Source organism: Collinsella sp. AF08-23, from assembly GCF_003479805.1.
In the GTDB taxonomy this organism is placed as follows: Bacteria; Actinomycetota; Coriobacteriia; order Coriobacteriales; family Coriobacteriaceae; genus Collinsella.
In genome coordinates, this window is the sequence record NZ_QUHV01000008.1 from 1 (window position 1) to 57,029 (window position 57,029).

Annotated in this window: 59 protein-coding genes and 3 tRNA genes (1 of these 62 running past the window's edge); 35 read left to right on the top strand and 27 right to left on the bottom strand. The window is 59.9% G+C overall.

Going from position 1 to position 57,029, the window contains the following annotated elements:
- Positions 1–85 precede the first annotated feature (85 nt).
- The 5 genes from DWV48_RS05550 (at position 86) to DWV48_RS05570 (ending at position 4,273) form a co-directional block, all read left to right on the top strand.
- A complete protein-coding gene (locus DWV48_RS05550; RefSeq protein WP_118653841.1) occupies positions 86–406 on the top strand; it encodes a hypothetical protein in 321 nt (106 codons plus the stop codon).
- A 168-nt stretch (positions 407–574) separates the two neighbouring features.
- Complete coding sequence (locus tag DWV48_RS05555) at positions 575–1,108, top strand: RNA polymerase sigma factor (protein WP_118653842.1); 534 nt, start codon at positions 575–577, stop codon at positions 1,106–1,108.
- Positions 1,105–1,923 (top strand): hypothetical protein, encoded by an 819-nt coding sequence (locus DWV48_RS05560; RefSeq protein ID WP_118653843.1) that lies wholly within the window; start codon positions 1,105–1,107, stop codon positions 1,921–1,923. The genes DWV48_RS05555 and DWV48_RS05560 overlap by 4 nt, the downstream gene beginning before the upstream one ends.
- A gap of 120 nt (positions 1,924–2,043) precedes the next feature.
- Complete coding sequence (locus DWV48_RS05565; RefSeq protein WP_118653844.1) at positions 2,044–3,015, top strand: ABC transporter ATP-binding protein; 972 nt, start codon at positions 2,044–2,046, stop codon at positions 3,013–3,015.
- Positions 3,008–4,273, top strand: a complete 1,266-nt coding sequence (locus DWV48_RS05570) for an ABC transporter permease (protein ID WP_118653935.1) — start codon at positions 3,008–3,010, stop codon at positions 4,271–4,273. The genes DWV48_RS05565 and DWV48_RS05570 overlap by 8 nt, the downstream gene beginning before the upstream one ends.
- 138 nt (positions 4,274–4,411) lie before the next feature.
- Here the strand turns inward: DWV48_RS05570 and DWV48_RS05575 are convergent, their stop codons facing one another.
- On the bottom strand, positions 4,412–4,612 hold the full coding sequence (locus DWV48_RS05575; RefSeq protein ID WP_147352846.1) for a DUF6019 family protein: 201 nt from the start codon (positions 4,610–4,612) through the stop codon (positions 4,412–4,414).
- A 163-nt stretch (positions 4,613–4,775) separates the two neighbouring features.
- Here DWV48_RS05575 and DWV48_RS05580 point away from each other — a divergent pair.
- From DWV48_RS05580 to DWV48_RS05710, 27 genes are all read left to right on the top strand, one after another.
- Positions 4,776–4,851: transfer RNA gene (locus DWV48_RS05580), tRNA-Ile, on the top strand.
- 188 nt (positions 4,852–5,039) lie between these two features.
- Positions 5,040–5,114 (top strand) — tRNA-Val (locus DWV48_RS05585).
- A gap of 69 nt (positions 5,115–5,183) precedes the next feature.
- Positions 5,184–7,193 carry a ribosomal protection-like ABC-F family protein gene (gene abc-f / locus DWV48_RS05590; protein WP_118653846.1) on the top strand — a complete coding sequence of 670 codons (2,010 nt, stop codon included), beginning with the start codon at positions 5,184–5,186 and terminating at the stop codon, positions 7,191–7,193.
- Entirely contained in the window at positions 7,180–7,476 is a 297-nt protein-coding gene (locus DWV48_RS05595; RefSeq protein WP_118653847.1) for a hypothetical protein, read from the top strand. The genes abc-f and DWV48_RS05595 overlap by 14 nt, the downstream gene beginning before the upstream one ends.
- Positions 7,477–7,484: 8 nt before the next feature.
- The gene (locus DWV48_RS05600; RefSeq protein ID WP_118653848.1) at positions 7,485–8,168 is read left to right on the top strand and encodes a site-2 protease family protein; all 684 of its coding nucleotides are present in this window, start codon (positions 7,485–7,487) and stop codon (positions 8,166–8,168) included.
- 51 nt (positions 8,169–8,219) lie between these two features.
- A complete protein-coding gene (locus DWV48_RS05605; RefSeq protein WP_118653849.1) occupies positions 8,220–9,026 on the top strand; it encodes a ScpA family protein in 807 nt (268 codons plus the stop codon).
- Positions 9,027–9,698, top strand: a complete 672-nt coding sequence (scpB, locus tag DWV48_RS05610) for an SMC-Scp complex subunit ScpB (RefSeq protein ID WP_118653850.1) — start codon at positions 9,027–9,029, stop codon at positions 9,696–9,698.
- Positions 9,691–10,524 (top strand): pseudouridine synthase, encoded by an 834-nt coding sequence (locus DWV48_RS05615; protein ID WP_369834834.1) that lies wholly within the window; start codon positions 9,691–9,693, stop codon positions 10,522–10,524. Before scpB ends, DWV48_RS05615 begins: the two co-directional genes overlap by 8 nt.
- Entirely contained in the window at positions 10,521–11,201 is a 681-nt protein-coding gene (gene cmk / locus DWV48_RS05620; protein WP_118653851.1) for a (d)CMP kinase, read from the top strand. Before DWV48_RS05615 ends, cmk begins: the two co-directional genes overlap by 4 nt.
- Before the next feature lie 59 nt (positions 11,202–11,260).
- The gene (locus tag DWV48_RS05625) at positions 11,261–11,941 is read left to right on the top strand and encodes a 1-acyl-sn-glycerol-3-phosphate acyltransferase (protein ID WP_118653937.1); all 681 of its coding nucleotides are present in this window, start codon (positions 11,261–11,263) and stop codon (positions 11,939–11,941) included.
- Positions 11,941–12,792, top strand: coding sequence for a 4-hydroxy-3-methylbut-2-enyl diphosphate reductase (locus DWV48_RS05630; RefSeq protein ID WP_118653852.1), 852 nt, complete (start codon positions 11,941–11,943; stop codon positions 12,790–12,792). The genes DWV48_RS05625 and DWV48_RS05630 overlap by 1 nt, the downstream gene beginning before the upstream one ends.
- Positions 12,792–14,198 (top strand): DUF512 domain-containing protein, encoded by a 1,407-nt coding sequence (locus DWV48_RS05635; protein WP_233546185.1) that lies wholly within the window; start codon positions 12,792–12,794, stop codon positions 14,196–14,198. The genes DWV48_RS05630 and DWV48_RS05635 overlap by 1 nt, the downstream gene beginning before the upstream one ends.
- Before the next feature lie 458 nt (positions 14,199–14,656).
- Positions 14,657–15,994 carry a ribosome biogenesis GTPase Der gene (der, locus tag DWV48_RS05640; RefSeq protein ID WP_118653853.1) on the top strand — a complete coding sequence of 446 codons (1,338 nt, stop codon included), beginning with the start codon at positions 14,657–14,659 and terminating at the stop codon, positions 15,992–15,994.
- 3 nt (positions 15,995–15,997) lie between these two features.
- Complete coding sequence (gene plsY / locus DWV48_RS05645; protein WP_118653854.1) at positions 15,998–16,696, top strand: glycerol-3-phosphate 1-O-acyltransferase PlsY; 699 nt, start codon at positions 15,998–16,000, stop codon at positions 16,694–16,696.
- Complete coding sequence (locus tag DWV48_RS05650; protein ID WP_199588906.1) at positions 16,689–17,705, top strand: NAD(P)H-dependent glycerol-3-phosphate dehydrogenase; 1,017 nt, start codon at positions 16,689–16,691, stop codon at positions 17,703–17,705. The genes plsY and DWV48_RS05650 overlap by 8 nt, the downstream gene beginning before the upstream one ends.
- A gap of 79 nt (positions 17,706–17,784) precedes the next feature.
- A complete protein-coding gene (rpe, locus tag DWV48_RS05655) occupies positions 17,785–18,462 on the top strand; it encodes a ribulose-phosphate 3-epimerase (protein WP_118653856.1) in 678 nt (225 codons plus the stop codon).
- 3 nt (positions 18,463–18,465) lie between these two features.
- Positions 18,466–19,629: a cysteine desulfurase family protein gene (locus DWV48_RS05660; protein WP_118653857.1), complete on the top strand. Its 1,164-nt coding sequence runs from the start codon at positions 18,466–18,468 to the stop codon at positions 19,627–19,629.
- The gene (locus DWV48_RS05665) at positions 19,630–20,436 is read left to right on the top strand and encodes a Nif3-like dinuclear metal center hexameric protein (protein WP_118653858.1); all 807 of its coding nucleotides are present in this window, start codon (positions 19,630–19,632) and stop codon (positions 20,434–20,436) included.
- Positions 20,433–21,146, top strand: a complete 714-nt coding sequence (locus tag DWV48_RS05670) for a zinc ribbon domain-containing protein (protein ID WP_118653859.1) — start codon at positions 20,433–20,435, stop codon at positions 21,144–21,146. The genes DWV48_RS05665 and DWV48_RS05670 overlap by 4 nt, the downstream gene beginning before the upstream one ends.
- Before the next feature lie 3 nt (positions 21,147–21,149).
- Positions 21,150–22,334 carry a bifunctional phosphopantothenoylcysteine decarboxylase/phosphopantothenate--cysteine ligase CoaBC gene (gene coaBC / locus DWV48_RS05675; protein ID WP_118653860.1) on the top strand — a complete coding sequence of 395 codons (1,185 nt, stop codon included), beginning with the start codon at positions 21,150–21,152 and terminating at the stop codon, positions 22,332–22,334.
- Positions 22,335–22,393: 59 nt separating this feature from the next.
- Positions 22,394–22,470 (top strand) — tRNA-Pro (locus DWV48_RS05680).
- A 112-nt stretch (positions 22,471–22,582) separates the two neighbouring features.
- Complete coding sequence (locus DWV48_RS05685; RefSeq protein ID WP_118653861.1) at positions 22,583–23,317, top strand: CDP-alcohol phosphatidyltransferase family protein; 735 nt, start codon at positions 22,583–22,585, stop codon at positions 23,315–23,317.
- A 97-nt stretch (positions 23,318–23,414) separates the two neighbouring features.
- On the top strand, positions 23,415–23,825 hold the full coding sequence (locus DWV48_RS05690; protein WP_118653862.1) for an FHA domain-containing protein: 411 nt from the start codon (positions 23,415–23,417) through the stop codon (positions 23,823–23,825).
- Entirely contained in the window at positions 23,818–24,717 is a 900-nt protein-coding gene (locus DWV48_RS05695; RefSeq protein ID WP_118653863.1) for a MerR family transcriptional regulator, read from the top strand. Before DWV48_RS05690 ends, DWV48_RS05695 begins: the two co-directional genes overlap by 8 nt.
- A 13-nt stretch (positions 24,718–24,730) precedes the next feature.
- Entirely contained in the window at positions 24,731–25,264 is a 534-nt protein-coding gene (locus DWV48_RS05700) for an adenine phosphoribosyltransferase (RefSeq protein WP_118653864.1), read from the top strand.
- Positions 25,265–25,303: 39 nt separating this feature from the next.
- Positions 25,304–26,398, top strand: a complete 1,095-nt coding sequence (locus DWV48_RS05705; protein WP_118653865.1) for an NlpC/P60 family protein — start codon at positions 25,304–25,306, stop codon at positions 26,396–26,398.
- 96 nt (positions 26,399–26,494) lie between these two features.
- Complete coding sequence (locus tag DWV48_RS05710) at positions 26,495–27,379, top strand: DegV family protein (RefSeq protein ID WP_118653866.1); 885 nt, start codon at positions 26,495–26,497, stop codon at positions 27,377–27,379.
- Positions 27,380–27,529: 150 nt separating this feature from the next.
- Here DWV48_RS05710 and DWV48_RS05715 read toward each other — a convergent pair whose 3' ends face one another.
- Positions 27,530–28,468 carry an NAD(P)/FAD-dependent oxidoreductase gene (locus DWV48_RS05715; protein ID WP_118653867.1) on the bottom strand — a complete coding sequence of 313 codons (939 nt, stop codon included), beginning with the start codon at positions 28,466–28,468 and terminating at the stop codon, positions 27,530–27,532.
- A 212-nt stretch (positions 28,469–28,680) separates the two neighbouring features.
- Between DWV48_RS05715 and DWV48_RS05720 the strand changes: the two genes are divergently transcribed.
- Positions 28,681–29,877, top strand: a complete 1,197-nt coding sequence (locus tag DWV48_RS05720; protein WP_255413662.1) for a glycosyltransferase — start codon at positions 28,681–28,683, stop codon at positions 29,875–29,877.
- Between the two features lie 78 nt (positions 29,878–29,955).
- Here DWV48_RS05720 and DWV48_RS05725 read toward each other — a convergent pair whose 3' ends face one another.
- The 4 genes from DWV48_RS05725 to DWV48_RS05740 all read right to left on the bottom strand — a co-directional run bounded on the left by DWV48_RS05725 (position 29,956) and on the right by DWV48_RS05740 (position 32,753).
- The gene (locus DWV48_RS05725) at positions 29,956–31,269 is read right to left on the bottom strand and encodes an NCS2 family permease (RefSeq protein WP_118653869.1); all 1,314 of its coding nucleotides are present in this window, start codon (positions 31,267–31,269) and stop codon (positions 29,956–29,958) included.
- A 29-nt stretch (positions 31,270–31,298) separates the two neighbouring features.
- Entirely contained in the window at positions 31,299–31,742 is a 444-nt protein-coding gene (dut, locus tag DWV48_RS05730; RefSeq protein WP_118653870.1) for a dUTP diphosphatase, read from the bottom strand.
- A 4-nt stretch (positions 31,743–31,746) separates the two neighbouring features.
- A complete protein-coding gene (nrdR, locus tag DWV48_RS05735) occupies positions 31,747–32,190 on the bottom strand; it encodes a transcriptional regulator NrdR (RefSeq protein ID WP_118653871.1) in 444 nt (147 codons plus the stop codon).
- A gap of 95 nt (positions 32,191–32,285) precedes the next feature.
- Positions 32,286–32,753 carry a LysM peptidoglycan-binding domain-containing protein gene (locus DWV48_RS05740; RefSeq protein ID WP_118653872.1) on the bottom strand — a complete coding sequence of 156 codons (468 nt, stop codon included), beginning with the start codon at positions 32,751–32,753 and terminating at the stop codon, positions 32,286–32,288.
- Positions 32,754–32,911: 158 nt separating this feature from the next.
- Between DWV48_RS05740 and lexA the strand changes: the two genes are divergently transcribed.
- On the top strand, positions 32,912–33,550 hold the full coding sequence (gene lexA / locus DWV48_RS05745) for a transcriptional repressor LexA (protein WP_118653873.1): 639 nt from the start codon (positions 32,912–32,914) through the stop codon (positions 33,548–33,550).
- A gap of 166 nt (positions 33,551–33,716) precedes the next feature.
- Positions 33,717–33,860, top strand: coding sequence for a heparan-alpha-glucosaminide N-acetyltransferase domain-containing protein (locus DWV48_RS09515; protein ID WP_147352847.1), 144 nt, complete (start codon positions 33,717–33,719; stop codon positions 33,858–33,860).
- Between the two features lie 27 nt (positions 33,861–33,887).
- Here DWV48_RS09515 and hflX read toward each other — a convergent pair whose 3' ends face one another.
- The 21 genes from hflX to DWV48_RS05855 all read right to left on the bottom strand — a co-directional run.
- On the bottom strand, positions 33,888–35,177 hold the full coding sequence (gene hflX / locus DWV48_RS05755) for a GTPase HflX (protein ID WP_118653875.1): 1,290 nt from the start codon (positions 35,175–35,177) through the stop codon (positions 33,888–33,890).
- Positions 35,174–36,094 carry a tRNA (adenosine(37)-N6)-dimethylallyltransferase MiaA gene (miaA, locus tag DWV48_RS05760; RefSeq protein ID WP_118653876.1) on the bottom strand — a complete coding sequence of 307 codons (921 nt, stop codon included), beginning with the start codon at positions 36,092–36,094 and terminating at the stop codon, positions 35,174–35,176. Before miaA ends, hflX begins: the two co-directional genes overlap by 4 nt.
- Complete coding sequence (gene miaB, locus DWV48_RS05765; protein ID WP_118653877.1) at positions 36,091–37,452, bottom strand: tRNA (N6-isopentenyl adenosine(37)-C2)-methylthiotransferase MiaB; 1,362 nt, start codon at positions 37,450–37,452, stop codon at positions 36,091–36,093. Before miaB ends, miaA begins: the two co-directional genes overlap by 4 nt.
- Positions 37,449–37,772 carry a stage V sporulation protein S gene (locus DWV48_RS05770; RefSeq protein WP_118653878.1) on the bottom strand — a complete coding sequence of 108 codons (324 nt, stop codon included), beginning with the start codon at positions 37,770–37,772 and terminating at the stop codon, positions 37,449–37,451. The genes miaB and DWV48_RS05770 overlap by 4 nt, the downstream gene beginning before the upstream one ends.
- 87 nt (positions 37,773–37,859) lie before the next feature.
- On the bottom strand, positions 37,860–38,948 hold the full coding sequence (locus tag DWV48_RS05775; RefSeq protein WP_118653879.1) for an ATP-binding protein: 1,089 nt from the start codon (positions 38,946–38,948) through the stop codon (positions 37,860–37,862).
- A 10-nt stretch (positions 38,949–38,958) separates the two neighbouring features.
- Positions 38,959–40,518 carry a ribonuclease Y gene (rny, locus tag DWV48_RS05780; RefSeq protein WP_118653880.1) on the bottom strand — a complete coding sequence of 520 codons (1,560 nt, stop codon included), beginning with the start codon at positions 40,516–40,518 and terminating at the stop codon, positions 38,959–38,961.
- Positions 40,519–40,721: 203 nt separating this feature from the next.
- Positions 40,722–41,309, bottom strand: a complete 588-nt coding sequence (locus DWV48_RS05785) for a regulatory protein RecX (RefSeq protein WP_233546188.1) — start codon at positions 41,307–41,309, stop codon at positions 40,722–40,724.
- A 90-nt stretch (positions 41,310–41,399) separates the two neighbouring features.
- Positions 41,400–42,506: a recombinase RecA gene (gene recA / locus DWV48_RS05790; RefSeq protein ID WP_118653882.1), complete on the bottom strand. Its 1,107-nt coding sequence runs from the start codon at positions 42,504–42,506 to the stop codon at positions 41,400–41,402.
- A 213-nt stretch (positions 42,507–42,719) separates the two neighbouring features.
- Complete coding sequence (locus DWV48_RS05795) at positions 42,720–43,223, bottom strand: CinA family protein (RefSeq protein ID WP_118653883.1); 504 nt, start codon at positions 43,221–43,223, stop codon at positions 42,720–42,722.
- Between the two features lie 96 nt (positions 43,224–43,319).
- Positions 43,320–43,973 (bottom strand): CDP-diacylglycerol--glycerol-3-phosphate 3-phosphatidyltransferase, encoded by a 654-nt coding sequence (pgsA, locus tag DWV48_RS05800; RefSeq protein ID WP_118653884.1) that lies wholly within the window; start codon positions 43,971–43,973, stop codon positions 43,320–43,322.
- Between the two features lie 3 nt (positions 43,974–43,976).
- Positions 43,977–45,314, bottom strand: coding sequence for a 30S ribosomal protein S12 methylthiotransferase RimO (gene rimO / locus DWV48_RS05805; RefSeq protein ID WP_118653885.1), 1,338 nt, complete (start codon positions 45,312–45,314; stop codon positions 43,977–43,979).
- A 9-nt stretch (positions 45,315–45,323) separates the two neighbouring features.
- Entirely contained in the window at positions 45,324–45,821 is a 498-nt protein-coding gene (locus DWV48_RS05810; protein WP_118653886.1) for a YajQ family cyclic di-GMP-binding protein, read from the bottom strand.
- A 38-nt stretch (positions 45,822–45,859) separates the two neighbouring features.
- The gene (locus DWV48_RS05815) at positions 45,860–47,224 is read right to left on the bottom strand and encodes a RodZ family helix-turn-helix domain-containing protein (protein ID WP_118653887.1); all 1,365 of its coding nucleotides are present in this window, start codon (positions 47,222–47,224) and stop codon (positions 45,860–45,862) included.
- Entirely contained in the window at positions 47,225–49,726 is a 2,502-nt protein-coding gene (locus DWV48_RS05820) for a DNA translocase FtsK (protein WP_118653939.1), read from the bottom strand. It abuts the gene before it with no gap.
- A gap of 136 nt (positions 49,727–49,862) precedes the next feature.
- The gene (locus DWV48_RS05825; RefSeq protein ID WP_118653888.1) at positions 49,863–51,542 is read right to left on the bottom strand and encodes a ribonuclease J; all 1,680 of its coding nucleotides are present in this window, start codon (positions 51,540–51,542) and stop codon (positions 49,863–49,865) included.
- Positions 51,543–51,995: 453 nt separating this feature from the next.
- Positions 51,996–54,086 carry a glycine--tRNA ligase subunit beta gene (gene glyS, locus DWV48_RS05830; RefSeq protein ID WP_118653889.1) on the bottom strand — a complete coding sequence of 697 codons (2,091 nt, stop codon included), beginning with the start codon at positions 54,084–54,086 and terminating at the stop codon, positions 51,996–51,998.
- The gene (locus tag DWV48_RS05835) at positions 54,087–55,004 is read right to left on the bottom strand and encodes a glycine--tRNA ligase subunit alpha (protein ID WP_118653890.1); all 918 of its coding nucleotides are present in this window, start codon (positions 55,002–55,004) and stop codon (positions 54,087–54,089) included.
- Between the two features lie 99 nt (positions 55,005–55,103).
- Entirely contained in the window at positions 55,104–55,661 is a 558-nt protein-coding gene (lepB, locus tag DWV48_RS05840) for a signal peptidase I (protein ID WP_118653891.1), read from the bottom strand.
- A complete protein-coding gene (trmD, locus tag DWV48_RS05845) occupies positions 55,661–56,428 on the bottom strand; it encodes a tRNA (guanosine(37)-N1)-methyltransferase TrmD (RefSeq protein ID WP_118653892.1) in 768 nt (255 codons plus the stop codon). The genes lepB and trmD overlap by 1 nt, the downstream gene beginning before the upstream one ends.
- Before the next feature lie 18 nt (positions 56,429–56,446).
- Positions 56,447–57,019, bottom strand: a complete 573-nt coding sequence (locus tag DWV48_RS05850) for a ribosome maturation factor RimM (protein WP_369834837.1) — start codon at positions 57,017–57,019, stop codon at positions 56,447–56,449.
- Positions 56,967–57,029 carry the end of a KH domain-containing protein gene (locus DWV48_RS05855; protein ID WP_199588907.1) on the bottom strand. It continues 249 nt past the right edge of the window, so only the last 63 of its 312 coding nucleotides appear in the window; the start codon falls outside the window, past its right edge; it ends in the stop codon at positions 56,967–56,969. Before DWV48_RS05855 ends, DWV48_RS05850 begins: the two co-directional genes overlap by 53 nt.

The window sequence follows — 57,029 nt, forward strand, 5'->3', positions numbered from 1 at the left end:
ATCGAAATTTATCGATGGCCTATTTCAGACTGTAATGGGTAAGGGTATACGTGAATTACCAGTACTGCCTGTGAAGGGAGTTTCCATGGTGGCCATTGATTGGACGTCAGGGATCGTCACCCTCGTCACTCAGCTTGTTCCGGGTATGATCGCCGTTGGCCTTGCCTTGGTGGCGGCCCTCGCCGCACGGACGAAGGCGATGCCCACGCTCGTGTTCGCCAGCGGTCTGAGCGCCGCGCTCTCCTTGGTTGGGGTTCTCGTGGGGCTGCAAACATACGCGCACGCCCTCGAGGCATCATCTTTTTACGACACGATCGACGCCTACGTGTTCTGTGCGATCGTTCTAGTTGTGCTGACGTACGGTCTCGATGCCATTGCGCTCGTTCGCGGGCGCTTCCGCGGGTAGGTCGCACAAACCGGCTGAAACGGCCGCGCGGTCACGTGGGATTCCCGCATTCGAAGAGCCGTTCCGTCCAGTGTAATCCGATCCTTTTCCTTGCTCTATTCTATGTAGAACCTGTGTGCGGGCGCTCATGTGGGGCGCCCGCTTCGTTATCTAGGGTGAGAGGAGGTGATGCGCGTGGCGTATCCGCAGCGCGGATTGAACGCCGCGGAAGTTCGGGCCCTCATCGAGGACCACTACGATGACGTGCTCGCGTACTGTCGTCGGCACACCGAAAGCGCGGACGAGGCACAGGACGCCGCCCAGGAGGTCTTCCTACGGTTCGTGCGAACGGCAAAGAGCTATCGTGACGCGGGCAAACCGCTGGCGTACCTGCTCACGATTGCCCGAAACGTTTGCGTGGACGCGGCTCGGGCCCGAGTGCGGGCGACCGACGAACTGCCCACCGACGAGGTTCTGGCAGATCCGGCGCCCTCGGACACCGAGAACTTCTCGCCAGCCGGAATGGATGGCCTGCGCCATGCGATCGCCTTACTGACTGCCGAGGATCGCGAAGTCCTCGAGCTGCGGTTCGACCAGGAGCTCACCTTCGCCGAGATTGGGCGCGTGATGGGCATCAGCAGATTCGCTGCTCGGCGCAGACTCGACGGCGCGCTCGCCGCCTTGCGAGAACTGTTGAAATCGGGAGAGGAGGACGTGAAATGAAGGGAAACCGAGAGGATGCGCTCGAGCGGGATCTTTCGGCGCTGTATCGCTCGGATCGCGAGCTGTTCTTAAGTGAACAGGGGTCGAACGGTCGCTCCGAGCTCATCGAGGAGTGCGCAAGCGCCTGTGAGCGCGAGTTGACACTAGAGGCGAGCGCGACGTCCCCGCATATGCAGTTGGGAGGATTCCTTTTTGCCCAAGTGCGCTTCACGCGCTCCGTGGTCTGGACCGCATTTGCGTTCGTTGCCTTGCTGACGGCCGTGGCTCCCCATGTCGAGACGGAGGGGCCGCTGGGCTCCCAGGTGCTCTCTGCCGCGGGTGGCCTGACGGCGCTCGTCTGCCTTGCGAGCGTCACGCGCTCAAAGCCCTTCGGCATGGGCGAGCTAGAAGCCGCCTGCCCGTTCAACGCGGTGTCCGTGGTCGTTGCGCGGCTGCTGCTGATGGGTCTTGCGAGTGCCCTCGTCCTCGCGGTTGGAGCCGTTGCGTCGGGGATTGAAGGCGTTGGTGTCGCGCGGGCGTTGCTGCTCATGGGTGCGCCGTACCTCATCGCCTGCGCGGGCGGTCTTATGTGTGCACGACGCGTTTCAAGCCCGGATGCGCGCGGCGCGGCCATCGCATGGGCCTCTGCCGTCACAGCGACCGGCGCGATGCTCTTCTACGCCGCACCCTCGGCATATGCTCAGACGAGCGCCTGGATGTGGATCCTTGTGTGCGCCGTCGCGGGCGTGTGGTGCACCCGTGAGGTCCGCGCCTGGGTCGGTGCCAGCGCGTCCGGATTCATTCCCGAGACGCGGCGGACGCCCGCCTGGCGGTAACGCCGCCCGACCGTTCGCCTTACGGTGTCGCTGCACAGGCGCCCGCCTGGCGTAATCGCCGCCCAAGCATCCGCCCACGAATACCTGCTGTATATCGATACGAATCGAAAGGAGCCCACGATGGAGCTCGTACTCGACCGGCTGACCAAGCAGTACGGTCCCAAGATCGCCGTCGACCGGGTGAGCGCGCGCCTGCGCCCCGGGGTTTACGGCCTGCTCGGCGCCAATGGCGCAGGAAAGACGACCATCATGCGCATGATCTGCGGGATTTTGCGCCCATCCTCCGGTGAGATCAGCCTGGACGGCCGCTCGATCGCCGAGCTGGGCGGGGAGTACCGCGCGCGGCTGGGGTACCTACCGCAGGACTTCGGCTACTACCCGGAGTTCACCGCCCTGGACTTCATGGAGTACATGGCGGCACTCAAGGGCGTCGACGCCCGCGCCGCTCGCGCCCGGTCGCTTGAGCTTCTCGACCGGGTCGGCCTTGCGGGCGAGGAGCACCGCCGCATCCGCACGTTCTCTGGAGGCATGAAGCAGCGACTCGGCATCGCGCAGGCGGTCCTCAACGACCCGGACGTCCTCGTCCTCGACGAGCCCACGGCCGGGCTTGACCCCAAGGAGCGCGTGCGCTTCCGCAACCTCATCGCCGGCTTCGCCACGGATAAGATCGTCTTGCTCTCCACGCACATCGTGTCGGACGTGGAATACATCGCTGACAGCATCCTCATGATGCGCGCCGGGTCGTTCATCATGCAGGGGAGCCCTGCGGAGGTCGTACGCGGCGTGAAGGGCATGGTCTGGGAGGCGCGTGTCCCTGTCCGCAAAGCCGATGAGTTGGCTTCGCGGGTGCCCGTGGTGAACGTGCACCACGACGGCGACGGCATGGCAACGGTACGGTTCCTCTCGTCAGAACCACACGTCGCCGAACTCTCTGCCGTCCCCGTCGCGCCGACGCTCGAGGACCTGTACCTGCACGTATTCGACGAGAGCGGTGCCGAGCACACCGGCGCCGCCGTGCCCGTGACAGCGGTCGAGGGGCAGCGCTGCTCCCGTCGCCGCGGGGTTCATTTTGGAGGTGGGCGCCATGCGTAGCCTTATCAAGTTCGAGCTCAAGAAGATGCTCACCCGTCGCGTAGCGATTGTGGCGAACGTGGGCATGCTGCTCATGCTGACCGTCGTCATGGGACTCAACGTGGTCCAGACCAAGACCGAGGGCAACATCGGGGAGATTCTCTCCGGGCCCACAGCCATCGCGCATCGCCGCGATGTCACCGAGGCGCGCGCAGGCGAGCTTACGCCTGAACGCGTAGCCGCCGACATCGCGCATTACCAGGACATCGCCTATGAGAAACTCGATCCCGAGGAGCTTGCGGAGATGTCCAACGCCACGGCATACGAGGTTGTGGCCGAGACCTACGACGATGCCACGCGCCTTGAGTTATACGATCCGTATTACATCACGATCCTCAAGCCCTGGGCAGTCAAAGGGCTGGAGCCGTACCAGTACGCCTCCCGCGTGACGCCCGAGATGGCGCTCGACTTCTATGGAGCTCTTGCAGACAGCCTGCAGGTCACGCTCGACGAGGGCATGGGAGGGGAGTGGGTGTACTCGCCCGCGGAGCGCGCGTACTGGACCCAGATGGAAGACGGCGTCCCCGAGCCCCTGACGTACGGCTGGGCGGGAGGCTGGGACAACATCCTCGATTGCGCCGCGTTCCTCGTGTTCATTGTCTTCGCGATGTGCGTGACGGTGACGCCCCTGTTCGCCTCCGAATACCGCGACGGAACCGATGCTGTCCTGCTCTCGGCGCGATATGGGCGCGGCAGGCTCGTGAGCGCCAAGCTTTTGGCGGCCATCCTGTACGCCACGGTGCTGTTCGCGCTGGGCGTGGCGATCATCTGCGGCGTGTCGCTGGTGTTCTATGGTGCCGAGGGCGCGAGTCTGCCCATCCAGAATTACGCCCTCGCCTCGCCGTACGCGCTCACGATGTGGCAGGCGGCGGCGATGTATGTGGGCGTCTTCTACCTCGTCATGCTCGGCATGCTCGCCCTTACGCTTGCGCTCTCCGCGCTAACCCCCTCCACGCTCGCAATCATCGTGACCGACGTGGTGGTCCTGTTCGTGAGCGGCCTGCTGCCCTCTGCCGGCAGCGGCCTCCTGCGCCACGTATTCACGCTGTTCCCCATGGGCCTGCAGTCCGCGTTCGACCTGTTCGCGTCGCTGTTCTCATACCCGCTCGGACCGGTCGTGCTCGACCTCATCGGCACGGCGGCCCTGGTGTACTGCGCGCTGGTTGTGGTGGGCGTGCCCGTTGCGTGGCGAGCATGGTGTCGTCACCAGGTGGCGTGAGAGCACCGGCAGACGAGCTGCGCAAGCCACTCGAACTCACCCTCGATTTCGAGATACCCCAGAAGGATGCGGACGCCCTTGGGGATTTGCTGTAAACCTTCGATCCGCTGTCTTTGCTTGAGGATGCGGTCGCAGGGTCTAGGCGTCTTTGGAGTTGGAATTGGTAAGACTATTGATGCCACCGATGTCGCGAAGTGCTTCTTTGATACCGTTCTTTACTGCGGCCTTACTGAGGAAATAACCCACTGCGAACAGCATCGCAATGGGTAAGAGCGCAAAGAGCAAGCCAGGTAACGGGGCCAGTTCTGACGGAACCATGCTATTTCCAATCTTCTGCATTGCCACTCAATTGACGTCATAGTCCCCAGGAAGAGGGGTGTGCGGGTCTCGAGGCCATAATCGCGCGTTGAATGCGACGGCGGCGCATGATAGTATCTATCGACGGGTCACGGCATTTGGGAGCGATCCTTTTTCTCATCGAAGCCGTCGTGGCACTGCATACGGGCTCTTGGCGCAACGGTTAGCGCAGGGGACTCATAATCCCTGGGTTCTGGGTTCGAATCCCGGAGGGCCCACCATGAAACCTAAGGTCAGGCCGCGTGCCTGGCCTTTTTGGTTTACGTGTGGAATTCAGCTTCGTATCTACTGGTGTCGATCGGCGTCTGGTTACGGCTGGGGCCTTCAGCGCGACTCTCTCCGGGCTTTTCAAATTACCTCTTGCACTAAGGCTCGCATCCATGCTAGTATTCTCCTTGCTGAAAAGCACGGGCGATTGGCTCAGGGGTAGAGCATATCCTTCACACGGATGGGGTCACAAGTTCGAATCTTGTATCGCCCACCATCAAACATTTAAGGCTCCAGGGAACTGGAGCCTTTTTGCTATCACGCGCATGTGCAAAGTGAGGTTGACATGATTCTCCTGGTCGACAAGATCGAGAAATCGTTCGGTTCCCGCACCCTCTTCACCGGGGCTACGCTACAGGTGAACGCTGGTGAGCGCTACGCGCTGGTCGGCCCCAACGGTGCAGGCAAAACGACCCTCCTCAAGATCATCATGGGCCTCGACAACCCCGATGCCGGATCCGTGACCTTCGCAAAGGACACAAATGTCGGCTATCTGGAGCAGGAGACCAAGCTCGCCGGTGCCACCTCCATCATCCGGGAGGTTATGGACGCTGCGATCGAAATCAAGACGATGGGGGAGCGCGCCGAGGAGCTTCAGCTCAAGATTGCCGAGGCCGGAGAGTCTGGCGAGGTCCCTCAGGCCATGCTTGACGAGTATGGTCATGTGCAGGACCGCTTCGAGCGTTTGGGTGGCTACGAGCTCGAGAGCAATGCGCGTCAAATTCTCGCTGGACTGGGTTTCAAGCCGACCGATTTCGAGCAGCCCTGCTCGGAGTTCTCCGGCGGCTGGCAGATGCGCATCGCGCTGGCAAAATTGTTCTTGCGCCACCCCGATGTCCTGCTGCTCGACGAGCCCACCAACCACTTGGACCTCGAAAGCGTCCAGTGGTTGCGTGGTTTCATATCGGCCTACGAGGGCGCCGTGCTCATCGTCTCCCATGACCGCGCCTTCATGGATGCCTGTGTGGATCACGTTGCGGCACTTGAGAACCGCCGCATCACCACCTACACCGGCAATTACAGCTCCTATCTCAAGCAGCGAGAGGACAACCTCGAGCAGATGCGCGCCAAGCGCGCCGCGCAGGAGCGCGAGATCGCCCACATGCAGGTGTTCGTCGATAAGTTCCGCTACAAGCCCACCAAGGCCGCGCAAGCGCAAGAACGCATGCGCCGCATCGAGCAGATCAAGAGCGAGCTCGTCATCCTTCCCGAGGGCCACAAGCACGTGAACTTCAAGTTCCCCGATCCTCCTCGCTCCGGCGATATGGTTATCAAGCTTGAGGACTTCTCCAAGCGCTACGGCGACAAGGTCCTTTATGAGGATGCAAACCTCACGCTGTACCGCGGTGACCGTGTGGCCCTGGTGGGCCCAAACGGAGCGGGCAAGTCGACGCTTCTCAAGATGCTCATAGGGCAGGAGGCCCCAACCACTGGCACGCGTACGCTCGGCACCCATGTGGGCGTGGCGTATTACGCCCAGCATCAGCTCGAGGGGCTCAAAGAGGGCAACACCGTCCTTCAGGAGATCGACTCGGTCGCCCCCACCTGGACCGTTCCGCAACAACGCAGCCTGCTTGGCGCCTTCCTCTTCGCCGGCGACGATGTCGACAAACGCGTCGGAGTCCTCTCCGGCGGCGAGCGCGCGCGTCTTGCGCTCGCCAAGATGCTGGTCGCTCCCGAGGCACTCCTGTGCCTGGACGAGCCCACAAACCACCTCGACATCGACTCGGTCGACATGCTCGAAAACGCCCTCAAGAGCTTCCCCGGCACTATTGTGCTCATCTCGCACGACGAGCACCTCGTCCGATCGGTCGCCAATCGTGTTGTCGATATCAGGGACGGCAAGATGACCGTCATCGACGGTGATTACGAGTATTACCTCTACAAGCGAGAGGACTTGGCGCAGCGCGCAGCGGAGGGTCACCTGCCCGTCACGCCGTTACCAAGCAAAGCTCCTTTAACCAATGTTGAATCAACAGCCGAGCCCGTACGCGAGGGCAAAAAGACCAAGGAACAGCGTCGGGCAGAGGCGGCGGCACGCGCCGAGCTTAATCGCCGACTCAAGGGAACCAAGGACAAGCTCAAGAACGTCGAGGCTGCGCTCGAGGTCAAACGTGCCCGCTACGATGAGCTCATGGAGCTGATGGCGAGCGAGGAGTTGTACGCCGACCAAGAAAAGTTCAGCGCGGCGCTCGGGGAATACAACGCCCTCAAGCAGGAATTGCCCGACTTGGAGGACGAATGGCTCGAGCTTTCGACCATCATCGAGGAAGAGACTGCTCGTGGATGCGCGTAAGGCTGGTGCCATCGCCCTTTCCGTCATCGGGTTCGCCTGTCGCGTCATCGCATGCGCCCTGTGCGCACTGACCGTTGCGCTCTGCTTTAACGGCGTTGCCGCAAAACTCAACATCGTGACCTTCGTGGTCGAGCTCACCCAGGCGCTTCCCGCGATGATTTCGGGCTATGGGCTCATCGCCACCCCCTTTGGCGGCGTGTTCCGCTTCGACTTCGCCTGCATGGCCGTCGCGTTCTTCGTCATCGATTACCTCTGCGTCCGCATCTCTCGGGCGCTGCGCTAGGAGACCTCATGAATGTCCCGTATTTGCTGAGCCTTCTCACCAGCGCGCTTGCGCTGATCGTCGGCATCGTCGTCCACGAGAGTGCCCACGCCCTCGCGGCCTATGTGCTCGGAGACAGGACCGCCCGGTCCCAGGGAAGGCTCTCCCTCAACCCGCTCAAGCATATCGATCCCTTTGGAACGGTCTTACTTCCATTGATCATGATTCTCGCCGGAGGTCCTGTCTTCGCGTTCGCCAAACCCGTTCCGGTCTATCTGAACAACCTCAAGCATCCGCGCCGCGATGAGGTCCTCATATCGCTTGCTGGCCCAGCGTCCAATATCCTGCTTGCCGGAATCGCGGCGCTCATCTTGCGCGGCATCCCCGGTGCCACGCTCATGGATCCCTACAGCGGTGCGGTTGTCAATGCGGTTCTTGGCTTTGCCTTTACGAGCATTTCCGTCAACCTCTCCCTTGCGTTTTTCAACCTCATCCCGCTGCCCCCGCTCGACGGTTCGTCGATCCTCGTTCCGTTTCTCAAAGGACGCGCGCTGCAGACGTACTATGAGATCCAGCGCTACTCGATGCCCATCCTCATCGTGGTGCTCTACATCCTTCCCAGCCTTGTGCATATCGATATCTTGGATTGGTATTTCTCTTTGACGGTCGATCCCCTGTACCTCTTGCTCGTCCGCTTCGCGCTCGGGATGTAGTGCGCTAAACTAATTTCTGTATGTGCATGCGCGATGAGAAGGGGGAGTTTGGTGTCCTATCGCGTTTCCACGCAGGGCTACTCGGGCCCCTTCGACTTGCTGCTGCAATTGGTGACCAGGCAAAAGGTCGATATTGGATCTATTTCCATCGCAGAGGTCGCCGAGCAGTACTTGGCCGAGGTCGAGCGGATCGAGGCACTTGACCTCGATGTCGCGAGCGACTTTCTGCTCGTTGCCGCGACCTTGCTCGATATCAAGGCGTCTTCTCTCGTTCCCGATGACGAGCACCCGAATTCCCGCGACGACGCAGAACTCGATGATGAATTCGAGGGGCTCGACGGCGACGCGCTACGCGAAGTGCTCATCCAGCGTCTCATCGCCTACAAGCAGTTCAAGGGCGCTGCTGCGGCCCTTGGCGCGCGTATGGAGTCCGAGAACCGCATGCATCCCCGCGTTGCCGGTCCCGATCCAGAGTTCTTGAACCTCATGCCCGACTACCTCGCCGGCATCACGTTGAGGGGCTTGGCGGTCATCTGCGCGGACTTGGACGGTAAGCGCGAGACCTTCCTGCTCGAAGCCGAACACGTCGCTCCGCACCGCATTCCCATCGAGCTCACCGTCGCCTCGGTCGATCGGGTTACCACGGCGCGTCCCCATATGACGTTCAGGGATCTGCTCGACGGCGATGCCACCACCGAGCAGATCGTCGCCACGTTTCTCGCCATTCTCGAGCTCGCCAAGCGCGGATCGCTCCTGCTTGAGCAGGATGAGAACTTCGGCACCATTCGCATCGACCGTGTTGAGGGCGCGCCCGCGTACCACCCCGATGACGGCTCCCTCTTTGACGAGGAGGACTAAATGGACAACTTGGAATCACTCGCCGAGAACTCACTGAAAGGCGCTCTCGAGGCGCTCTTGCTCGTCTCGAGCGACCCGGTGAGCGCAAGCCAACTCTCCGCGGTGCTCGACGTTGCGCCCGGCGAGGTCGCCTCTCTGCTGGCCGAGCTCAAAGTCGAGTATGAGGAGGCGAACCGCGGCTTTCAGCTCCGTGAGGTCGCCGGCGGATGGCGCTTGTTCACGCACCCCGCCTTCCATGAGCAGGTTGAAGCGTTCGTGTTGTCTTGGGACACCCAAAAGCTATCTCAGGCCGCGCTGGAAACGCTCGCGGTCATCGCGTACCACCAACCCGTCACACGCGAAATGGTCAAGGGCATTCGCGGCGTCAACTCCGACGGCGTCATCTCGTCACTCGTCGACAAGGGTCTAATTCGCGAGATGGGACGCGACCCCCAGCGGGGCCAGGCCATCATCTATGGAACGACCAATGCGTTTTTGGAGAAGTTCGGCCTGCGCAGCACGCGCGATCTGCCCGATCTTGAGCAGTTCGCCCCCGATGAACAGGCGCGTCAATTTATCCGCGAGCGACTCTCGGGCCGCTCCATCCAATCGACGCTCGATGAGGTCGATGAGGACCTCGAGGAGGAGCGTGAGCTCATCGATGGGGACGTCGACGAGGATTTCGATGTGTAGCGAGCAGGGGCCGAACCGAAATACCGCGAAGGTCCACCCCGATGACGAGCGCCTCGTACCCATGCGCTTGCAGCGTTTTCTCGCGCGCGCCGGCGTGGCGAGTAGGCGAGGATCGGAAGCGCTCATGACAGCCGGCCGTGTTCGCGTTAACGGCGAGGTCAAGACCGAGCTCGGCACCAAAGTCGATCCCGCTCGTGACGCCGTCACCGTCGACGACGTCCCCGTGGTTCTGGGTCTCGGCGCGGCATATATCATGCTCAACAAACCGGCAGGGGTATTGACCACCATGAGCGATCCCCACGGTCGCCCCACCGTCGCGAATCTCGTTCCGCGCCACGCATACCCGGGTCTCTTTCCCGTTGGGAGACTCGATATGGACACCACGGGGCTGCTTCTGTTCACCACTGATGGCGATCTGGGCCAAATGCTTTTGCATCCATCCCATCACGTGTGGAAGACCTACGTGGCCCTGGTGGACGGCGAGCTGGATGACGGCGACCTGGAGATGCTGAGGCACGGCATCACGCTCGATGACGGACCCTGTCAACCCGCCCGTTGCCGTCTCATAGGCAAGCGTGAGGCTCACGAGGTCGCGCCTCGGGGAATACCGCACGGTACTTCGGCGGTCGAGATCGCCATACGCGAGGGTCGTAAGAACCAAGTCAAGCGCATGCTTTCCAAAGTCGGACATCCGGTTCTCAGGCTCCACCGCGCGCGTTTTGGTGATCTCGACCTCGGCGATTTGCCCTCGGGGTCTTGGCGCGAATTGACCGAGTACGAAGTTTCGCTCCTCACCAATGGACTCAAGCAGAAGGAGAACAAATGATCATCGCCATCGACGGACCAGCCGGATCTGGTAAATCGACGATTGCCCGAGAGGTCGCATCGCGGTTCGGCTTCTCCAAGCTCGATACGGGAGCCATGTATCGCTCCGTGGCCTTGGCCGCGCTTCGTCGCGGCATCGACCTCGCCGATGTCGATGCGGTCGCCCAGCTCGCACGCGACATACACATCACGTTCGGTGGCGAGTCGCACGGAAACGTATCGGTCTTCGTCGATGGCGAGGACGTGAGCGAGGCCATTCGCACGCCCGAGGTCGATCGCAACGTATCCGCTGCCGCTGCGAACCCCGGCGTCCGCAGCGCCATGCTCGATCCCCAGCGCCGCTTCGCCCTCGATCGCGACGTCGTGGCGGAAGGTCGCGACATCGGAACGGTCGTGTTTCCCGCGGCTGAGCTCAAGGTGTTTCTCACCGCCGACCCCCGTGAGCGCGCGCGTCGCCGTGTGCTGCAGCGTCATGAGGGCGAGCACGTTGACGAGGCCCAGATCCAGGCGGAAGTCGAGCAGACGCTCGCGGACATCGAACGCCGCGACGCACTCGACTCCCAGCGCGAAACCGCTCCTCTGGTCTGCGCCGACGATGCGGTACGCATCGATTCCACCAGCTACACCATCGAGCAGATCGTGGACAAGATCGAGCAGCTCATTGCGGAACGGAGATAGGCGTGGCAGGCGAGGCTAAGAAGGAAGAGCGTTCGGGCGCTTGGCACTATGACGCCCCCATGGCTGAGTTTCCCCTGCATGAACGCATGATCTATACATTCGTCATGGCTGTCCTCTGGGTCTTTTCCAAACTCATGTGGCGTTGGCGAGTCGAGGATGCCGAGAAGCTCCACGGATCTGATGGATCGAGTGCCGTCATCATTTGCAACCATACCTCCATGGCCGAAGTGCTGCCCATCATCACGCATGAATGGGCGGCGCATCGCAGGGTCCGTCCCATTTTCAAATCGGAATTCAACAAGGCGGGCATCGTCCGCTGGGCGTTCGCACTGGCGGGCGGCATTCCGGTCGACCGCGGGGAAGCCGATATGAGTGCCCTTCGCGCCGCGCAACATGCCTTGCAGCGCGGAGAAGACGTGTTGATTTTCCCTGAGGGGACGAGGATTCGCACGGACGACCAGCCCGTCGAGGTGCATGGCGGCTTTGCCTTGATCGCCCAGATGGGCAAGGCGCCCGTCGCGCCTATGGCCGTCTGCGGTTTCCGCGACATCACCCCTGCGGGCAAGAAACTCATGCGACCCAAGAAATGCTGGCTCCGTGCAGGCGACAAGGTGTCTTTTGCCGACGCGCCCGAGGGTCTTAAGCGCCGTGAGCGCACCCAGTGGGTCGAGGACGAAGCTGTTCGCAGGATGTACGCCATCCGCGACGAGCTTCGCCGCGAGCATCCTGGGAGGTACTAATGGCCGATCTTAGTATCGAGGTCGCTTCCCACGCCGGCGTTTGTTACGGCGTCGAGCGGGCCCTCAAACTTGCCGCACATGCCGCCGAAAGCGCCCGCGGATCCGTCACGACGCTCGGCCCCCTCATCCATAACCCCATTGTCGTGCGCGATCTTGAGTCCGCCGGCGTGAAAGGCGCTCAGACGGTTGATGAGGTGGAGTCGGGCACGCTCATCATCCGTGCCCATGGCGTGGTTCCCCAGGTCATCGACCAAGCTCGAGCCAAAGGGCTCGAGGTCCTCGACGCCACCTGCCCGTATGTCAAGAAAGTCCACATGGCTGCCGAGAAACTCGTTCGCGAGGGGTACCAACTCATCGTGGTGGGGGAGAGCGGCCATCCTGAGGTCGAGGGGATTTTGGGGCACGCGGGAGATGCCGCACATGTCGTTTCGACACCCCATGACCTCGATGGGGTCGATCTCGCGCGCAAGGTTGGCGTCGTCGTGCAGACGACTCAAACTCCCGCCAATCTCGCCGCAATCGTGAGTGCCCTCGCGCTGCGCACCATGGATCTACGCGTGGTCAACACGATCTGCTCAGCTACGCAAGAGCGCCAGGATAGCGCCGCCGAGCTCGCATCTCGCGCCGATGTCATGATCGTCATAGGCGGCAAGAACTCGGGAAATACGCGTCGGCTCGCCGAAATCTGCATGGCTTGCTGCCCTCGCACGCACCATATCGAGGACTCCTCCGAAATTCAGCGCACATGGTTCGAAGGAGTCGCGCTTGTAGGCATCACCGCTGGCGCATCGACTCCCGGTGCCCATATCGATGCTGCGCTCGCCTGCATAAACCGCCTTTTGGAGCCCTAATGGACAAGCCCATGGTCACGGGTCCCACGGTGCCCTCATATGCGGGTACCGTCGCTCCGTACGCCCTATCAAGAGAACCTTCTTCTGACGGAGCGCTCGTGCTTTCCGTCGCCTCCGATTCCCCGGCATACGATATCGGCCTCGAGCCTGGCATGCGCGTGCTCAGCGTCAATGACCAGCCACTGACCGATATGATTGTCTGGTTGTGGGAGACCGAAGATGTCGAGGCGGAAATCGAGGTCTTCGACCCACGCGACGGTACCGTGGCCACTGCCGTCATCGAGCGATTCCCCGGAGAGGAGTGGGGTGCCGATTTCGATGGTGTGGTCTTTGACGGGATGCGCACCTGCGTGAACGCATGCATCTTCTGTTTTATGAACATGCTCCCCAAGGAAAGCCGCTCAACCCTCACCATACGCGACGACGACTACCGTCTGAGTTTTCTACAAGGCAACTTCGTCACGCTCACCAACATGTCCGACCATGAGGTTGACGACGCCATCGACAAGATGCTGTCCCCCATGAACGTGAGCCTCCACGCAATCAACCCCGATTGCCGCCGTAAGCTCATAGGTCGCAACGCCGCGCGCGGCATCGAGGTGCTCGAGCGTTTTCTCGATGCGGGTATCGAGATCCACGCCCAGATCGTCCTGTGTCCCGGCATCAACGATGGCGAAGAGCTCTTGGCCACCCTCGAGTACGTTGAGGCGCACCCCGGCATCACGAGTCTGGCAATCGTGCCCCTGGGATTTACCAAACATCAGCATCGCTTTACCGCTTCCTACTCCGATGACGTCGAGACGTCGCGCGCCGTGGTCCACATGCTTGAGCCGTTTCAGGAGCGCGCCCGCGCAACGCGGGGCAGCACGGTGTTCCAACTCGCCGATGAGTTCTACATCGACGCCGAACTTCCCGTGCCGCCCGCAGAGACCTACGACGGGTTCCCGCAGTTCTACGATGGCATCGGCATGCTGAGGAGCTTCCTCGATGAGGTCGAACAGCTGAGGAGAAGCCGACCTGAAGACATAGCGAGGGCGGGGGAGAGACTGATTTCAGCGGACAAACGCGTCCTCATCACCTGCGGAGAGGCGGCTCAAAGCACCTTCGACGAGTTCTGCCGACTCTTTACTCCCGCCGGCCTGATGAGTACGCACGCCATCAAGAACGAATACTTCGGCGGCAACGTCAACGTGACGGGTCTCATCTGTGCGTGCGACCTACTCGGACAGCTACCGAGGGACCTCTCCAACATCGAGGTCCTCATCCCCAACGTGATGTTCAACTACGACGGACTCACCCTCGACGGACAAAGCCGCGAGAGCGTCACCGAAGAGCTCATCGCACGCGGAGCCATCGTCCGCTACGCCACCCCCGCGCCGAACCTCATGCTCGATACGCTGCTCTAAACCACCGTTCCGCTGCCGGCTGGCATATCATCCCGTGCTCGGACAATCCTGGCTCGCACGAAGGGTCCACAGGACCCTTCGGCTCGTGCGGAACTGCGCGCGGGACGATATGCCCGCCGGCAGCGGAACTGCGTATCGTTTGTCGTAGCCCGCGCTCGCACCCATATCGTCCCGCGCGCAGTTCGCGAAGCGCTGTTTGAGCACGGGATGATATGAGTGCGAGCGCGGGGGGTGGGATGGAATGTCAGCTTCGATACGTCTACGGTTCACCAAGACTTGTATTCAACGCGAGCGAAAGTAGGGGCTCAAAGCCCTGAGGCCTGGACATATTCTCGTAGGGTGTTTTGTGGAGCGAAGCGGAGCCACACCCGAAGAGATTATGTCCAGGCCGCTGGCGTGCGTGCCCGTACCGAGCGCATGGTAAGATTCTTGCAGTTCTGACTACTCAAGGAGTACGTATGTCCCGACCTATCGTCGCGATCGTCGGCCGCCCGAACGTGGGCAAGTCGACGCTCGTCAACCGTATCGCCCAGACCTCCGACGCCATCGTCCACCAAAGCCGTGGCGTGACTCGTGATCGCAGCTATCACGTGGCCGATTGGAATGGCCGCGAGTTCATGCTCGTCGATACCGGCGGTATCGAACCCATGAAGAGCGACGACGTCTTTGCCACCTCCATCCGTGACCAGGCCCTCGCCGCCGCCGAGGAGGCTGCCGTCATCCTGTTCGTCGTTGATGGCTCCATTGGCGTCACTGAAGAGGATGAGAGCGTCGCGCGCATGGTGCGCAAGCTCAAGAAGCCCACGTTCCTGCTCGTAAACAAACTCGACAATCCCGCTCGAGAGAACGACAATCTGTGGGAGTTCTACTCTTTGGGCGTGGGCGACCCGGTCACCGTGTCCGCCCTGCATGGCCATGGCACGGGTGACCTGCTCGACGAGGTCGTCGCCCTACTGCCCGAGGACACGGGTGATGAGGACACGGAGCCCGACACCCTGCGCGTCGCCATCATAGGCCGCCCGAACGCCGGCAAGTCCTCGCTGTTCAACAAGATGATCGGCAACGACCGCTCCATCGTGAGCAACGTCGCAGGCACCACGCGTGACGCCATCGACACGGTGGTCGAACGCGATGGCAAGCGCTATCGCATGGTCGATACCGCCGGCATCCGCAAGAAGAGCACCGTTTACGAGAACATCGAGTACTACTCCATGGTGCGCGGTCTGCGTGCCATCGATCGCGCCGACGTCGCGCTGCTCGTCGTCGACGCCTCCACGGGCGTCACCGAGCAGGACCAGAAGGTCGCTAATCTTGCCATCGAACGCGGGTGCGCCCTCGTGGTGCTTCTGAACAAGTGGGATCTGCTCAAGGACGACTATGAGCGCGAGGCCGTCATGGAGACGGTCAATCGTCGTCTCACCATGGCACCGTGGGCCGAGTACCTGCGCATCTCCGCCCTCACGGGTCGCTCCGTCCACAAGATCTGGGACATGGTCGACGCCGCCGCCGAGCGCCGTGCCTCTCATATCACCACCTCGCAACTCAATCGTCTGCTCACCGATATGCGTGAGTTTGGCCACACCGTCTCCGACGGCAAACGCCGCCTCAAGATGCATTACGTCACGCAGACCGGCGAGAAGCCCCCGGCGTTCACCTTCTTTGTCAACCATACGGATCTCGTGAGCGACAACTACAAGCGCTACATCGAGAACCGCATGCGCGCGACCTTTGATTTCAAGGGCACGCCGATCCGCCTGCGATTCCGCGCCAAGAAGAGCGACAAGGACAAGGAGTAGCAGATGGCAGGCGTCCCCATTCACCCGTGGCTATTCCTCGGGTTCTGCTGTCTGCTTAACTACGCTCTCTGCGGCATCCCCTTCGGTAAGATTTTCGCAAAGAGTCTTGCCCACGTTGACCTGCAGAAGGTTGGTTCGGGCAACATCGGTACGACGAATGCCCTCCGCGCGGGCGGTCCCAAGGTTGCCGTGCTCACCCTTTTGTGTGATGTCTTGAAGGGCGTCATCTGTGTCAACCTGTCGCTCATCCCGCTTTCGGGAGTGCTCGGGCCATTCGGCGTCGAGCGCGCGGCGTTCTACCCGGGCGGCTCGCATGACTACGTTATTGCCGTGCTCGCCCTCTCGTGCGTCATCGGCCACATGTTCAGCTTCTACTTGCACTTCAAGGGCGGCAAGTCAATCGCCACGGGGGTCGGTGTGCTGTTTGCGATCAACGTGCCTTGGGCGCTGCTTCACTTAGGCATTTTCATCGTCCTCGTCGCCATCACTAAATTCGTGAGTGTCGGCTCGATTGCCACGGCCGCTCTCGTCGGCGTCACGGCGTGCATGCTCTTCCCCCAGGCCTCCCTTACCTTCAAACTCATTATGGGATTCCTCGGGCTTCTCGTCGTATGGGCCCACCGCGGCAATATCAAGAAGCTCATGAGTGGTAGGGAATCGAAGCTCTCACTAAGCAAACGCGTCGACAAGATGGATGAGTGACATGCACATTGCACTAATTGGAACAGGCTCATGGGGCACTGCCATGGCGGGGCTCGTTGCCTCGAATGGCAACTCCGTCACCATGTGGTCCTACGACCTGGACCCCGTGACCGAGATCAACGAGCGCCATACGAATGAGTGCTTCCTCAAGGACTTCAAGCTGCCCGAGACGGTCACGGCCACGAACTCACATGATGAGGCACTTGCAGGTGCGGATGCGGCCATCTTCGCCGTGCCGTCTGCGTTCCTGCGCGGCGTTGCCCGCGACTGCGCGCCCTTCATATCCGATGCGCTTCCCGTGCTCTGTCTCGCTAAGGGTATCGAGCTGGGCAGCGGACTGCTCATGAGCGACGTCATCGCCAGTGAGATCGGCCATCCCGAGCGAATCGCGGCCCTTTCCGGCCCTAACCATGCGGAGGAGATCTGCCGCGGTGCCCTTTCCGCCTCGACGATTGCCTGCGAGAGCACCGAGATAGGGGAATTCTTCAAGGAACTCACTTTAAGCCCGTCTTTTCGTGTGTACCTCTCCTCGGACATGGTGGGCGTGGAGTTGTGCGGTGCCATGAAGAACGTCATGGCCATCATCTGCGGTATCGCCGCTGGATCCGGCATGGGCGACAACGCGCTCGCGCTCATCATGACGCGCGGGCTGGCCGAGATCAGCCGCTTGGTACACGCCTGCGGCGGTGAGGCGATGACCTGCATGGGCTTGGCGGGTATGGGGGACCTCATCGTGACCTGCACGTCCCAGCACTCCCGCAACCGCACGTTCGGTGAAGCGTTCGCCCACGGCGAGACACTCAAGGAGTACCAGGACCGCCGCCGCATGGTGGTGGAGGGCGCTGCCGCAGCGCGCAGCGTCAGCGAGCTCGCCCGTAGCAAGGGCGTCGATGTTCCCCTCACCTTCGCACTCGAAAAGCTCCTGTATGGGGGAGAAACGATCGAAAGCGCCCTTGCGGCCCTCGTAAGTCGCATCCCCAACGAAGAGTTTTACGGCCTTGAGGACTAAATAACGGCTCTTGGGTGGTGCAGTTGGGAACGGGCCCCTTTTGCACCACCCCCCCCCCAGGATCTCGAAAGGAATCACCATGTCAGCCATCAAGATCTCGCCCTCAATCCTCTCCGCCGATATGGCCAACCTCGCGCGCGACTTGGACCGCATCTCGTGCGCTGACTATATCCACGTCGACGTTATGGATGGGCACTTCGTCCCCAACCTCAGCTATGGCACGGCCATCGTCAAGGCCTGCAAGTCCACAACCGACATTCCACTCGACGTCCATCTCATGATCTCGAATCCCGATGACACGGTCGACTGGTACATCGACGCTGGGGCGGACCTCATCACCGTGCACTATGAGGCATCAACCCATCTTCATCGCACCATCTGTCACATTAAGGATCGTGGCTGCAAGGCGGGCGTCGTGCTCAATCCCGCCACGCCCGTCTCTGTTCTTGAAGACATCCTCGACGACCTCGACATGGTGCTCCTCATGAGTGTGAACCCCGGGTTCGGAGGCCAGAAGTTCATCCCCCGCACGCTCGACAAGCTCCGCCGCCTGTCCGCGATGTGCCGCGAGCATGGCGTTAATCCCCTCATCGAGGTGGACGGAGGCATCGGGTCGGGGAATGCCGAGGAGGTCGCCGCCGCAGGCGCAACCGTGCTCGTCGCCGGCTCCGCCGTATTCGGCGCTTCCGATCCCGCGGCGGCCGTCGAGGCCATTCGCCATGCCGGCGAACTCGGATACGCGAAGATTGGTGCCTAGAAGATGCCGCCTCAGAAGTACGTCAACCTCGATTACGCCGCCTCGACTCCCATGCGACCCGAGGCGATCAAGGCCCAACAGGCATATGATTCCTCGCCGCTCGCGGGCGTCAATCCCAACTCCCTCCATTCGCTTGGGCGACAAGCGGCGATTAAGCTCGAGGACTGTCGCCGCACGATCGCCCACAGCCTTGGCGCACGGGTGCGATCCAGCGAGATCATCTTCACCGGGGGAGGAACGGAGGCAAACGTCCTCGCACTGCTCGGCATTCCGGATGCCGTGCGACAACGTTGGCGCACGCGCACGCGTGTCATCGTCTCGGCAATCGAGCATGATTCCATCCTGGACAACATCGCTTCGCTTCGGGCTTCCGGCTTTGAAGTCGATCTTGTCAAGCCCGATCGAGCCGGTCGAATTCTTCCCGATGCACTTGCGGCGGTGATGGGAGACGATGTCGCCCTCGTGTCAGTGATGATGGCCAATAATGAGACGGGCGTCGTGCAGCCCATAGGCGAACTCGCCCGCGTTGCACACGCACATGGCGCACGCATCCACGTCGACGCAATCCAAGGCTGGCTCCACACGCCATTCGATGTCAACGAGCTCGGGGTCGACGCGCTTTCCCTTGCGGGCCACAAGATCGGCGGACCCGTCGGAATCGGTGCGTTGTACCTCAAAACCAGGACGCCCATTCGGGCCCGTTCCTTTGGCGGAGGCCAGGAGGTGGGGCTCAGGCCCGGCACGCAGGATCTGCGCGCCATCATAGCGCTCTCTGCAGCCACTTCTGCGCTGCTTCCCAATGTTCGTACCGATGCCGTTCGCGTGGGCATGATGGCGAATAAGCTCTACGCGGCACTTTGCGAGCACCCCCGTATTCACGCGACGATGGGGGATTGGAGCACCATCGATCGACTTCCCGGCATCGTGAGCATCTACGTTGAGGGCATGGACTCCGAAGAGCTCATCCTCCAGCTTGATGGTCGCGGCTTTGAGGTCTCCGCCGGCAGCGCATGTTCGAGCGGGAGCCTTGATGCCAGTCACGTCCTGCTCGCCATGGGGGTTCCCCGCGAAGATGCCCTCGGCTCGCTTAGGATCTCGTTTGACGATCGCGTCGACGAGCGCGATCTCGATCGCTTTGCCCGTGCCGTGTGGGAAGTGGTGGGATAGATGCTCGTCAGTGAACTTCTTTCGTACCTACTCGATAGGTTCCCACGTGAGGACGCCGAAGCTTGGGATCACGTTGGTCTTTCCGTCGGAGATCCCGATGCTGAGGTCAAGGGGGTCGCCTGCGCGCTCGATGCCACGGTCGACGCGATTTTTCGTACCGCTGAGTTGGGAGCTAATGTCTTACTCACGCATCACCCTGTGTACATTTCCGCTCCCGATTGCTTCGCGCCCGCCTCGTCCGTGCGCCCAAGCTCGTCCGCCGCGGTGTACGAGGCGGCGCGTCATGGCGTGAGCGTTATTTCCCTCCACACTAATCTCGATCGTTCCAAGGAAGCACGCCAGGCCCTTCCCGCCCTTATGGGCCTGAGTGCCTTTTCCTCACTCGAACATGTCACCGAACCCGATGTGCCTGGCCTTGGAGCCGTTTGCGAAATCGAACAAACCTTTTTGGGTGATTTCGCGTCTACCGCTCAAAGCGTCTTCGATACGAGTGCCCATGTTTGGGGCGATGCCGCCTCTTCGGTCTGTCGCGTTGCTTTCATGGGAGGTTCGCTTGGTGATTTCGGTGAGCAGGCACTCGCGTGCAACTGCGATGTCGTTGTCACCGGTGAACTCGGTTACCACCGGGCGCAAGACCTTGCGCTCCGTGGGCTTTCTGTTGTCCTACTCGGTCACGACCGATCCGAGCAACCGTTTTGCCGCATACTTGCCGATGCGACCGCGAACGCAGGTGTCGCCCAAGACCGTATAGATATCATTCCGCTCCCACACCAGTGGTGGGTGCCTACACAAGGAGGATGCGCATGAGCATGGGTTCCGACCTTCTCAAACTTCAGGAGACCGATCTCGAGCTCGAACGTGAGCGCATCGCGCTCAATAATCTGCCGCTCATCGCGGAGCTCGCGAAGAAGCGTTCGGCCCACGCAAAACTCAAGGCAGAGGCCACGCGCCTGCTCGCCGCGCGCAAGGACGCCCAAATCGCCTTGGACGATCTTAATGAGGCCGAGCGTGCATGTCACGAGGCGGTGGAGGCAGCCCAGACACGTCCCATCGACGCCAGCGACCACCGTGCGCTCCTCGATCTTGAGGAGGAGCTCTCGCTTATCGCCAAGCGTCTCGATAAGATCGAGTTCGATCGACCCTCTGCACGTCAAGCCCTTGCCCTTGCACGGGAGCGTGAGCAAAAGCTCTCTGATTACATTGCGCGGTTCGAGGCTTCGATCATCGAGGACACCAAGGCCGCCCGTTCTCAAGCGGCCGATTTGCAATCCTCAATCGACGAGCTGATACGCCGGCGTGAGCATTTGCTGGGTCGCTTGCCCGAGGACGTTCGCGATCTGTACGAGCGCGGGCTCAGCAGGTTCAAAGGGCTTGCCGTCGAGCGCATCGAGGGCAATGTCCCCACCGTCTGCCGCACCGCGCTTCAGCCCGCGTCCATGGATGCCCTGCGCCATGCCCGCGACATTGCCGAATGCCCCTACTGTCATCGCATCATCGTGCTTGATTGCGAGGAGTAGCCCATGGCGAAAACGGTCTTGGTCTGCGTCACCGGATGCATCGCCGCATACAAGTCCTGTGAAATCGTGCGTGGACTCCAGAAGGCGGGTGTTCGCGTCAAGGTGTGTATGACGGAGCATGCGACCTCTTTTGTGGGGCCGACGACGTTTCGCGCGCTCACGCATGAAGAGGTCGCCGTCGATTTGTTCGACAATCCGTCCGACCCCATCCACCATATCTCTCTCGCCAAAGAGCCCGATGCCGTCCTCATCGCTCCGGCCACGGCGAACGTGATCGCGAAGATCGCGCATGGAGAGGCCGACGATCTGCTCACCACGACCGTCTTGGCCTGCAACGCGCCGGTTGTCGTGGCGCCTGCCATGAACGTAGGCATGTGGCAGGCGGACGTCACACAGCGCAATATCGCCGCGCTCGAGGAGCGCGGATACGACATCGTCCGCCCGATCTCCGGATACCTCGCCTGTGGAGACTCGGGCGAGGGAAAGCTTGCCGATGTCGAGGATATCGTCGCTCGAGCCTTGCTCGCCCTTGAAACATCCGAGGCGCTCGAGGGGGAGCGGGTCCTCATCACCGCCGGAGGGACCCGCGAGGCCATCGATCCCGTGCGATATATCGGGAATCGCTCGAGCGGCAAAATGGGACACGCCCTCGCGCGGGCGGCTCATGCAATGGGAGCCCATGTGACCCTGGTGACGGCAGCTGCAGGCCTATCGATTCCCTTCGGCGTAGAGGGCGTTCATGTGGAGAGCGCGGCACAGATGCACACCGCGGTGAGCGAGCGCTTTGATGCATGCTCGATGCTCATCTGCGCCGCCGCCGTCGCCGATTACACCCCGGCGCATCCTGCCGATCAAAAGCTCAGCAAGGCTGATGGCGAGCTCAAGCATATCGAGCTCATCAAGACCCAGGACATTCTCGCCGATATGTCAGCTCGTAAGGGGAACCGCATCGTTGTCGGCTTCGCCGCTGAAACCAACCACCTCGCCGAGCGTGCGCACGCTAAGCTCGCTCGCAAAGGTTGCGACGCCATCGTCGCCAACGACGTCTCCCGTGCCGACTCGACGTTCGGTTCAGATACGAACGAGGTGCTCTGGGTTACGCCCGACATGGCGGACCCCCTGCCATGCATGGGCAAACAGGCCCTCGCATTCGAACTGCTCAAGCGCGCACAGGCACTAAAATCTTAGGAAGTTGCAAATTTATCCTTGCATCTATGCCGAGCTTTGGGTAAAGTACTTCCTTGCTTCGGGACGTAGCGCAGCTTGGTAGCGCACTTGCATGGGGCGCAAGGGGTCGCTGGTTCAAATCCAGTCGTCCCGACCACGGAGCATGAGAGGGCGGCCTTATGGTCGCCCTTTTTCATTTGCGGAAGGCTTATCCGGTCGTAAAGCGGGTATCATCCTCCCAGTGTCTATATCGTTACAAGGAGTCGCGCGTGGCTGCTGGCAAGATTCGGAAAAAGATCAAGAAGGAGCTCATCGGCACCTCCGATTACCCTTCTAACAAGATCTTCACCATCTCCAACTTCATTACGTTCACGCGCCTTATCCTCACCGGTGTCTTCCTCTTCCTCTTCGTTACCGATTACAACCGCTATGTCGCACTCGTCATCTACGCCGTCGCCGCCTCGACCGACTGGCTCGACGGTCAAATCGCTCGCATGACCAAGACGGTCAGCTGGCTTGGGAAAATGCTCGATCCCATTGTCGACCGTGCCCTGCTGTTTTGCGGCGTGGTTGGCCTCGTGGCTCGCCATGAGCTGCCCTTATGGATCTGCCTTGCCATCGTTGGGCGCGACATCTATCTGTTCCTCGGCAATTTCGTGGTCAAGCGCTATCATCGTCGTCCCATCGACGTCGTCTTCATCGGCAAGCTCGCGACCGCGTTGCTCATGAGCGGCTTCACGCTTATGCTCCTGGGCCTTCCCGTCCTCGATGGCATGGGCATCGTTTCCAGCTCCATCACCTGGTTGCCCGGCCTCAATGGTGAGGCGGTGCCCCTTGGCATGTACTTCGTATATGCAGGCGTATGCTGCTCGCTTCTAACCGGCGTGGTCTATACGACCAAGGGAATCGCGGCCATTCGCTCGGCCATCGCGCATCCTGAGGACGAGGACGAGGATTTCCTCAACCCCGAGATCGACGAGGACGAGGAGTCGGCAGAGGAATAGTCTGCGTATTCCCACTGAACGCGTGCCGCTTGCGCTAGAATGAAACGATAGTTGACGATACTTCGGATGTATTCCGATTTTCCAGTAGGGGGTTCCCATGGCAAACATCGAGCAGAACGAGACCACGCGCGTCTTTCGCATGCCGAGCAGCGATGCCACGGCGCCCGACCTCATGAAGAGCGCCTCGCTGGTCGTTCCGGTCCTCTCAATCATCAAGGGGCCCCAGACCGGCAACGTCTTCGAGCTCGATGCGCCCGAGATCACCATCGGTCGCGATCCCGCGAACACAATCTTTCTCAACGACATGACGGTGTCGCGCAGCCATGCGAAGATCCTGCGCAACGAGGCGGGTGTCCTCATTGAGGATCTCGGCTCCCTTAACGGCACCTGGGTTGATGGCGCGATCGTCAATTCCGCCCCTCTGCATGATGGCTCTTCCGTGCAGATCGGCACCTTCACGCTGATGTACCACGAGAGCACCGTGGAGCGCATCGAAACCGGTGAGTAGCTTGGCTGAGCGCAGCTACCTCAGCATTGGGCAGGTCGTGAACCTGCTCCGCGGTACATACCCCGACCTTTCAAACTCGAAGATTCGCTTCCTGGAAGACGAGGGGCTCATCACGCCGCACCGCACTCCTAAGGGCTATCGTCAGTACTCGAAGGCGGACGTCGACCGTCTCGAGGTTATTTTGCATCTGCAGAAAACCAGGTATATGCCACTTTCCGCCATCAAGCAGAAGTTGGACAGTGCATCTGACCTTTCGACCCTCGCATTCGAGGTCGGCCTGCTTACGGATGCGCCCATGAAGGTTGCCTCAAAGGAGACTCGTCAGAAGCTCCATCCCATCGAGGACGTCCCAGATATCCTCGGCGTCGACATTGCGTTCTTGCGGCAGCTTTCCGATAACGATCTTATCCGGATTGTTCGCAGCCCCCAAAACCGGGAACTCATCGACGGTCGGGACTTCGAAATCATCCGTCATTGTGCAGAGCTGTCGCGCTTTCACATCGAGCCTCGCAATCTGCGGCAGTACGTCAATGCAGCCAACCGTGAATCCGCCCTATTCGAACAGGTTCTCATCGGTATGCTCGGTACCGACGATTCTGATGACAATCGAGAGGCGAAGCTCGATCGCGCGTTCAAAACGCTTCATGACCTCACGGACGGAGTTCGTACCGCGCTGTTGCGTAACCGCGTCTTCGAGTCGCTTAACGCCGTGGTCGAGGATGCCGATGTCGATGCCATCGACGATGAGATCACGCGCGCGGAGATGGCAGCCCACAGCAACTCCGCCGTCCTTCCATATGCCACCCCCGAGTCGACCACGGGCGTGGCTCCACTCGATGCAACCGAACTTGCCGCCCAGCCCATTCGCGTGACGCCCATTACAGCCGAGTAGAAAGCACAGGATTATGGAACCGTTCGATTACGCCGCTTACATCGCCGATATCCCGGATTACCCTGAGCCCGGCGTCGTATTCAAAGACATCACGCCGCTCTTTGCCGACCCCGTGGCCATGCGCCATACCGTCGAGGACATTGCCAATCATTTCAAAGACGCGGGCGTCACTAAAGTGGTCGGACCCGAGGCGCGTGGCTTCATGATTGGCGTACCCGTTGCCCTCGAGCTTGGAGCCGGGTTCATTCCCGCACGCAAACCGGGCAAGCTGCCCCGCGAGACCTACTCGGTGAGCTATGAGCTCGAGTACGGAACCGATACCCTTGAGATTCATAAAGACGCCATTCAGCCCGGTGACCGCGTGCTTATCGTAGACGATTTGATTGCGACCGGCGGTACCGCGGCGGCGGCCGGAAAACTTGTGCAAGATGTGGCGGCCGAGCTAATAGGGTATGCTTGTATCTTGGAGCTATCGTTCCTCGATCCTCGCAAGACGCTTGCGACTGCGGGAGATCAAGAGCTGTACAGCCTCATTCAGGTATCGTAACGAACGCGCGCCTTGCCGCTCGTATCGAGGAGTTTTCATATGACGCACTCTAAACGCAGCCTTACCGCACGTCGTGCCATCGTCGCCGGTCTTTCCGGCATCGTTCTTATGTCCGGCGTTCCCACGTTCGCCTTCGCCGACACTGAGTCTGATCTTGCAGCGGCCCGCGAACAGCTCGAGGAGATTGGACGTCAGACAGAAGAGATCACCAATCGTCTTTCTGAGCTCACGTACTCCCTTGAGGAGACTCGCGGTCAGATCGATGAGACGAACAATGAGATTGCGGAGCGCCAGCAGCTGCTTTCCACGTTCGTCTCCTCTGAATACAAAGGCGGTCTTGCCGGACTGATCGAGATTGTGCTTTCCTCGACGTCCTTTGATCAGTTCGTCTCGAGTGTGACGTACATGAACAAGGTGGCGAACACGCAGGCCGAGACCATAGCAGAGGTTAAGACCCTCAAGGAGGAGCTTGATACCAAGCAAGCCGAGCAAGAGGAGAACGTCAAGGAAACTCAGGCGAAGGTCGATGAGCTCAACGCGCAGCGCGCTGAGGCCGCGTCGGTCGTGAGCTCGCTCGACGCAAAACTCCAGGAAGAGCTTGCCGCCGAGGCGGCCGCAAACGCTGCCCTCCAACAGGGGCTTAACGCGAGCCAGGGCGACCAGATCGATGACGTCCAGAACGTCGATACGCCCTCCAACAACAATACGGACCAGGGTGGCGGAACCAACACCAACAACTCCAACAATACGCCCGCTCCCACACCTTCGCCTGCGCCGACACCGGAGCCCGATCCCGAGCCCAACTATGTTCCGAGCACCGGTAACGCCATCGTCGATCGTGCATGGAGTTGGGTTGGCAAGGCTGAATATGTATGGGGAGGGTGCGCTCCCGGCCAGTTCGACTGCTCCGGCTTTGTGAGCTACTGCCTCACTGGTCAATACCGTCGTCTTGGTACCACCAATACGTTCATGGGCTGGCCGCAGGTGAGCAATCCCCAGCCGGGAGATGTGTGCGTCAATTGGGGTCACACCGGCATTTATATCGGTAACGGACAGATGATCCACGCGGCCACCTATGGCGTCGGCGTCGTCGTCGGCCCTGTCCAGGCTGGTATGATCTACGTTCGCTACTAACATCTCGAACAATGCACGTGGACGGCGGAGGGGGAGTGCTCCTTCCGCCGTCTCTCTATACCGGACATTCGTCATACAACGCGAAAGGATTCATACATGTCATGGGCTCTCATAGCGGACTCCAGCTGTAATCTACGCGCATACCAACCCGCAACGGCGGATTGCGCCTTTGCGTTGGCTCCGCTCAAAATCGTAGTTGCAGGCGAGGAATACGCTGACGATGCCTTCCTCGATGTTGCCACGCTCAACCATCGGGTGGCCGCCGAGCCCTCCGCATCGGGTAGTTCATGTCCGAGTGCAGGGGAGTGGGCGGAATTGTTCCGCTTGGCGGACAATGTTATTGCCATCACCATCTCGGCGAACCTTTCCGGCAGTTTCGAGGCCGCTCAAATGGGTCGCAATCTCGTGATGGATGAATATGCCCGCGACCATGATGGTCAAATCGCTGGGAAGAACATCTTCGTTCTCGACTCAAAGGCTGCCGGAGGAAAGCTCGAGCTTATCGTTCAACTTCTAGATAGGTACCTAACGAATAATCCTGATGCTACATTTGACCAGGCAGTATCGTATGCTGAACAGCTACAGGCAAGCTCTCAGGTGCTCTTTTCGCTGAGCAGTTACGAGAATCTCACGAAAAATGGACGCATGCCCAAAGTCGTCGGAGCCCTCGCCAGCGGTCTTTCCATCCGCATGCTCGGTACTGCGAGTGCTCAGGGGACGATCAAGGTCGTAGCACCAACGCGTGGTGACAAGAAAACGTACCGCAAGATCATCGAAACCATGCGTGCTGATGGGTATCGTGGCGGCATGGTCTATATCGACCATGTTTTCAATGAGGACGGTGCCTCGGCACTCAAGGATGCGATTGTTACCGAGTGGCCTCATGCCGAGGTGTTCGTCTTACCCTGTGGCGGCCTATGTTCGTACTACGCCGAAAAGACCGGCCTGATCATTGGGTACGAATGGGCGCACCGTCTTTGACATCATCAACAGACGAAAGCGAGAACCCCCGCAACGCGCGGGGGTTCTTTATTTAGATCGTCATCTACTTTACATAATATATATTATCGTAATTCTGAATAATGTATCACATACTCAGACCGAGAGACACACCATTACGACCAAACCCGATTAGATCCTGCCAGACTCCTCGAGGTAAGCATAGGCGGACATGGCCGCAATGGCACCGTCAGCCGCCGCGGTGATGACCTGTCGCAAGGACTTGGAACGCATATCGCCAGCGCAGAATAATCCGGGAGTCTTCGTTGCCATTGATTCATCGGTAACGACGCCACCGTCTGAACCAAGGTCAACATAGGGAGCTACGATTTGGGTAGCCGGATCATGGCCGACGGCGACAAATATGCCAACCGAGCCTTCGTCGAACATCTCGGCGTGCGTCTCTCCCGTGGCATTGTCTCTCAATACGATGCGGTTGATAAACGTCGAACCGCTCACTTCGATAATACTAGTTTGGTACCTAATGGTAATGTTGTCACGCGTGAGAAGTCGCTCTACCATGCCCCGTGGAGCCCGGAATACATCGCGTCTCACGACAAGTTCAACGTGCTCGGCGATATTGGAGAGATACATTGCCTCCTCAACAGCGGAATTGCCGCCACCGATGATAAAGACGTGCTTTCCGCGATAGAACATTCCATCACAGGTGGCGCAATACGATACTCCCCTTCCGCGGAACTCATCCTCACCTACGAAGCCTCCAAGTCGGGGCGTAGCTCCGGTCGCCACGATAAGCGCAGGGGCTTCGAGCTGCTCCATATCGGTGTTGACGATGAACATGTCATCTTTGCGGTCGATCGACGAGACCGATCCGTACGTGGACTGAGCGCCTGCATGCTCGGCGTGCTCCTGCATCTTCTGGCCAAGTTCGGCCCCCGAGCAACTGCCTAATCCGGGGTAGTTGTCAATGATATCTGAGGTGGCAATCTGTCCGCCAGCCATCCCATGCTCGACAACCAGAACGTCTAGGCTGGCTCGTGCGGCGTAGAGGGCAGCGGAATAGCCTGCGGGACCTCCACCGACGATGATGAGGTCTTTCGTGGAATCCATAGCCGGTACATCCTTTCGGTACGTCGTTTCTTTGCTCTTACCCGATTGCGCCGAGCTCTTGCAGGGCGGGACGTACAATGCTGTTAGCAAGCAACCAGGGAGACGCCCACATGACAACTGAACGCCTCGACAATCTTGGCGATAACGTGCCGCTCAATTCCCGGGGGACGGTATCACCGGCAAGCGAAGCCCCACGGCCCGTTATTACCATTATGCATGCCTCGGTAGGTTCCGGACATCGCGCGGCAGCCATGGCAATCGCACAGGCGGTGGAAAACATGCGGGGTGCACATGGCGTACCCGATGATGTTGAAGTTGATGTCCTCGACGTACTCGATTTTGGGCGCATCAAATTCGACGGTAACAAAACTGCGGCGGCGTTCACGGGCGCCACGAGGCCCATCTACGATGTTACGTGGCGCTATACGCTCACGGGCAGATTGCTCTGGGGCGGTGGATCGGCGTGGTCCAGAATCATGTTCCACTCATTTAACGACTATGTGACTGAGAAGCGACCCCTTGCCGTCATTTGCACACACATCACCGCCGCAAATACCGCCGTTGGAGCCCGCATGATGACAGGTGTGGAGTTTCCCGTCGTCTGCGTCCCCACCGATTACGAGATAGAGGGTTGGTGGCCACACAAGGAAACCGACCTCTTTTGCGTCGCGACCGAGTTCATGGCGGAGACGCTCCGCCCACGAAAGGTGCCCGAGCGCTGCATTGAGGTCACGGGTATACCCATCAGACCGGGATTCAACGATCTACGCGATCGTGAGCACGATTGCGAGACGTTCGGGGTGCCAAGCGACAAGACCTTGGTGCTGGTCATGGCAGGTGCCGCCCTACCCCAGCCGTATGTGCGATTCCGGGCGGCCATGGAGGAGACGCTTCCCTACCTGCGCAGCTTCGAGAGTATGCACTTCGTGTTCCTGCCGGGTAAGGACATTGCCTACGCGAAGCACCTGCGCTCTGTGTTCGAGGGCATGAAGCTTCCCAACGTCACCGTACTCGATTACGTGGACGACATGGCGGCCCTCATGCGGACCTGCGATCTGGCGATTCTCAAGTCCGGCGGACTTACCGTGACGGAGTGTCTGTGCGCCGAGCTGCCGATGATCTTGCTTGGAAAATCGTATGGGCAGGAGAAGGCGAACACGACGATGCTCACGTCTTTCGGCGCGAGCATGCATGCTACCACCTCACGCGAGCTCATCATGCAGTTGAGGCATCTCCATGATAATTCAGAGGCGCTCCACGGTCTCCTCGTCAACGCTGGCGCACTCCGCCGTCCCAATGCCGCACAGGACATCGTTTGCAGCACGATGCGGCTGGTCGGCGTGCCGTGTGATCGCGAGCAACATTTCGCTGAATTCTACTGGGGTGGAAAACCCGCGCATATACGGTAGAAAGATGCCCTCGCGGACAAATGACCGCGAGGGCATCTTGTATTGACGCATAAAGCCTTCTACGTGCTTACCGCATTTCTACACGAGCAGGAAGTACGCAAGGAACGCGGCGGCGGCGACCCACATGAGCGGACGAATCTTCTTGAGGTTGCCCGTCACGGCGGCAACGACCACGTAGGCGATGAAGCCAAGACCGATGCCGTTGGAAATCGAATAGGTGAACGGGATACCGACGATGATCATGAAGGTCGGGAAGCCCTCGAGGATGTCCGACCAGTCGACCTCGGTGACCTCGCTCATCATCAAAAAGCCGACGTACACGAGGGCGCCACAGGTGGCGGCGGAGCTGATGCAGCTGATAACCGGGGAGAAGAATGCGGCGAGCAGGAAGAGAACGCCTGCCGTCACGGAAGTAAGTCCGGAGCGACCGCCGTCGGCAGCGCCGGAGGCAGACTCAACGAACGTGGTGATGGAAGATGCGCCGAACACGCCACCCGCAGCTGCAGCCACGGAGTCGACGATGAGGATGGGCTTGATGTCCTCAACCTTGCCATCCTCGGTGAGGAACTCGCCCTGCTTGGCAACGGCCATGGCGGTGCCCATGGTGTCGAAGAAGTCGCTCATCATGAGCGAGAAGGCAAAGAGGAGCAAGGCGGGAGTGGTGAGGGCCTTGACGACGCCCATGACGCCATCGGCGTCCGCCATGAACGGGGCGCCGAAGGTGGAGAAATCGAGCGGAGCGACGATGCTCGAGGGAGCAGCGGTCACGCCGAGCGGAATGCCGAGGACAGAAGCGATGACGATGCCCCACAGCAAGGCGCCCTTCACGTTCATGGAAGAGAGGACGACGGTGGCGACGATGGAGATGAGGCCGACGAGGAAGACCGGGTCGGTCACCTTGCCGAGGGCGACCATGGTGGCCTCGTTGGCGACGATGATGCCGCCATCCTTAAGGCCGATCATCGCGATGAAGAGGCCGAGGCCGATAGAGATGCCGTGACGCAGGGACCCGGGAATGGCATCCATGATGGCCTCGCGGAGACCGCACAGCACGAGCAGCAAGATGGCGATACCCTCGATGAAGATGATAGCCATGGCAGTCTGCCAACCGAGTCCCATGGCTCCGCAGAGCGTGTACGCGACGATGGAGTTGATGCCCATGCCCGAGGCGCAGGCGAGCGGACGGTTCGCGATGAGGCCCATCGCGATCGTCATGACCGCGGCACCGATGCACGTGGCGGTCACCGCGGCGGCGACGGGAACGCCACCGGCGGAGAGGATGAGCGGGTTCACGACGATGATGTAAGACATCGCCAGGAACGTGGTCAGTCCCGCACGCAGCTCAGTGGCCACGTCGGACTTGCGCTCCCCCAACTTGAAAAACTGGTCCATAGATAATTCCCCCTATACGACTGGACCGACTATTTCGAACCGCTCGACCCGAAACCGCCGCTACCGCGATCGGTCTCGTCGAGTTCGTCGACCTCTGTAAGGTGCACGACGGGCACCTGCTGGATGACGAGCTGGGCGATACGCTCTCCCCGCTCGATGTGAATGGTCTGCTGGGAATCAAGGTTCACGGCGATGACCTTAAGTTCACCGCGATAGTGGGCATCAATGAGCCCCGGGGTGTTGGCGATAGTGAGACCGCGCTTGAGAGCCATACCGCTCCTGGGCTGAACAAACCCGGCGTACCCATCCGGAATTGAGATGGCAAGGCCAGTGGGGATGAGGACGCGCTCGAAGGGCGCGATGTCGACGCTCTCATTGGCACGCAGGTCCAAGCCCGCATCACCCTCATATGCATAAGCGGGTAACTCGACGGTTGGATCCAGGCGCTTGACGTTCACGTTCAACATGGACATGTAATCACCTCAGCTTATCGAGTTCGGATAGGAACTCATCGATGTCTTGGAAGTCACGATACACGGACGCGAATCGGATGTAGGCGACCTTATCGATCTTCTCGAGGCGCTTGAGGACCATATCGCCAATATCATGGGAGCTGACAGCCGAACGCGCCCCGCCCCTCAGTTCCAGTTCGATGTCATCAATGAGCGCGTTGAGCTGCGTGAGATCGATGTCGCGTTTGGAAGTTGCACGCATAAGTCCCACGAGCAGCTTATTGCGGTCGAAAGGCTGCGTGGTTCCATCGCTCTTCAGCACCTCGATGGGGTCCTCGCATCGTTCGAATGTGGTGAACCGGTATCCGCACGATCGGCATTCACGACGACGTTTGATGGCGTTCGAGGAATCCTGCATACGCGAATCTATCACACGCGTGTCATCATGGCCGCACTTCGGACACCGCATGGCATCGTCTCCCCTCACATCCGACAACTTCGCTAGGATACCACGCGTTGAGGGCCGTAATGCTAGAAACACAAGATATGGTGAGATGTAATAGTCTAGCCCGCAGAGGGAACGACCAACTCCATGCCAGGGTGAAGCGAAGCGCTGGTAAGTCCGTTCCAGTCCCTCATGACCTCGACGGCTTCTTCGATTGCGAGCCCATCCACGGGGTTGTCCTCCGCGATGCTCCACAATGACTCTCCGGCAGAGACCGTTACATTTTTAGACGTCAGCGTGTCGACGAAGGCCGCATGACTCGCATTCCGAGCCTGGAAAACTGTGGACAGGATGGAAGCACACGCTACGATCAAGACCAATGACGCGACGCCGAAGAGGATAAAGCGAGACCGCGATGAAGGTGCCGGACGATCCCGCGCATAGACATCGGGTGCGGCAACCTGGAAGTGACCGGGCTGGATGTGTGAAACAGTCGACACGCCGCCAGAGACGACGCTTAAGGCTGGTGTGGAGGGTCGGTCCAACGTGAGGGCCAGGGATCCGTAGGTAAACGATGTGGAAGTCATATTCGCTCCTCCCGCTCTGCATCTTGTCGCCTTTGGTTATATCGAGCCGTGCGGACAAAACTTCTGGCACAAGAACGAGTGTTCGTGTATTATTATCTTCGAACAGTTGTTCTTGTCAAGAGAAATGCGAACAGATGTTTGTATTGAGAGGAGCGGTTATGGCCCGCAAGATCACGAAGCGTCAGCAGCAGATCTACGACTTCATCCGTTCATATCAAAAGGAGAAGGGCTATCCCCCGAGCGTTCGAGAGATGGCCGCCGCCGTCGGCCTCTCCTCCCCTTCCACCGTTCATGCCCATTTGAGCGCGCTTGAAGATCTCGGGCTCATCAAGCGCGACGCGACAAAGCCGCGCGCCCTCGAGGTGTTCAACTCGGACGGGTCGTCGGTCAAGCTCGATGAGGTCAAGGAAGTCACCACGCGCGGTACGGTTTCACTGCCGCTCGTGGGTCGCGTCGCCGCTGGGCTGCCCATTCTGGCCGAGCAAAACGTCGAGGATACCTTCACCCTTCCCACGGAGATCGCGACCGATTCGTGCTCCTTCATCCTTGAGGTCCACGGTGATTCTATGATCAACGTTGGCATCTACAACGGGGACTACATCGTGGTGCGTGAGCAAAAAAGCGCCATGAACGGGGAAATAGTCGTCGCCATGATCGACGGGGAAGCGACCGTCAAGACGTTCTACAAGGAACGTGGGCGCGTACGTCTACAGCCGGAAAACGATTCCATGGAACCCATCTACGCCGACAACCCCACCATCTTGGGTAAAGTCGTCGCGCTCATGCGTCGATTCTAGACATCGCATGCGCCATGATGCAGAACGAGCCGTCGCATCATGAGAATAATCGTAGTGCAAGCGTTGGTGAACGCGTGCTTCGACGAGCTTCTCGGTGCCGTCATCATTTTTATCCCCTCATACCGTTTAGCCTGCTCTACACGGCGAGTGCTACGTTGGCACGGTCTTGGCAACAAAAGGCCGTACGTACCCAAATTGGATGCACCGTGAACATATCCCGATATTGGCGTGGATGGGAAGGCATTCGTTAATCATCTATGCAACGCACCAAATACTGCTGCTGATGGTGTTCGAGACTGTGTTTCAGTGAGGTCGACCGTCCGACGACAACACGATGCTATTCCGTTCGAAATGGCTGTAGACGCGCCGCGATACGTGCAGGAACACGGCAGACCATGCTGACATGATCATCGAAAAAAGCCTCCGAAAGCACCTGCCCCTGCTTGCGGATCGCGGCAATTAAGGCGCCCTCGCGATATGGAATCTCACATGAGACGAGAGCATCAGATGCAGCGGCCTCACGTGCGATTCTCGTTTGCAGGTCCTGCAAACCTTCGCCCGTGAGCGCGGAGAAGAACACCGCATCGGGGAAACGCCTCTTCAACGCTTCGATATGATCGGAATCGAGCAGATCGATCTTGTTGAACACCGTTACCGCGGAACATGCTCCCGCTCCAACCTCTCTAAGAACATGCTCGACCGCATCGATTTGCCGGTGGCGGTCATCATCTGAGATGTCAACGACTTTAAGGATGAGATCGGAGTCGCGAACCTCCGATAAAGTCGATTTGAAAGCCTCAACGAGTCCATGTGGGAGTTTTTGGATAAATCCCACGGTGTCGGTGATCGTAATGGCGCGCCCACCGGGAAGTTCATATGAACGCGTCGTTGGATCGAGCGTCGCGAACAGCTTATCCTGGGCAAGCACATCAGAGCCCGTCAGACGATTCAGCACGGTCGACTTTCCGGCATTCGTGTATCCGGCAAGAGCCACCCGGAAAGCAGGAGAGTTCGCTCGCCACTTTGATTGAACCGCTCGGCGTTTTTCAAGCTCCTTGAGCTCATGGCGAAGCGCGGAGATGCGATTGCGAATCATGCGACGATCGACCTCGAGTTGGGTCTCGCCTTGACCAAAGCGGCTACCGATGCCGCCACGGGTCTGCTCCTTGGCAAGATGGCTCCACATGCCGCGAAGACGTGGGAGCAGATACTGGAGCTGGGCAAGTTGCACTTGCAAGCGTCCCTCACGCGTTCTGGCATGGAGGCCGAAGATGTCGAGGATCAAGGCCGTGCGGTCGATGATCTTGACGGGTTCACCAAGGGCACGTTCCAGATATGATTGCTGAGATGGACTCAAGTCATCGTCGAAGATGACGACATCGGCATCGAGGCGGTTGACGAATCCGCGAAGCTCCTCCACTTTCCCAGATCCGATATACGATTTGGGAATCGGCCGATCGAGCTTTTGGGTCAAGCGCGCTACGACCGTGGCGCCCGCGGTATCCGCAAGACGCTCCAGTTCGTCGAGCGACCTATCGATGGGCCAGGCGTTATCACGCCAATCGACTCCCATGAGGATCGCACGCTCAGGAACAGGAGCCGTGGAGACAGGATCAAAACGGCTCATCCGTGCATTGCCTCCGAGAGAATGAATTCAACGGCACCCGCAAGTCCCCGCTCGTCCATGTCGATCCAACGCATGCGCACATCACGGCGACACCAAGCGAGTTGACGCTTGGCGTACCTGCGTGAACGACGTTTGATAAGATCAATTGCCTCATCCAGAGTGCACGCGCCATCGATGTAATCGATGATTTCCTTATAACCGATCGCTTGACGCGACGTAAGGGATTCGCGCGCCCCCTCCTCCAAAAGCCGCTCAACCTCAGCAAGAAGGCCTTGTTCCATCATAAGATCGACGCGGCGATCGATGCGTTCGTATAAGCGCTCGCGATCCATGGAGAGTGCATATGTGACGTGGGGAAATGCTTCACGGGGGTGCGAAAAGCCAGATGCCTTCTCAGCATAGGAAACTCCCTCGTCCGCCATTTCAAGTGCGCGAATCACGCGCTTGACGTTGTGCGGATGAATCACCGCGGCGCTCTTTGGGTCACGGCGAAACAAAAGAGCGTGGAGGCCCTCGTCTCCCAGCTCCTCATGAAGGGCAAGGTAGGAGGCGCGGCGGTCATCGTCGATCTTTCCTTTGGGAAACTCCATGACGTCGAGAGCCGCCCTCAAATACAGCCCGGTGCCTCCGCAAAAAACCGGAGTGCGTCCGTCCTCCTGAAGCCGTGCTATCTCTGCGCGAGCGTCGCGTTGATACAGCGCAGCGGAATATGATTCACTCGCGCCAACGAGGTCGATGAGGCGGAGGGGAACCAATCGCTCCGATACGGGCGTCTTGGCCGTACCGATATCCATGTTGCGATACACCTGCATGGCATCGGCAGAAAGGACCTCGGTGTGCAGGGCACGAGCAACGCGGTCGGCAACGGCGCTCTTCCCCACCGCCGTGGGCCCGGTGATGGCAATGATGGGGCTCATCGTGGCTCGCTCGTGGACAACCCGGAAAGATACCAGGTGCGTGCCACATCGATGTGAACGTCGAGCACTTTACCGACGAGTTCACGCGGATCGACGCCATCTGGAACGGGGCAGTGAACCGTTTGGTTCCAGGGACTCTTGCCCTGCAAAACGCGATCGTTCTTCTTCGAAGTTCCCTCTATCAACATGGGAACCGTGGTGTCGAGTGCATGCTGGTTATACTCGAACGCGGTACGCTCGACATGCTTGACCAGACGATCGAAACGCTTCTGGATAACGGACCTCGGCGTGGGGTCAACGATCTTGGCGGCGGGCGTGCCATCGCGTTTGGAGTAGATGAAGGTGAAGGCTTGCGCAAACCGGGCCTCATCCACGAGCGTTACCGTTTGCTCGAAATCTTCATCAGTCTCACCGGGGAATCCGACGATGATATCGGTTGTAAGCGCGATATGGGGAATACGATCGCGCACGCGATGCACGAGGTCGAGATATTGCTCACGCGTGTACTTCCTATTCATGAGCTTGAGTATGCGCGAGGAACCGGACTGCACGGCAAGGTGCAGCTGCGGCATGACGGCGGGAACCTCCGCCATCGCATCGATGGTCTCGGGCAGCAAATCCTTGGGATGCGATGAGGTGAAATAGATACGCTCAATGCCCGTGTCACCCACACGACGGAGAAGTTCGGCAAAGCGCGGCGCGGAACCTTGGTCGCGTCCATAGGAGTTAACGTTTTGCCCCAGCAGGGTCACCGAACGCACCCCTTGACGCACCAGACCGGTGACTTCATCGACGACTTCGTCCATCGGACGGCTCTTCTCGCGCCCGCGCACATAAGGAACGATGCAATAACTGCAGAAATTGTTACATCCCGTCATGATGGGAACCCACGCATGATAGGCAGTCTCGCGATGCCAGGGCATATCGGTGGCAGAGCCCGTGTCGATTTCCTCAACGCGGACATGGCGGGAACCGTCAATAAAAGCGTCAGCGAGAAGTTCGCCCACATGAGCGATTGAATGGGTTCCGAAGATGACGTCGACGTTATCGAGATTGGTGAGAAGACCCTCGCCATCACGCTGGGCGATGCAGCCGCCCACCGCGACCACACGATGCCCGCTCGGCGACTTAGGAAGGCTCTTGCAAGAGGAGCACTGGCCGTACAGACGCGTATCCGCCGCCTCGCGCACGCAACACGTCATGAAAATGACGATATCGGCATCCTCGGGTCCGCTCGCCTGAAGGCAGCCGAGCGAGTCGAGCAACCCGCCCACGCGCTCGGAGTCATGGAGGTTCATCTGACAGCCGAAGGTGCGGATGAAATACGTCTTACCGGAGAGGATGGAGAGGTCAGTCATGAGCAAACCTGCTTACAATCGTCGGAGAAATCGAACGCGTCGGCGTTGGAGATCGAGATGTGATGCACATACACGGAGAGCCTGATGGCCGTGCGGGATTCACCGTTGATGAGGATGTCGGAGAAAACGGGGGCACAGGAGATGTCAAAACCCGTAGGTATCAAAAAGCCCCGCGCGATTGCCATGGCCTTGATAGCCTGGTTGACGGCGCCCGCTCCGACGCATTGCATATTGACGGGAACGCCATCTTTAACCATGCCCGCAATGGCACCCGCAACCGAGGCGGGTGACGACTTACTCGAGACCTTGAGGAATTCCATGTGCGTTTCTCCAGCGTATAAAGTGCATTTAGTCAGATTGATTGCAAAGATACCGCAGGGCAGGACGAAGGGCAAGCAGGTGGACCGTCAGGTCTCATCCTTGCCGATATCGAAGGTGACGGTAATGCGATCGCGCGTAACCCGGATCTTGGGATCGTGTACGAGCGTGAGGTAATAGCGAGACGCGAGTTCCGAGAACTCCCTCTCCATGCTGCGCGAGAATGAGGCAAGGTCATCCTGGGCGATTTTAAGGCCTCGCCTGTCGCGAGCAAGATCGACCGGTGCCGGAGTGTGAGCGGAGTCCGTCTTCTCACGTAATAGGCGCGAAGCGACGCTACGAAGAGAGGGGATCGAGCCGCCGAGAATGCGATGAGCAGTTCGCTCGGAGATCTCGATGCCAACAGATGCTGCGATACGTATGAAATCTGACGCGTCGGCGGCACAGGCCAACCGGTCAACGACCGGGAGACGATCCTCGGAATCGATGAAGAGAAGTCGCGTAGTATCCACGCGCGAAAGTGCGTGGGCGTACAGCGTCGCGGCGATCTCAGTCGGAGAGCCAAGATAGACATCGCAGTCGTGTAACTCTTCACAGGCGAACTCGCAAACCGCGCGGGCGATGTTGTGGGGGCCACGCACACATGCAAGGACACCTTGCTCGTCTTTTGCGGTCTGGGGCCATGTCGACTGATCGGCGCGCTCGGGAAGCGTGTTGGTATCGGCGACAATGCAGAAGGAGGATCCGAGGTTCACTCCGGAAGCAACCACGCGGGAAGACCGGGTGTTCTGGCGAATGGAGAAGAGGGCCATACCGCGACCATGAACGCCCCATCGGTCCATTTTCATGGACTCGAGCTTTGACGTGACGCGAGCGTCGAAGATTCGTTCCCGCATCTCAGTGGGGACACCGGAACCATCGTCGAGGAAAAGGAGGGTGCGAGCACCCTCCTCCTTCATAGTAGCGACGTAAATCGACTTGGCACCTGCATCACGGGCATTGCGAAGCATCTCGACGACGATGTCCTCAACATGCTGGATATCGTGCTTCGCCTGGCGACGCTCCGCTTCGGAAACCCGCAGGCGCACGAAGCCATCACCGAGATTCTCCTCAACACGAAGATTGCCCTCTCCCGACATGGAGGCGATAAATGAGATGAGGTCGTTACCGTCTGCCATAAGGTTCAGCCTACTTGGCGATATCAATGGCGCGGCTCTCGCGGATCACGACAACGCGAACCTGGCCGGGATACTCCATCTCCTCTTCGATCTGCTGGGCGATGTCGTGAGCCAAGACAGTCGATTCGGCGTCGGAGACCTTGTCGGGCTGGACCATAACGTGGATCTCGCGGCCCGCCTGCATGGCGTAAGTGCGCTCGACGCCGTCATGAGAGTTGGCGATCTCCTCCAGCTTCTCAAGACGCTTGATGTAGTTCTCAGCGGATTCACGGCGTGCCCCAGGGCGAGACGCCGAAATGGCGTCACCTGCCTGAACGAGGACGTCGAGGACCGTATTGGGATCGGTATCGCCATGATGTGCCTCGATGGCGTGGACGATCGCGGGCTTCTCGCCGTAACGGCGCGCGAGCTCGGCGCCGATAACCGCGTGCGGGCCCTCAACCTCGTGGTCGATGGCTTTGCCCAGGTCGTGCAACAGACCGGCACGCTTAGCGGTCAGGACATCGACGCCGAGTTCTGCGGCCATGATGGCGCACAGATCGGCGACCTCGAGCGAATGGCGCAGCACGTTTTGTCCAAAGGACGTGCGGTAGCGAAGGGCACCGAGCGTCTTGACGATCTCGGGATGCAGGTCGTGAATGCCCATGTCGAAGGCAGCCTGCTCGCCTGCCTCGCGCACACGCTGCTGAACGAGGTCTGCGGCTTTCTGGTACATCTCCTCGATACGGGCCGGATGAATGCGGCCATCGGCGATGAGATTCTCCAGTGCCACGCGTGCCGTCTCACGACGAACGGGATCGAAGCTGGAGAGTACGACGGTTTCAGGCGTATCGTCAATGACGAGATTGACGCCGGACACCTGCTCGAACGTACGGATATTGCGGCCCTCGCGGCCAATGATGCGGCCCTTGAGGTCATCAGAGGGAATGTGCACAGACGTGACCGTCACCTCTGCGGTGTGGTCGGAAGCGCAACGCTGGATGGCGAGAGAAATGATTTCCTGAGCGGTCTTATGGCACTCGGCCTTGACCTTCTGCTCGGACTCGCGAATGATCGTAGCGGCCTCATGCGTGACCTCGCCGCGGACCTTGTCGAGCAGCTCGGCATGCGCGTCATCGCGCGTGAGCTCCGAGATACGCTCAAGCTCACTTGTCTGGCGAGCGAAGAGTTCCTCAAGCTCACGGGAGCGCTTGTCGATTTGGCCCTGCTGGCTGGAAAGCTGATGCTCGCGCTTGTCGAGGGCGTCGTTGCGCCGATCAAGGGACTCCTCACGCTGCATTACGCGGTTTTCCAGAACGCGAATCTCCTTTTTGCGCTGGGCGTCCTCTGCCTCGGCGGCCTGCTTGCTCTGGAGGATCTCCTCCTTGGCTTCGAGCAGGGCCTCTTTCTTGAGGGTCTCGGCGGTGCGCTTGGCATCGGCGACGACCTGCTCGGCCTCGCTGTGCGCGCTCTGGATCTTTGACTCTGCCTCGCGAACGCTGCCGTTCTTGGAGTTGCGCATGACCATGACGGCCACAACGACACCAAGAATAAGGCAGACGGCGCCGACGAGTATGGACTCAACGGGCATGACGACTCCTTAAAGTGATTCAAGTGCGAAAACCAACGCCGGCAAAAGCACGACGCGGGACATTTGCAGGATATGGTCCACCAAAGGGGATATGAAATCGTTCCGATAGAAGATATCGTCAATCTCATCACCGAGGATGAGCGCATAGCAAACAAATGACGTATCTATCCTACGTTGAAGCAGGGGAATTGTCAAAAGCGTGCTCAGTCTTCGGCATCCATTCGCAGACGAGCGGCGCAGGCGGCGACGGAGTAGGAGAAGCCCTTACCCATGAGGTGCCGAACGAGCTTTTCGAAGGCACGCGCTTCGGGTATGGTTTTGCGTTCCAAAAGCCCGAGGGCGCGCTCGACATCGTCCTCTTCGGAAAAGAACTCGTCGGGGTAGCCAGGGATATCATCGCGCGAAACACCACGGAGCGAAAGCTCTCGTTCTATCTTGGACCTCCCCCACCCGCGCCGTTTGCGTTCCTCGATGAAATACATGGCGAAGCGGGCATCATTGACGTATCTGAGCTGTGACGCACGCTCGATGCATGCATCGATCTCCTCATCGCGATACCCGTAGAGCTTCAACTTGTCACGCAGCTCGCCCGTTGCGTAATCGCGACGAGAGAGCATTTCGGTCATGAGCGTAAAGCAGACGCGCCGCCCAAGATCGTGGATGGCATCGAAGGCTTGGTCTTCCTCAAGGGGAAGCGCAATGGGATCACCCATGAGAATCCGACCCACGCGAACGGGGACGACAATCTCACGCGTGCTCCCATTCTCCATATGGCAATGCACTTCCGCCATGGGCTTTCTTGGTGAAAACGAACTCGAGGCGCGCTTTCGATCGGGAAGGCGCACCTCGATATCGGTCATAAGCAATGACATGTGGGGGCGCTACATGGCCTCGGGGGCGTCATGGACATCCCCGTCTTGCTCAACAATTGTTCCCACGGGCTCATCCTCGAACTCAAGTCCACACATAACGCGAACCTTATGATCGAGCTCATTCATGAGCTCAGGGTTCTTGCGGAGCTTATCTTTTGCGGCTTCGCGGCCTTGACCCAGACGATCGCCATCATAGGTATACCAGGCACCTGACTTGCTGACGATCTCATATTGGACCGCCATATCCAAAACGGAGCCCTCTTTGGAGATGCCGGTTCCATACATGATGTCGAACTCGGCGGTGCGGAACGGCGCGGCGACCTTGTTCTTCACGACCTTGGCACGCACACGGTTGCCCACGATCTCATCTTTGACCTTGATACTCTCGATACGACGGATATCGATGCGAACACTCGAGAAGAACTTGAGCGCGCGACCACCCGTCGTCGTCTCAGGATTACCAAACATGACGCCGATTTTCTCGCGCAACTGATTGATGAAGATGCACGTCGTGTTCGACTTCGCAAGGGAGCCTGCGAGCTTACGCAGAGCCTGGCTCATCAGACGCGCTTGCAAGCCAACCGTGGTCTCACCGATCTCGCCCTCGATCTCGGCACGCGGCACGAGCGCGGCGACGGAGTCGATGACCACGACGTCGATCGCACCCGAGCGAACGAGCATGTCGCAGATTTCAAGTGCCTGCTCGCCCGTATCGGGCTGAGATATCAGAACCTCGTCGATATCGACGCCGATGCGCGCGGCGTACGTGGGATCGAGAGCGTGCTCGGCGTCGATGAACGCGGCAACGCCGCCCATCGCCTGCGCTTCGGCGAGAATCTCAAGGGATAGCGTGGTCTTACCGGAAGATTCGGGACCGTATATCTCCACGATGCGTCCGCGCGGAACGCCTCCGATGCCCAAAGCGGCATCGAGCGCGAGGGCACCCGTCGGGATCGCCTCCACCTCGAGTTCGGGACCCCCGTCCCCATACCGCATAATGGAGCCATCTCCAAATTTTTTCACGATCTCAGCCTTGGTGACCTCGATCATCTTCTCACGCTCTTTGCCCGTGGTGCGCTCGTGGATCACGCGCGCCGGCCCTGAGTTCTTGGCCATTGATCCTCCTTGATGTTGTATGGTTTGATAGTACGCGAACGGATGTTCGTGGTCAATACCATCTGAGGAAATCATATGCGGTGCATCCGACAGATCGCAGGGCATGTTCCGACTGCGGCCTGACACGAAATGGCGTGACTTCTCACAACGGCAGGTAGGGCAGTGCGACCAGACGTCAACTCGAGGCTATGGGCAGTCAAAAGACCTCGTAATTCACATATACGAGCAGCAGTTAATCAACTCATCCAGCGCAAAAAGCGCGGCACGTGCGCGTACCTCATTGCGGTCGCCCTCGAACGAACAGCGCACACAGCGTGTCGCCCCGCGATCGTATACTCCGATATATACGGTACCGGCGGGGTCGTCCTCGGTTCCCCCACCGGGGCCGGCATACCCCGTAAGGCTGACAGCAATATCCGCATCGAAAAGGGACCGGGCACCTTCCGCCATCGCGCGGGCGCACGGTTCGCTCACGGCCGTGAACTCCTTGAGCACCTCGCAGGGAACGCCCAACACGCGATGCTTGACCTCATCGCAATACGTGACCGCGCCACCGCGAAGCACGGTGCTGGCACCGGGTATCCCCGCGATGCTCGAGGCGACCATGCCCGCCGTGCACGACTCGGCCGTCGCGACCGTCACACCCCGCACGGTCGCCTTCTCAACCAATTCTTGAGCACGGTCGACGATTTCTCGATCCAGCGTGAGTCTATCCATGACCCTTCCTTTCGATGACGAAGGATCGCCCATGCGATTCGCCCCGCGCCCACAAGAGGGCACAGGGCGAATCACATCAAATCTTAGACAGCAGTCCTACACGCGGAAAATCACGTGGCGGGCGTTCCAGAAGTACTGGGCACCCGAAACGACCGTGAGTACCACGGCAGCTACCATTGTGGCCCTGGCAACAATCTGGACTATGAGGGAGACCTGCGAAACACCAGCCGGAGAGGTCCAGAACGTCAGAGCGATGGCAAGCAGGTAGGCGCACAGTGACACCATGGTAACGGCGGTCTTCCATTTACCGAGCTTATCCGCGGCGATGACCTCGCCGTTGGCGCTCGCCACCATACGAAGGGCGCTGACCAAGAATTCACGCAGCAAGATGATGAAGACGAACCACACATTCACGAAGCCGTGCTCCAGCAAGATAAGAAGCGCGGAGAACACGAGGAGCTTGTCCGCGATGGGATCGAGGAACTTACCGAAATCGGTAACCTCGCCGCGCTTGCGAGCCAAATCGCCGTCGACCTTGTCGGTGGCACTCAAAATCAGGTATAGAGCGAACGCGAAAAATGCCCAGGTGGCAGCAGCGGTCGAAGCGGAACCGTTAGACCCCTGCATGGCGCTGAACGAAGCCTCGCTCGCGATCATGAACAGCGGTATGAACACGATGCGCACGCAGGTGATGACATTGGCGGGCGTCCAGATGCTCGTGATCTCCTTGCCCTTGGCGTTTACGGCCATGCGCTACTCCTCAACGACCTCTCCGACGAGCTCATAGCAGAAACTGTCGGTAAACCTTACCTTTAGAATATCGCCCACGGCAGCCTCGGACACCTCGAGATGGACCGCGCCATCGGAGTCGGGGGCCTGGAACCACGCGTGGCCGATGAGCTCGGGGCCTTCATCGGTCTCCTCGATACCATCGACGATGACCTCGGCGACCTCGCCCACACGCGCAGCGGTCGCGGCAAAGCCGAGAGACTCGGCAAGGTCCATGGCAGCCTGCGTGCGCTCGAGCTTAATGTCTTCGGGAACCTGGCCTTCCATCTTCGCAGCGCGCGTACCTTCCTCGGGCGAATACGGAAAAACGCTCGTGTAATCAAAGCCCTCTCGGTCCATGAAGGCGAGCATCTCCTCAGCCTCCTCGTCGGTCTCACCAGGGAAGCCGACCAAGCTTGTGGTGCGGATGACCATGCCGGGAATCTGGGAGCGCAACGTTGCGAACAACTTGGAAAGCTCTTCCGTCGAGCCGCTCCGGTGCATCGCCTTCAGAATGCGCGCATTGCAGTGCTGCACGGGAATATCGATGTACGGCAAGATCTCGGGCGTATCGCGAATGGCGGCAACGAGCTCATCCGTCATCCCCTCGGGCTGCAGATAGAGCACGCGCACCCAAACATGATGGGGACGAACAGCCTCTGCGACGGCGACCATGAGCTGGGCCAAGTTGGCAGGCCCTTCGACCTCTCCCGTAAAATCGCTCCCCCAGATGCCCGTATCCTGGCCAATCAGTACGATCTCGCGCACACCGCCCGCAACGAGGTCGCGAACTTCGGCGAGAATGCTCTCAGCCGTACGAGAGTTGTACCGACCGCGGATATAGGGAATCGCGCAGAAGCTGCAGAAGCGATCGCAGCCATCGGAGATCTTGACGTAGGCGACGGCGCTCTCCACCGTGCGCTTGACCGTAGGAATGAACGGAAGCGAATCGCGCTCGATGCCAAGGACTTCGTCCATGACAGCGACGATTCCGTCCTCCTCATCGGTGCGGACGAACGCGGCAACCTCCGGCAGCTCTTCGGGAAGCTCGTCGCCGTATCGAGAGGGAACGCAGCCGCACATGACGATCCTCGTGTCGCGGACGCCATCGGCGACATCCTCGGCGAGCGCCAACGTGGTCTCAATGCTCTCAGACGTGGCCGAAGCGAGGAACGAGCACGTGTTGATGATGACCGCATCGGCGTCTGCGGCCTCGAACACCTCCTCGTAGCCCGCACCGTTTAAAAGCGAACGCATACGGTCGGTGTCGACTTCGTTCTTGGCGCAGCCGAGCGTGATGTAAAGAAGAGAGGCGTGAGCCATCACATGATCCTAACGATAGTTGGTGAACTGAAGCGGCTGACCATAGTCCTGATTGCGCAAAAAGCCGATGACCTGCTGGAGGGCATCCTTCGAGGCGCTCGAGACGCGAAGTTTATCGGCCTCAATGGTGACCTTGACCTTGAGCTTCTGGTCCTTGATGTCTTTGTTGATCTTCTTGGCAGTCGCCTGGTCGATTCCCTCGACGATATGGCCGAGGAGACGGACGGAGCCACCGGAAGCCGCCTGGGGATCATCCCACTTGACCGCCTTGACGTCGACGCCGCGCTTAATGAGCTTGCCCGAAAGCACATCGATGATCTGTCGAGCGACGAAATCCGCAGGTGCGTTGAGCGTAAAGAGCTTGTCGGCCTTGGAAAGCTCGATCGTGGCACCCGAATCCTTCAGATCGTAGCGCTGTGCAAGTTCGCGTGAGGTTTGCTGGAAGGCGTTGTCGACCTCCTGCATATTAACTTCGGAAACGACGTCGAAGCTGGAATCTTTTGCCATGGTGCGGCTCCTTATCTCATGCGCCCGTTCGGGCGGGGTTACTGCGACTCGCTGGAAGAACTGCCATCGGAAACGGTGATGCCCGCCTCTTTAGCCTCCGCTGCGGTCATGTCTGGCGTGCCGTCTCCATCGCTGTCGATGACCTTCTCGTCGGATTCATCCGTTTGGGGAGCGGTGATGGACACCTTCCCGACACCGGACACCTTGGTATCGTAGCGGACTTTCTCCCCGTTCTTGTAAACGGCAACGTCGCTCGGGGAATCCGTGGTGATGTCGATCTGGCTGGATACGGTGAACTCCTGCTCAAAGGGGCCAACGACCTGCTTGCCGAGGACGATCTTGCCATCGAGCTTGACTTCGACCCAGGCAACCGTGCCCTTTTCCTTGAGCGCGACCTTCACGACCGTCTCCGTGGGCTCGCTACTCGCGGAATCTTTGCCATCTGTCATGTCGCCGCCTTCTGAGTCCTGAGAGGCGCCCGCCTTGGAATCAGAAGAGGACGTGTCCTCAGTGCCGTCGTCTTGACCCGTATCGACCTGGGAGGTGCTCGGCGCACTCGAACCCGCCTTCGCATCTTCCTTGGGCGTGCACCCACGTAGGAGAAGAGTCACGCAAAGAACGATCAAGACCAGCAGGATGGTACCAGCAGCCAAGAGGATGCGTGGATCGAATGAAGGCTGGGGGGCGCGGTGCGGAGCGCCACCGGAACGCGGAGGCCTTCCGCCCCCACGCGCCCCATTCCCTCGACGGGGATCGCCATACGAATCGGAACGATTGCGTTGCTGACCATATGCCGCCCTGCGCGGATCGCGCGGGTCGCCGGCATATCGCGGGCGGCGACCGCCACGCGGTTCCATCTCATCGGACGAACGGACTCCGGGCCCGTAGGCACCCTCCCTTCCATTCGTGCGAGAACGAAGCGAGGGGTCATATCCCCTATCCGGTGAGGGACGGCGGCTGGTGGCCGGTCGCAACCGTGAAGAGGACAGGGGTTCATGCGATGAATTGGCCTCGGACACATACCCCGCTTGCGGCGGTCGCTGTGCAAAACGCGATGTCGTCGTCGAGTTGACCATCATATACCTGCCCGATGCGTTCGAGCTACGCGGGCTGGCATCTGCGGCGGCATCCTGGAAACGTCCCACGCTCCCACCACCGTGCTCATACTCATGAAGCGCATCGAAATACGCCTCGATGACGTCACGCGGGTTGAGACCGAGATAACGGGCATAGCTCGAGATCATCCCCTGGGCATACCCGCGCGGGGGCATGGCGGCGAAATTCTCCGTTTCGAAGTACTCTATGATCTGCGGACGAATTTTTACGATATTGGAGACCTGCTGGATTGAGGCGCCCATCTGACGACGGCGCTCTAGAAGCATGTCGCCGAAATGACGGCTCATTTACATCCCTCCAAAAATCTCATCTTCGCTCAAGGGTTCCTCGACGGCGCGAAGAGCCGCAAGCCCCTCCTCGTCGTAAAGGACCTCGCGCGGCTTAGACCCATCGGGTGGTCCGACGATGCCCTTCTCTTCAAGCATATCCATGATGCGCCCAGCACGGGCATATCCTACTTTGAGACGACGCTGCAGACCGGAGGTCGAGCCGAGCTGGGTCTCGACGACGATCTGTGCCGCATCCCATAGCAGGGGGTCATCTTCGCTCGGGGCCTCGTTATAAAATCCTCCCCCGCCGCCGGACATCGTCGCCGGGGCGACTGCAGAGAGGATCTCCTCGTGATAGTCGGGCGCGCCCTGCTCCTTGACGAATTCGACGACACTGTTGATCTCATCGTCCGATACGAAGCAGCCTTGGATACGCTTGGGCTTGCCCCAATCAACCTTGGAGAACAACATATCGCCGTAACCGGTGAGCTTTTCGGCACCCATCTGGTCGATGATGACGCGACTGTCGATTCCCGTCGCGACATTGAACGCGATGCGATTCGTGATGTTCGCCTTGATGAGGCCCGTCACGACGTTGGAGCTGGGGCGCTGCGTGGCGACGATGAGGTGGATACCCGCCGCGCGTCCGAGCTGGGCGATGCGGACAATCGAAGCCTCGACGTCCTTGCCAGCCACCATCATGAGATCGGAGAGCTCGTCGATGATGATGACGAGATAAGGCATCTTGGCAGGCGGATTGTCGTAATGCTCGAATGCTCCCGCCGCTTGCTTCTCATTGAACGTCGAGATCTTGCGGACCCCCAGGCGCTCAAACACCTTGAGGCGCCGCTCCATTTCGGACACCGCCCACTGCAGGGCGCTCGCCGCCTGCTTGGGCTCCGTCACGACGGGAACATACAGGTGCGGCAACCCATTGTAGCCGGATAGCTCCACGCGCTTAGGATCGACCATGATCAGGCGCACATCCTCGGGCAAGCTACGCATGAGCAGGGCCATGATAATGGAGTTGATCATCACGGACTTACCAGAGCCCGTGGTACCCGCGATGAGCAGATGGGGCATCTTGGCGAGGTCGGCCACGATGGGCTGGCCCTCGGCATCTCTACCGATCGCGAGCTCGAGCGGACCACCCTGGACGTAAGGCAGTACGTCGCCGAGGTTGACGTTTTGCCGTTTCGCGTTGGGAATTTCGATGCCCACGAGCGAGGTGCCGGGAATCGGGGCGAAGATGCGGACCGATTGGGCGGCGAGCGACAGCGCGATATCGTCCTCGAGATTGGAGATACGGCTCACGCGTTCTCCCTCACCGGGCTGCACCTTGAAGGTGGTGACAGTAGGGCCCGATATCCAACCGACAACGCGGGAATGAAGGCCGAACTCGTTGAGGGTGGACTGCAAGGAGTTGGCAGTCTGCTCAAGTTCCCCCTCAGACGAAGCGGAAGATGCGGAATGAGGATTATGGCGCAGCATGCTGAGCGGAGGCAGCTGCAACTCTCCCTCTGCCGTGGCGGTATCGTCCGAGGCGTCACGCACGGTAGACATGGCGGCCTGCTTTGGGCTGTCAGCAGAAGCGTTGGCGTTCCTGAGGAACTCGGGAATTGCCGGCCCCTTCGGAGTATCCGCCGCATCGAACGGCGGGATTTCGGGATCGACGGCGTCGGAGGCATCATCGGCTGCGGCGTCCGGTTCGCAGTCCCGCTTCTCATCGATGAGCGTGTCACGAACGGGAATGAGCGTCGTTTTGGCCTGCTCTGCGGCGACCTGCTCACTCACATCGACGAAGGGGTCTTCATCAACCTCGTCATCGACGGGCGGGCGAAGCACACTCGTCTCGCGCGCGCCCAAGAACGTGGTCTCGGCAGTATCGAGATCATCGAAAAGCGTTTGTTGATCGGCTGCAGCACCACCGCGGGAGGAAGGCATGCGACGCTGGGCCTGGGCGTGCTCGGCGTCCTCGCCCCACGGCATGTCATTCACATCCACACGACGGCGCTCGGCGAGTCTCCGCGCACGGTCTGCGGCCATCTCGAAAAAGGAACTCACGGAGAACCCAATTATCACAAGGCCGACGATGACGAGGCCGACCAGGACCACCATCGAAATCGTCTTGCCGAGCGCGGCTTGAAGCGCGCTGGCGATGAATGCACCTAGATAGCCACCGGACGTAATAAGCGCGGCGGTCTCGAACATGCCGGCGGTTGCGTAATCGGTTCCAGGAACCATAAGCGAAAGCATGGAAAGCACACAGACGAACATAAGCCCGCCGCCGGCGAGCGTTCGCACATTCAGCGGGGTCTTCTCACGCAAGAATAGACCGCCGGCGAACATGAGGAGTACAAACGGCAGCACATAGGCACCAAGGCCGAAGCCGAGGTGGTAAAAACTGGCTATTGCATGCGAGACGGGTGCCGAAGAGGGCGAGACGACGGCGATGAAGGATACGACGGCGACGACCGCGAGCACGATCCCCGTGATATCGCGACCGACGGATGAATCCATCAACGGCTCGAAGGCGGGCTCTTGCACGGCCGCCTTCGAACCATTCGCGCGAAGATTGCGCGACGGTTGCTTGGCACCGGCGCGCTTGCCCGCGGCACCTCCCTTTTTGTTCGTGGCTGCGTTTGCGCGAGGCAACCTACACCTCCATGACGACCGGAATGATCATCGGCCGCGTGCGATTGTTGTTCCAGATGAAATTGGATAACGCGTCGCGGACAGCCTTGCGGATGGCATCCGTGCCCGAACTGGAGAAGTTGAACGAACCCTTCTCGATCGCGCGCTGGATGGCGGCGGAGGCGTCGGCGGAGAACTGGTCATCGATGGGGAACGAGACACCGCGTCCAGAGAACTCGAGATCGCCGATCTTCTTGCGCTTCATGTCGACCATGGCGACGACCGTGACCATACCATCGCTTGCCAGCTTCTGGCGATCGCGCAGGACGATGGGGTCGGTGTCGCCGATGCGGAGTCCATCGACGTACACGACGCCGGACTCGACGGCGCGCCCGCGCTTGACACGGCCGTCGCGCATCTCGAGCGTGTCGCCGTTATCGACGACGAAGATGTTCTTGGACGGAATGCCCATCTTCTCTCCGAGGGCGGCATGCGCGCGCAGGTGCACGGCCTCACCGTGCACGGGCATGAAGAAGGTGGGCTTGGTGAGGGCCAGCATGAGCTTAAGCTCCTCCTGGCTCGCATGGCCCGAGACGTGCACCAGCGCACGGCTCTTGTCGTACACGTCGCAACCGAGCTTTGCGAGGCTGTTGACGACCTGTTGAACGGCCTTCTCATTGCCGGGGACAGGCGTTGCGGAGATGATCACCGTATCGCCCTCATGGATGGAGAGCGTCTTGTGCTCGCCGTTGGCCATGCGGGAAAGCGCCGAGAGCGGCTCGCCCTGGGAGCCGGTGCACATGACCACGATCTTATCCTCGGGCAGACCATTGATGTCGAAAGCATCGACAAGGTCGTGCTCGTCAACGTTTAGGTACCCGAGCTCACGGGCGACACGCGTGTTCGTGAGCATGGAGCGACCCGTGACCACGATCTTGCGGTTGCACTTCTTGGCGGCGTTGCAAATCTGCTGCAGACGATGGATATGGCTCGAGAAGGACGCGACAAACACACGTCCCTTGGCGTTCTTGATGATATGCAGCAGCGAGGGACCGACCTCCGCCTCGGATTTGGTGAAACCAGGGACCGTGGCGTTGGTGGAGTCGGACAGCAACAGATCGACGCCCTGCTTACCAAAGCGGGCGATGGCGCCATAGTCGGGCGTCACACCGTCGATGGGCGTCTGGTCGAGCTTGAAGTCTCCCGTATGCACCACGGTGCCCGCCGGCGTCTTGAGAAACACGCCGAGCGCGCCGGGAATGGAGTGCGTCGTTGAGAAGAACTCGATCGAGAAACAGCCGAGGTTGACATGGCTGCCGCCCTTGACCTCACGGAACTTGGGCGCGCGGATGCGAAACTCGGAGAGCTTTCCCTCGATGAAGCCGAGCGTGAGCTTGCTCGAGAAGATGGGGACCTTGGTGTTGAGGTCCTGGAGAAGATACGGCAGGGCACCGGTATGGTCCTCGTGGCCGTGCGTGACGATGATGCCACGCAGCTTGTGCTCGTTCTCGAGTACATAGGTGTAGTCGGGCAGGACCAGGTCGATACCGGGCTGATTGTCGTCGGGGAACATGAGGCCCGCGTCGATAAGAACCATGTCCTCACCGCACTCGAAGGCGGTCATGTTCTTGCCAATACCGTCAAGGCCGCCCAGGGGAATGACCTTGAGCGCGGCAGAAGAGGTCTTCTTGTTGTTTGCCATAAGCGAATTGTTTCCTTTCGTTTGAGCTTCATACAAAAACGATGGGGCGCACCCATCGTACTGGTCGAAATAACCAACGTCGGTTCGAGAGGTCCGGCGCATTCCGTTTTATTGTAACGGGCTTGCAACGGCAGGACAAAAGTCCACCAAAAGAACTACGCCCCTCCCGGTCCGGGGCAAATCATCCCGTGCTCGAACAGTCCTGGCTCGCACGAAGGGTCCACAGGACCCTTCGGCTCGTGCGGAACTGCGCGCGGGATGGTAAGCCCCGGACCGGGAGGGATATCGAAAAGGCTTCACCTCAATCATCACATCAAATCGCAATTGATTGAGAGTGAATTGCCAGAGCTCCGCCCTCGCACCTATCGTTCCGCGCGCAGTTCGCGCAAGCGCTGTTTGAGCACGGAATGATAGGTACGAGGGCGGAGCGACGGGATCAGACCCAGCTAATCGCTACTTGCGGGCCATCTCGCCGATGTTGGCGATGCCGGCAAAGACCGATTCAAAGCGGTTGAGGAGGCGCAGGCGGTTTGCACGCAAGGCCTCATCCTCATCCATGACCATAACTTCGTCGAAGAACGCATCGATAGGCTCGCGCAGGGCCGCAAGAGCGGCGATTACCGCAGTGAAGTCCTTGGCGGACCGTGCCACATCGACGTTGGCCTGGGCGGCATCCGTGGCCTCGAGCAAGACTCTCTCAGCATCGCCCATCAGCGCGGAATCGACCTCGCTGCCAAGCACGGCATCGGCAAGATGGGCGGCGCGGGCATAGGCGGTGGCGAGGTTGTCAAACGCCTCGCGATCGTTGGCACGGGCGTCCTCAAGGGCGTGGGCGAGCTGGAAGTACTGCGCAGGCACAGTGACGCTGCCAGCGGAAACGGCGGCGACGGTATCGGCGGAGATCTTCTCATCGCGGACCATCTGCTCCATGCGACCCTTAATGAAGGCGCACACGGAAGCTTCCACCTCGTCCTTGTCGAATGCAAGTCCCTGCTCCAAGTACCCATCGAGCGCAGCATCGACAATCGCCTCGTAGCCACAGCCCAAACGATCACGAAGGATGTTCAGCACGCCGATTGCGGAACGACGAAGCGCGAAGGGGTCCTTGGAGCCGGTGGGCGGCTCGCCAATGGCGAACATGCCCGCGATGGTGTCGAGCTTGTCGGCCACGGCGACAACGCATCCGGCGATACCTTCGGGCAGCTCGTCTCCGGCAAAACGCGGACGGTAATGATCGCGAATCGCAGCGGCGACAGCAGGCTCCTCACCCGCGGCGGTGGCGTAGTACCCGCCCATCACGCCCTGCTGGCTCGTGAACTCGACAACAGCCGAGGAGACCAGGTCGGCTTTAGCGAGATGAGCGGCACGCTGGGCATCGGAGGCGGCATGCGCGCCCAAATGCGCCTCGTTGGCGATGGCGAGCGCCAGGTCCTCCATACGGTCGGACTTTTGCAGGACCGTACCGAGCTTCTTTTGGAAACCAACGTTTGCCAGGCGAGCACGGAACTCCTCAAGATCGATTTTGAGGTCCTCGTCGTAGAAGAACTTTGCATCGTACAGACGGGCGCGCACCACACGCTCGTTGCCGTCGACAACCGTTTCACTCACGGCCGGATCGGCATTCGAGACGACCACAAAAGCGCGGGTGAGCTTACCCTCCGCATCGTAGGTGGGGAAATAACGCTGGTTGGAGAGCATAGACTCGCAGATGATCTCGGAGGGCACGGCGAGGAACTCCTCGTCGAAATGGCCAACCAGAACCGTGGGCCACTCGCAGAAGTTCACAACCTCATCGAAGATTTTCGTGGGCGTGTCCACACGCACGCCGAGCTCGTCCTCGACACGAGCGATACCAGCGCGGATGACCTCCTCACGGCGCTCGGCCGAGAGCACATGCGCCGCCTCGAGAACCTGCTCGTAGGACGCGGCGCTGGAAACAACGTGCTCACCAGGCGACAAAACGCGATGACCGCGCGTGGTGGAGCCGCTCTTCACGTCGGCAAAGGAGACGGGCACGACCTCCTCTCCGAACAGGCAGCAGATCCAACGCACCGGACGCACGAACGTGGCATGCTCGCTCCCCCACCGCTGGCTACGGTAGTTAGGCCACTGAATGGCAGGGATGAGATCCTCGCACACGCGGGTAAGAATCGGAACAGCGGGCTCGGAAGGCGTGTTCTGCTCAGCGAAGACGTACTCGGTGCCGTCTGCGTCCTCGCGGCGGACGAGCTCCGCGGCGGTCATGCCATTCTTGCGGGCAAAACCCTCGGCCGCCTTGGTGGGATTTCCCTCGGCGTCGAATGCGATCTTTGCGGAAGGCCCGCGGAGAACGGAGTGAATCTCCTCCGTCGCCTCGGCGACGTCTAACACCAATGCAGCGAGACGACGCGGCGAAGAAATGATGCGAACGTCACCATGGGCCAGTCCAGCATCGTCCAGACCCTTGGAAATCAGGGTTTTGAGTTGCTTGACGGCGTTGTTGAGCGGAGCGGAGGGCATCTCTTCGACGCCAAGCTCGAACAGGAAATCACGGGTACCGGCCATTTACGCCACCTCCCCCTTCTGATTGGAAGCCTCGACGGCGGCATCACCGGCGACCTCGACGAGATACGACTCACAACACGCCTTGGCAAGCGTACGCACACGCAGGATATAGGCTGCGCGCTCAGTTGCCGAAAGCGCACCGCGTGCATCGAGGATGTTGAAGCTGTGCGAGCATTTCATGACGCAGTCGTACGCAGGCAGCGGAAGCTTGGCATCGAGGCAGCTGTGGCACTCGGCCTCGAAATCATCGAACTTCTGACGCATCATCTCGATGTTTGCAATCTCAAAGTTGTACGCGGAGAACTCGCGCTCGTTCTCGAGGAAAACGTCACCGTAGGTCATGGGCGTACCATCGGGCAGGTAGCTCCACACAAGGTCGTACACGCTTGTGACGCCCTGCGCGTACATGGCGATACGCTCGAGACCGTAGGTGATCTCGACGGGCACCGGATCGCACTCAATGCCGCCAACCTGCTGGAAGTACGTGAACTGCGTGACCTCCATGCCATCGAGCCAGACCTCCCAGCCCAGACCCCAGGCACCGAGCGTCGGGCTCTCCCAGTCATCCTCGACGAAGCGCACGTCATGCTCGGCAGGGTCGAGACCGATGGCGGTGAGGGAATCGAGATACAGCTCCTGGGAGTTCTCGGGGCTCGGCTTGATGAGCACCTGGAACTGGTAATAGTGCTGCATACGGTTGGGATTCTCGCCGTAACGGCCATCGGCGGGGCGGCGGCAGGGCTGCGGATAGCAGGCACGCCAGGGCTGCTTACCCAAGCTGCGCAGGAGGGTTGCGGTATGGAAGGTACCGGCACCGACCTCGGAGTCATAGGGCTGCATGACGGTGCAGCCGTGGCCGGCCCAATAGGCCTCGAGCTTGAGGATCATGTCCTGGAACGTCAACGCATTCGGATTCATCTTGGCGTTGCTCCCCTTCAATCGTACGGTCAAACAAGTGATTATTTTAGCAGGATTACCGGATATGGCGTGCCACCTGCGACGCATCCCCGATACGTGCTACAAGGTTCCAATTCGGTCAATCGGCCAATAGCGGAAGAAGGCGATGCCAATGAGGTTCTCCTTAGGCACGGGACCGAAGTAGCGCGAATCGGCGGAATTCTCCCGGTTATCACCCATGACCCAAATGTAGCCATCCGGAACGGTATAGGGAAAACTCACCTCGACGCCAGGCGCCTGGGTCACGAGCTCATAACTCGACCCCTGGGCATAGGGCTCATCAAGCGGAGATCCATCGATGTAGACGACGCCATCGATCAGGTCGACGGTCTGTCCACTCTGCGCAATCACGCGCTTAACGAGAATATCGTGCTCGGTGCCGGCAACCGGATTCTCGAATACGACGATCTGGCCGTCCTCGACGTCGTGCCCCATGTTCAGCGTGACCTTTTGCGCGAAGATGGTATCGCCCACCTGTATGGTGGGCTCCATCGACCCAGTTGGAACGGTAAACGGGGACAAAACGAAGGTGCGAATGAGGGCGAACACCGCGAAGGCGATGAGAAAGACGCCAACCCATTCGGCGATGGTCGAGAATATGCCGCGACGTTCAGACATTAAGCCTCCCCTGCCTTGGAGCCATGGAAACGTGTGATGAGCTCAGTGGCGAGCACGCGCTCGCCATTTGTAAGGCGTGCGGATTCGATCAGGTCGGGACGCCACCGGCACGTGCGCTCGAGGGCGCTTGCGCGGCGCCAGGCATCAACCTTGGCATGGTCGCCTGAAAGCAGCACCTCGGGCACGGCGTTACCGTTGAAGTCGGCGGGACGCGTGTACTGGGCATACTCGAGAAGGCCGCCATCTTCGCAGGTGGAAAATGATTCATCGACGCTTCCCATGTCATTGCCGAGGGCGCCCGGCAAAAGACGGATGATGGCGTCACTCACCACAAGCGCGGGAAGCTCGCCGCCCGTAAGGACGTAATCGCCAATCGAAAGACGCTCATCGGCCAGGGCGTAAGCACGCTCGTCCATGCCCTCATAGCGACCGCATACGAACAAGATGCGCTCGACGCTTGAGAGACGCTCTGCGACATGCTGGGTGAACGGCACGCCGCAGGGCGTGAAAAATACCACGCACGGACGGACATCACCGCGAGAAGAGATGTCGGTGATGGCGTCGTGAAGCGGCTCGACCTTCATGAGCATGCCAGCACCTCCGCCAAAGGGCGCATCGTCAACAGTGCGGTGACGATCGTGCGTCCAATCGCGCAGGTCGTAGCTCTTGAAGTCGAAAAGGCCACGAGCACGAGCGCGTCCCATAATCGAGGTGGACATATAGGGTTCGAAAAGCTCGGGAAAGACCGAGAGGGTCTCGATGAGCATGAGCACTCCCCTCGTGATTTACAGGTCGAGCAAACCGTCCATAACGCGAACAGAAATGGGGCCCTCCACCGGAATCGTGCTGACCACATCATCGATGACGGGAATCAGGACCTCGCCATGATCGGGGCCCTCAACGACCCAGACGTCATTCGCGGGCGTCTCCATGACTTCGGCGATATGCCCGAGCGAACCATGGCGCTCGTCAACGACCAATCGGCCAACGAGATCTTCGAATGCGGCGTCAAGCGGACCGAGTTCGAAATCGGAACAGCTGGCGAGGACGTAGCAACCGGCAATACCCTCGGCGGCATCCAGGTCATGCGCGCAAGAAAAGAGCACGCGGCCGCCATCTGCCGTCTCGGACACCGCTTCCACGGTCGAGATTCGCTCCCGCTTGAGGGCGGGGGGCGTCAGATGGACGCGCATCCCTTCGCTGAGTAAAAAGGGAAGGCCTCGCAGCGGAGCCACGAGAACCTCCCCCTTGGTGCCATGTGGACGAACCACACGGGCTATGTTCTTATACGAGGCCGGCACGACGTTAGCCCATGACCTCGACCTCGACAGAAGTGTCGAGTCGAGCGGCGAGGGCACGCGCGAGCGT

Coding starts and splice junctions, on each gene's coding strand:
- DWV48_RS05550 (WP_118653841.1), top strand. CDS start 86: ATGGTGGCCATTGATTGGACGTCAGGGATCGTCACCCTCGTCACTCAG.
- DWV48_RS05555 (WP_118653842.1), top strand. CDS start 575: ATGCGCGTGGCGTATCCGCAGCGCGGATTGAACGCCGCGGAAGTTCGG.
- DWV48_RS05560 (WP_118653843.1), top strand. CDS start 1,105: ATGAAGGGAAACCGAGAGGATGCGCTCGAGCGGGATCTTTCGGCGCTG.
- DWV48_RS05565 (WP_118653844.1), top strand. CDS start 2,044: ATGGAGCTCGTACTCGACCGGCTGACCAAGCAGTACGGTCCCAAGATC.
- DWV48_RS05570 (WP_118653935.1), top strand. CDS start 3,008: ATGCGTAGCCTTATCAAGTTCGAGCTCAAGAAGATGCTCACCCGTCGC.
- DWV48_RS05575 (WP_147352846.1), bottom strand. CDS start 4,612: ATGCAGAAGATTGGAAATAGCATGGTTCCGTCAGAACTGGCCCCGTTA.
- abc-f (WP_118653846.1), top strand. CDS start 5,184: ATGATTCTCCTGGTCGACAAGATCGAGAAATCGTTCGGTTCCCGCACC.
- DWV48_RS05600 (WP_118653848.1), top strand. CDS start 7,485: ATGAATGTCCCGTATTTGCTGAGCCTTCTCACCAGCGCGCTTGCGCTG.
- scpB (WP_118653850.1), top strand. CDS start 9,027: ATGGACAACTTGGAATCACTCGCCGAGAACTCACTGAAAGGCGCTCTC.
- DWV48_RS05615 (WP_369834834.1), top strand. CDS start 9,691: ATGTGTAGCGAGCAGGGGCCGAACCGAAATACCGCGAAGGTCCACCCC.
- cmk (WP_118653851.1), top strand. CDS start 10,521: ATGATCATCGCCATCGACGGACCAGCCGGATCTGGTAAATCGACGATT.
- DWV48_RS05625 (WP_118653937.1), top strand. CDS start 11,261: ATGGCTGAGTTTCCCCTGCATGAACGCATGATCTATACATTCGTCATG.
- DWV48_RS05630 (WP_118653852.1), top strand. CDS start 11,941: ATGGCCGATCTTAGTATCGAGGTCGCTTCCCACGCCGGCGTTTGTTAC.
- DWV48_RS05635 (WP_233546185.1), top strand. CDS start 12,792: ATGGACAAGCCCATGGTCACGGGTCCCACGGTGCCCTCATATGCGGGT.
- der (WP_118653853.1), top strand. CDS start 14,657: ATGTCCCGACCTATCGTCGCGATCGTCGGCCGCCCGAACGTGGGCAAG.
- plsY (WP_118653854.1), top strand. CDS start 15,998: ATGGCAGGCGTCCCCATTCACCCGTGGCTATTCCTCGGGTTCTGCTGT.
- DWV48_RS05650 (WP_199588906.1), top strand. CDS start 16,689: ATGAGTGACATGCACATTGCACTAATTGGAACAGGCTCATGGGGCACT.
- rpe (WP_118653856.1), top strand. CDS start 17,785: ATGTCAGCCATCAAGATCTCGCCCTCAATCCTCTCCGCCGATATGGCC.
- DWV48_RS05660 (WP_118653857.1), top strand. CDS start 18,466: ATGCCGCCTCAGAAGTACGTCAACCTCGATTACGCCGCCTCGACTCCC.
- DWV48_RS05665 (WP_118653858.1), top strand. CDS start 19,630: ATGCTCGTCAGTGAACTTCTTTCGTACCTACTCGATAGGTTCCCACGT.
- DWV48_RS05670 (WP_118653859.1), top strand. CDS start 20,433: ATGAGCATGGGTTCCGACCTTCTCAAACTTCAGGAGACCGATCTCGAG.
- coaBC (WP_118653860.1), top strand. CDS start 21,150: ATGGCGAAAACGGTCTTGGTCTGCGTCACCGGATGCATCGCCGCATAC.
- DWV48_RS05690 (WP_118653862.1), top strand. CDS start 23,415: ATGGCAAACATCGAGCAGAACGAGACCACGCGCGTCTTTCGCATGCCG.
- DWV48_RS05700 (WP_118653864.1), top strand. CDS start 24,731: ATGGAACCGTTCGATTACGCCGCTTACATCGCCGATATCCCGGATTAC.
- DWV48_RS05705 (WP_118653865.1), top strand. CDS start 25,304: ATGACGCACTCTAAACGCAGCCTTACCGCACGTCGTGCCATCGTCGCC.
- DWV48_RS05710 (WP_118653866.1), top strand. CDS start 26,495: ATGTCATGGGCTCTCATAGCGGACTCCAGCTGTAATCTACGCGCATAC.
- DWV48_RS05715 (WP_118653867.1), bottom strand. CDS start 28,468: ATGGATTCCACGAAAGACCTCATCATCGTCGGTGGAGGTCCCGCAGGC.
- DWV48_RS05720 (WP_255413662.1), top strand. CDS start 28,681: ATGCATGCCTCGGTAGGTTCCGGACATCGCGCGGCAGCCATGGCAATC.
- DWV48_RS05725 (WP_118653869.1), bottom strand. CDS start 31,269: ATGGACCAGTTTTTCAAGTTGGGGGAGCGCAAGTCCGACGTGGCCACT.
- dut (WP_118653870.1), bottom strand. CDS start 31,742: ATGTCCATGTTGAACGTGAACGTCAAGCGCCTGGATCCAACCGTCGAG.
- nrdR (WP_118653871.1), bottom strand. CDS start 32,190: ATGCGGTGTCCGAAGTGCGGCCATGATGACACGCGTGTGATAGATTCG.
- DWV48_RS05740 (WP_118653872.1), bottom strand. CDS start 32,753: ATGACTTCCACATCGTTTACCTACGGATCCCTGGCCCTCACGTTGGAC.
- lexA (WP_118653873.1), top strand. CDS start 32,912: ATGGCCCGCAAGATCACGAAGCGTCAGCAGCAGATCTACGACTTCATC.
- hflX (WP_118653875.1), bottom strand. CDS start 35,177: ATGAGCCGTTTTGATCCTGTCTCCACGGCTCCTGTTCCTGAGCGTGCG.
- miaA (WP_118653876.1), bottom strand. CDS start 36,094: ATGAGCCCCATCATTGCCATCACCGGGCCCACGGCGGTGGGGAAGAGC.
- miaB (WP_118653877.1), bottom strand. CDS start 37,452: ATGACTGACCTCTCCATCCTCTCCGGTAAGACGTATTTCATCCGCACC.
- DWV48_RS05770 (WP_118653878.1), bottom strand. CDS start 37,772: ATGGAATTCCTCAAGGTCTCGAGTAAGTCGTCACCCGCCTCGGTTGCG.
- DWV48_RS05775 (WP_118653879.1), bottom strand. CDS start 38,948: ATGGCAGACGGTAACGACCTCATCTCATTTATCGCCTCCATGTCGGGA.
- rny (WP_118653880.1), bottom strand. CDS start 40,518: ATGCCCGTTGAGTCCATACTCGTCGGCGCCGTCTGCCTTATTCTTGGT.
- DWV48_RS05785 (WP_233546188.1), bottom strand. CDS start 41,309: ATGGCGGAAGTGCATTGCCATATGGAGAATGGGAGCACGCGTGAGATT.
- recA (WP_118653882.1), bottom strand. CDS start 42,506: ATGGCCAAGAACTCAGGGCCGGCGCGCGTGATCCACGAGCGCACCACG.
- DWV48_RS05795 (WP_118653883.1), bottom strand. CDS start 43,223: ATGGATAGACTCACGCTGGATCGAGAAATCGTCGACCGTGCTCAAGAA.
- pgsA (WP_118653884.1), bottom strand. CDS start 43,973: ATGGCCGTAAACGCCAAGGGCAAGGAGATCACGAGCATCTGGACGCCC.
- rimO (WP_118653885.1), bottom strand. CDS start 45,314: ATGGCTCACGCCTCTCTTCTTTACATCACGCTCGGCTGCGCCAAGAAC.
- DWV48_RS05810 (WP_118653886.1), bottom strand. CDS start 45,821: ATGGCAAAAGATTCCAGCTTCGACGTCGTTTCCGAAGTTAATATGCAG.
- DWV48_RS05815 (WP_118653887.1), bottom strand. CDS start 47,224: ATGAGCCGTCATTTCGGCGACATGCTTCTAGAGCGCCGTCGTCAGATG.
- DWV48_RS05820 (WP_118653939.1), bottom strand. CDS start 49,726: ATGGATTCATCCGTCGGTCGCGATATCACGGGGATCGTGCTCGCGGTC.
- DWV48_RS05825 (WP_118653888.1), bottom strand. CDS start 51,542: ATGGCAAACAACAAGAAGACCTCTTCTGCCGCGCTCAAGGTCATTCCC.
- glyS (WP_118653889.1), bottom strand. CDS start 54,086: ATGGCCGGTACCCGTGATTTCCTGTTCGAGCTTGGCGTCGAAGAGATG.
- DWV48_RS05835 (WP_118653890.1), bottom strand. CDS start 55,004: ATGAATCCGAATGCGTTGACGTTCCAGGACATGATCCTCAAGCTCGAG.
- lepB (WP_118653891.1), bottom strand. CDS start 55,661: ATGTCTGAACGTCGCGGCATATTCTCGACCATCGCCGAATGGGTTGGC.
- trmD (WP_118653892.1), bottom strand. CDS start 56,428: ATGCTCATCGAGACCCTCTCGGTCTTTCCCGAGCTTTTCGAACCCTAT.